At 64.1% G+C, this 56074-nt stretch carries 56 protein-coding genes and 1 pseudogene (2 of these 57 only partly in view); 26 read left to right on the top strand and 31 right to left on the bottom strand.

Features of this window, described 5'->3' with window-relative positions:
* Nucleotides 1-302, top strand: partial view of a hypothetical protein gene (locus ACUXVA_RS12580; protein WP_445492451.1) — the 3' portion only. It extends 106 nt beyond the left edge of the window; 302 of the gene's 408 nt are visible here — the last part of the coding sequence; its start codon lies beyond the left edge, outside the window; its stop codon occupies nt 300-302.
* A gap of 15 nt (nt 303-317) precedes the next feature.
* On the opposite strand, the gene ACUXVA_RS12585 is transcribed toward ACUXVA_RS12580, so the two are convergent.
* From ACUXVA_RS12585 to ACUXVA_RS12600, 4 genes are all read right to left on the bottom strand, one after another.
* Nucleotides 318-785, bottom strand: coding sequence for a hypothetical protein (locus ACUXVA_RS12585; RefSeq protein WP_265083818.1), 468 nt, complete (start codon nt 783-785; stop codon nt 318-320).
* 115 nt (nt 786-900) lie between these two features.
* Nucleotides 901-1272, bottom strand: coding sequence for a DUF883 family protein (locus ACUXVA_RS12590; protein ID WP_265079996.1), 372 nt, complete (start codon nt 1270-1272; stop codon nt 901-903).
* Nucleotides 1273-1348: 76 nt separating this feature from the next.
* Nucleotides 1349-2491 (bottom strand): AI-2E family transporter, encoded by a 1143-nt coding sequence (locus ACUXVA_RS12595; RefSeq protein ID WP_445493280.1) that lies wholly within the window; start codon nt 2489-2491, stop codon nt 1349-1351.
* Between the two features lie 11 nt (nt 2492-2502).
* Complete coding sequence (locus ACUXVA_RS12600; RefSeq protein WP_265079995.1) at nt 2503-2661, bottom strand: DUF3309 domain-containing protein; 159 nt, start codon at nt 2659-2661, stop codon at nt 2503-2505.
* 212 nt (nt 2662-2873) lie between these two features.
* Here ACUXVA_RS12600 and ACUXVA_RS12605 point away from each other — a divergent pair, with 212 nt between their 5' ends.
* From ACUXVA_RS12605 to ACUXVA_RS12615, 3 genes are all read left to right on the top strand, one after another.
* Complete coding sequence (locus tag ACUXVA_RS12605; protein WP_265079994.1) at nt 2874-3653, top strand: L,D-transpeptidase; 780 nt, start codon at nt 2874-2876, stop codon at nt 3651-3653.
* A 61-nt stretch (nt 3654-3714) separates the two neighbouring features.
* Nucleotides 3715-4320 (top strand): DUF2865 domain-containing protein, encoded by a 606-nt coding sequence (locus tag ACUXVA_RS12610; RefSeq protein ID WP_445493281.1) that lies wholly within the window; start codon nt 3715-3717, stop codon nt 4318-4320.
* Between the two features lie 180 nt (nt 4321-4500).
* The gene (locus tag ACUXVA_RS12615; RefSeq protein ID WP_086937086.1) at nt 4501-4656 is read left to right on the top strand and encodes a Thivi_2564 family membrane protein; all 156 of its coding nucleotides are present in this window, start codon (nt 4501-4503) and stop codon (nt 4654-4656) included.
* Nucleotides 4657-4884: 228 nt separating this feature from the next.
* On the opposite strand, the gene ACUXVA_RS12620 is transcribed toward ACUXVA_RS12615, so the two are convergent.
* The 3 genes from ACUXVA_RS12620 to cysD all read right to left on the bottom strand — a co-directional run bounded on the left by ACUXVA_RS12620 (nt 4885) and on the right by cysD (nt 10134).
* Nucleotides 4885-7044: a malate synthase G gene (locus ACUXVA_RS12620; RefSeq protein WP_445492455.1), complete on the bottom strand. Its 2160-nt coding sequence runs from the start codon at nt 7042-7044 to the stop codon at nt 4885-4887.
* 277 nt (nt 7045-7321) lie between these two features.
* Nucleotides 7322-9235, bottom strand: coding sequence for an adenylyl-sulfate kinase (gene cysC, locus ACUXVA_RS12625; protein WP_265079991.1), 1914 nt, complete (start codon nt 9233-9235; stop codon nt 7322-7324).
* A 23-nt stretch (nt 9236-9258) separates the two neighbouring features.
* Nucleotides 9259-10134: a sulfate adenylyltransferase subunit CysD gene (cysD, locus tag ACUXVA_RS12630; RefSeq protein ID WP_265079990.1), complete on the bottom strand. Its 876-nt coding sequence runs from the start codon at nt 10132-10134 to the stop codon at nt 9259-9261.
* Between the two features lie 143 nt (nt 10135-10277).
* Here cysD and cysG point away from each other — a divergent pair, with 143 nt between their 5' ends.
* The 12 genes from cysG (at nt 10278) to ACUXVA_RS12690 (ending at nt 21725) form a co-directional block, all read left to right on the top strand.
* Nucleotides 10278-11714 (top strand): siroheme synthase CysG, encoded by a 1437-nt coding sequence (cysG, locus tag ACUXVA_RS12635; protein WP_445492458.1) that lies wholly within the window; start codon nt 10278-10280, stop codon nt 11712-11714.
* On the top strand, nt 11711-12025 hold the full coding sequence (locus ACUXVA_RS12640) for a DUF2849 domain-containing protein (protein ID WP_265079988.1): 315 nt from the start codon (nt 11711-11713) through the stop codon (nt 12023-12025). The genes cysG and ACUXVA_RS12640 overlap by 4 nt, the downstream gene beginning before the upstream one ends.
* Nucleotides 12026-12038: 13 nt before the next feature.
* The gene (locus tag ACUXVA_RS12645; RefSeq protein ID WP_265079987.1) at nt 12039-13694 is read left to right on the top strand and encodes a nitrite/sulfite reductase; all 1656 of its coding nucleotides are present in this window, start codon (nt 12039-12041) and stop codon (nt 13692-13694) included.
* On the top strand, nt 13681-14199 hold the full coding sequence (locus ACUXVA_RS12650) for a DUF934 domain-containing protein (RefSeq protein ID WP_265079986.1): 519 nt from the start codon (nt 13681-13683) through the stop codon (nt 14197-14199). Before ACUXVA_RS12645 ends, ACUXVA_RS12650 begins: the two co-directional genes overlap by 14 nt.
* On the top strand, nt 14196-14939 hold the full coding sequence (locus tag ACUXVA_RS12655) for a phosphoadenylyl-sulfate reductase (protein ID WP_265079985.1): 744 nt from the start codon (nt 14196-14198) through the stop codon (nt 14937-14939). Before ACUXVA_RS12650 ends, ACUXVA_RS12655 begins: the two co-directional genes overlap by 4 nt.
* A 121-nt stretch (nt 14940-15060) precedes the next feature.
* On the top strand, nt 15061-16050 hold the full coding sequence (locus tag ACUXVA_RS12660; RefSeq protein WP_445492461.1) for a sulfate ABC transporter substrate-binding protein: 990 nt from the start codon (nt 15061-15063) through the stop codon (nt 16048-16050).
* A gap of 65 nt (nt 16051-16115) precedes the next feature.
* A complete protein-coding gene (cysT, locus tag ACUXVA_RS12665) occupies nt 16116-16952 on the top strand; it encodes a sulfate ABC transporter permease subunit CysT (RefSeq protein WP_445492463.1) in 837 nt (278 codons plus the stop codon).
* Nucleotides 16953-16959: 7 nt separating this feature from the next.
* Nucleotides 16960-17898 carry a sulfate ABC transporter permease subunit CysW gene (gene cysW / locus ACUXVA_RS12670; RefSeq protein WP_265079982.1) on the top strand — a complete coding sequence of 313 codons (939 nt, stop codon included), beginning with the start codon at nt 16960-16962 and terminating at the stop codon, nt 17896-17898.
* On the top strand, nt 17888-18937 hold the full coding sequence (locus tag ACUXVA_RS12675; RefSeq protein ID WP_445492465.1) for a sulfate/molybdate ABC transporter ATP-binding protein: 1050 nt from the start codon (nt 17888-17890) through the stop codon (nt 18935-18937). Before cysW ends, ACUXVA_RS12675 begins: the two co-directional genes overlap by 11 nt.
* Before the next feature lie 218 nt (nt 18938-19155).
* On the top strand, nt 19156-19662 hold the full coding sequence (locus tag ACUXVA_RS12680; RefSeq protein ID WP_413776395.1) for a CAP domain-containing protein: 507 nt from the start codon (nt 19156-19158) through the stop codon (nt 19660-19662).
* 90 nt (nt 19663-19752) lie between these two features.
* Nucleotides 19753-20892: a patatin-like phospholipase family protein gene (locus tag ACUXVA_RS12685; protein WP_265079979.1), complete on the top strand. Its 1140-nt coding sequence runs from the start codon at nt 19753-19755 to the stop codon at nt 20890-20892.
* 44 nt (nt 20893-20936) lie between these two features.
* Nucleotides 20937-21725 carry a 3-hydroxybutyrate dehydrogenase gene (locus ACUXVA_RS12690; protein WP_265079978.1) on the top strand — a complete coding sequence of 263 codons (789 nt, stop codon included), beginning with the start codon at nt 20937-20939 and terminating at the stop codon, nt 21723-21725.
* Between the two features lie 69 nt (nt 21726-21794).
* Here the strand turns inward: ACUXVA_RS12690 and ACUXVA_RS12695 are convergent, their stop codons facing one another.
* From ACUXVA_RS12695 to ACUXVA_RS12710, 4 genes are all read right to left on the bottom strand, one after another.
* Entirely contained in the window at nt 21795-22088 is a 294-nt protein-coding gene (locus tag ACUXVA_RS12695; protein ID WP_445492468.1) for a type II toxin-antitoxin system RelE/ParE family toxin, read from the bottom strand.
* Entirely contained in the window at nt 22085-22321 is a 237-nt protein-coding gene (locus ACUXVA_RS12700; RefSeq protein WP_265079976.1) for a hypothetical protein, read from the bottom strand. Before ACUXVA_RS12700 ends, ACUXVA_RS12695 begins: the two co-directional genes overlap by 4 nt.
* 45 nt (nt 22322-22366) lie before the next feature.
* Nucleotides 22367-23734 carry an oligosaccharide flippase family protein gene (locus tag ACUXVA_RS12705; protein WP_413776394.1) on the bottom strand — a complete coding sequence of 456 codons (1368 nt, stop codon included), beginning with the start codon at nt 23732-23734 and terminating at the stop codon, nt 22367-22369.
* A 106-nt stretch (nt 23735-23840) separates the two neighbouring features.
* On the bottom strand, nt 23841-24674 hold the full coding sequence (locus ACUXVA_RS12710; RefSeq protein WP_445492471.1) for a protein-disulfide reductase DsbD domain-containing protein: 834 nt from the start codon (nt 24672-24674) through the stop codon (nt 23841-23843).
* 136 nt (nt 24675-24810) lie between these two features.
* Between ACUXVA_RS12710 and ACUXVA_RS12715 the strand changes: the two genes are divergently transcribed.
* On the top strand, nt 24811-25449 hold the full coding sequence (locus ACUXVA_RS12715) for a YqgE/AlgH family protein (RefSeq protein ID WP_445492473.1): 639 nt from the start codon (nt 24811-24813) through the stop codon (nt 25447-25449).
* 66 nt (nt 25450-25515) lie between these two features.
* On the opposite strand, the gene ACUXVA_RS12720 is transcribed toward ACUXVA_RS12715, so the two are convergent.
* On the bottom strand, nt 25516-28395 hold the full coding sequence (locus ACUXVA_RS12720; protein WP_265079973.1) for a sensor domain-containing phosphodiesterase: 2880 nt from the start codon (nt 28393-28395) through the stop codon (nt 25516-25518).
* 121 nt (nt 28396-28516) lie between these two features.
* The gene (locus tag ACUXVA_RS12725; RefSeq protein WP_265079972.1) at nt 28517-29515 is read right to left on the bottom strand and encodes an NAD(P)H-quinone oxidoreductase; all 999 of its coding nucleotides are present in this window, start codon (nt 29513-29515) and stop codon (nt 28517-28519) included.
* Nucleotides 29516-29615: 100 nt separating this feature from the next.
* On the opposite strand from ACUXVA_RS12725, the gene ACUXVA_RS12730 reads away from it, so the two are divergent.
* From ACUXVA_RS12730 to ACUXVA_RS12745, 4 genes are all read left to right on the top strand, one after another.
* The gene (locus tag ACUXVA_RS12730; RefSeq protein WP_265079971.1) at nt 29616-29807 is read left to right on the top strand and encodes a DUF1192 domain-containing protein; all 192 of its coding nucleotides are present in this window, start codon (nt 29616-29618) and stop codon (nt 29805-29807) included.
* A gap of 26 nt (nt 29808-29833) precedes the next feature.
* Nucleotides 29834-29965, top strand: a complete 132-nt coding sequence (locus tag ACUXVA_RS12735) for a hypothetical protein (RefSeq protein ID WP_265079970.1) — start codon at nt 29834-29836, stop codon at nt 29963-29965.
* A 359-nt stretch (nt 29966-30324) separates the two neighbouring features.
* On the top strand, nt 30325-30837 hold the full coding sequence (rcdA, locus tag ACUXVA_RS12740) for a protease adaptor protein RcdA (RefSeq protein ID WP_265083816.1): 513 nt from the start codon (nt 30325-30327) through the stop codon (nt 30835-30837).
* A 113-nt stretch (nt 30838-30950) separates the two neighbouring features.
* Complete coding sequence (locus ACUXVA_RS12745) at nt 30951-32033, top strand: acyltransferase family protein (protein ID WP_265079969.1); 1083 nt, start codon at nt 30951-30953, stop codon at nt 32031-32033.
* Nucleotides 32034-32150: 117 nt separating this feature from the next.
* On the opposite strand, the gene rpmE is transcribed toward ACUXVA_RS12745, so the two are convergent.
* Nucleotides 32151-32393, bottom strand: a complete 243-nt coding sequence (gene rpmE / locus ACUXVA_RS12750) for a 50S ribosomal protein L31 (protein ID WP_265079968.1) — start codon at nt 32391-32393, stop codon at nt 32151-32153.
* A 160-nt stretch (nt 32394-32553) separates the two neighbouring features.
* On the opposite strand from rpmE, the gene ACUXVA_RS12755 reads away from it, so the two are divergent.
* Entirely contained in the window at nt 32554-34413 is a 1860-nt protein-coding gene (locus ACUXVA_RS12755; protein ID WP_265079967.1) for an ABC transporter ATP-binding protein/permease, read from the top strand.
* Between the two features lies 1 nt (nt 34414).
* Here ACUXVA_RS12755 and ACUXVA_RS12760 read toward each other — a convergent pair whose 3' ends face one another.
* The 5 genes from ACUXVA_RS12760 to ACUXVA_RS12780 all read right to left on the bottom strand — a co-directional run bounded on the left by ACUXVA_RS12760 (nt 34415) and on the right by ACUXVA_RS12780 (nt 37629).
* On the bottom strand, nt 34415-34708 hold the full coding sequence (locus ACUXVA_RS12760; RefSeq protein WP_265079966.1) for a type II toxin-antitoxin system RelE/ParE family toxin: 294 nt from the start codon (nt 34706-34708) through the stop codon (nt 34415-34417).
* A complete protein-coding gene (locus tag ACUXVA_RS12765) occupies nt 34705-34932 on the bottom strand; it encodes a hypothetical protein (protein ID WP_445492478.1) in 228 nt (75 codons plus the stop codon). The genes ACUXVA_RS12760 and ACUXVA_RS12765 overlap by 4 nt, the downstream gene beginning before the upstream one ends.
* A gap of 57 nt (nt 34933-34989) precedes the next feature.
* The gene (locus tag ACUXVA_RS12770) at nt 34990-35436 is read right to left on the bottom strand and encodes a GNAT family N-acetyltransferase (protein ID WP_265079965.1); all 447 of its coding nucleotides are present in this window, start codon (nt 35434-35436) and stop codon (nt 34990-34992) included.
* The gene (locus ACUXVA_RS12775; RefSeq protein WP_265079964.1) at nt 35433-36464 is read right to left on the bottom strand and encodes a peptidoglycan -binding protein; all 1032 of its coding nucleotides are present in this window, start codon (nt 36462-36464) and stop codon (nt 35433-35435) included. Before ACUXVA_RS12775 ends, ACUXVA_RS12770 begins: the two co-directional genes overlap by 4 nt.
* Before the next feature lie 166 nt (nt 36465-36630).
* A complete protein-coding gene (locus ACUXVA_RS12780) occupies nt 36631-37629 on the bottom strand; it encodes a flagellar motor protein MotA (RefSeq protein ID WP_265079963.1) in 999 nt (332 codons plus the stop codon).
* A gap of 177 nt (nt 37630-37806) precedes the next feature.
* Between ACUXVA_RS12780 and ACUXVA_RS12785 the strand changes: the two genes are divergently transcribed.
* From ACUXVA_RS12785 to ACUXVA_RS12800, 4 genes are all read left to right on the top strand, one after another.
* Entirely contained in the window at nt 37807-38631 is an 825-nt protein-coding gene (locus ACUXVA_RS12785; RefSeq protein WP_265079962.1) for a DUF1295 domain-containing protein, read from the top strand.
* On the top strand, nt 38631-39719 hold the full coding sequence (locus tag ACUXVA_RS12790) for an SAM-dependent methyltransferase (protein WP_265079961.1): 1089 nt from the start codon (nt 38631-38633) through the stop codon (nt 39717-39719). The genes ACUXVA_RS12785 and ACUXVA_RS12790 overlap by 1 nt, the downstream gene beginning before the upstream one ends.
* A 180-nt stretch (nt 39720-39899) precedes the next feature.
* On the top strand, nt 39900-41108 hold the full coding sequence (locus ACUXVA_RS12795) for an efflux RND transporter periplasmic adaptor subunit (protein WP_265079960.1): 1209 nt from the start codon (nt 39900-39902) through the stop codon (nt 41106-41108).
* 10 nt (nt 41109-41118) lie between these two features.
* Complete coding sequence (locus tag ACUXVA_RS12800) at nt 41119-44277, top strand: multidrug efflux RND transporter permease subunit (protein WP_445492482.1); 3159 nt, start codon at nt 41119-41121, stop codon at nt 44275-44277.
* A gap of 140 nt (nt 44278-44417) precedes the next feature.
* Here the strand turns inward: ACUXVA_RS12800 and ACUXVA_RS12805 are convergent, their stop codons facing one another.
* The 12 genes and pseudogenes from ACUXVA_RS12805 to tkt form a co-directional block, all read right to left on the bottom strand.
* On the bottom strand, nt 44418-46196 hold the full coding sequence (locus tag ACUXVA_RS12805; RefSeq protein WP_265079958.1) for a lysozyme inhibitor LprI family protein: 1779 nt from the start codon (nt 46194-46196) through the stop codon (nt 44418-44420).
* Between the two features lie 163 nt (nt 46197-46359).
* Complete coding sequence (locus tag ACUXVA_RS12810) at nt 46360-47145, bottom strand: inositol monophosphatase family protein (RefSeq protein WP_265079957.1); 786 nt, start codon at nt 47143-47145, stop codon at nt 46360-46362.
* Between the two features lie 105 nt (nt 47146-47250).
* Nucleotides 47251-48333, bottom strand: a complete 1083-nt coding sequence (locus ACUXVA_RS12815; protein ID WP_265079956.1) for a tetratricopeptide repeat protein — start codon at nt 48331-48333, stop codon at nt 47251-47253.
* 8 nt (nt 48334-48341) lie between these two features.
* On the bottom strand, nt 48342-49022 hold the full coding sequence (locus ACUXVA_RS12820) for a thiamine phosphate synthase (RefSeq protein ID WP_445492485.1): 681 nt from the start codon (nt 49020-49022) through the stop codon (nt 48342-48344).
* Nucleotides 49023-49028: 6 nt separating this feature from the next.
* On the bottom strand, nt 49029-50063 hold the full coding sequence (locus ACUXVA_RS12825) for a class I fructose-bisphosphate aldolase (RefSeq protein WP_445492487.1): 1035 nt from the start codon (nt 50061-50063) through the stop codon (nt 49029-49031).
* A 32-nt stretch (nt 50064-50095) separates the two neighbouring features.
* Nucleotides 50096-50419: a type II toxin-antitoxin system PemK/MazF family toxin gene (locus tag ACUXVA_RS12830; RefSeq protein ID WP_265079954.1), complete on the bottom strand. Its 324-nt coding sequence runs from the start codon at nt 50417-50419 to the stop codon at nt 50096-50098.
* Complete coding sequence (locus ACUXVA_RS12835) at nt 50416-50634, bottom strand: antitoxin MazE family protein (protein ID WP_445492490.1); 219 nt, start codon at nt 50632-50634, stop codon at nt 50416-50418. Before ACUXVA_RS12835 ends, ACUXVA_RS12830 begins: the two co-directional genes overlap by 4 nt.
* Before the next feature lie 56 nt (nt 50635-50690).
* Nucleotides 50691-51758, bottom strand: a complete 1068-nt coding sequence (fba, locus tag ACUXVA_RS12840; protein WP_265079952.1) for a class II fructose-bisphosphate aldolase — start codon at nt 51756-51758, stop codon at nt 50691-50693.
* Nucleotides 51759-51916: 158 nt separating this feature from the next.
* Complete coding sequence (locus tag ACUXVA_RS12845; RefSeq protein ID WP_265079951.1) at nt 51917-52135, bottom strand: hypothetical protein; 219 nt, start codon at nt 52133-52135, stop codon at nt 51917-51919.
* Between the two features lie 82 nt (nt 52136-52217).
* Complete coding sequence (locus tag ACUXVA_RS12850) at nt 52218-53420, bottom strand: phosphoglycerate kinase (protein ID WP_445492493.1); 1203 nt, start codon at nt 53418-53420, stop codon at nt 52218-52220.
* 175 nt (nt 53421-53595) lie between these two features.
* Nucleotides 53596-54603 (bottom strand): type I glyceraldehyde-3-phosphate dehydrogenase, encoded by a 1008-nt coding sequence (gene gap, locus ACUXVA_RS12855; protein WP_445492495.1) that lies wholly within the window; start codon nt 54601-54603, stop codon nt 53596-53598.
* Nucleotides 54604-54725: 122 nt separating this feature from the next.
* A pseudogene (gene tkt, locus ACUXVA_RS12860) lies at nt 54726-56074 on the bottom strand (transketolase) (it continues 641 nt past the right edge of the window).

Genomic DNA, 56074 nt, shown 5'->3' on the forward strand with positions numbered 1-56074 from the left:
TCCGCCAGATCCAGTCCGATCAAAGTGGCGTCAATCGCGCTGCCAAGGCGGACCGGGGAGCGCCCCGTTTGCCGCTGGCTTCGGGAACGACGTTGTTATTCAAATCGGACAGTCTTGCTGACACGTCAGTCCTGATACGTCTTCATTCGAAGCCCGCCAACGTCGAAACCGTGAACAACGGCCCTGCACCGATAGCGGTACGGCCCCCCACCCCGCGAAAGTCGACCGTCGCTTGCGAACCGGTGGTGAGCGTTTTGACCGAAGTTGCTAAGCATCTGCAGCCCGGGCGCTGCATCACCTGACGGTACGCTTAACGACTATTCCGCGTCGGTTGGCTCTTCGTCACTGGAGGCCGCAGTATTGCGGCTCATGAGAAAACCGAGCGCTACGCCGCCAACGGCGAGCAGGGGGATCAGTTTCTTGAGCCCGACCGCGCGGACCAATTGGAGGCCTGCGGCAAGCAGCATGGGATCAGCCAGGATCGAGGAGGCCGCGGATTTCGCGGCTTCTCGTGCGGCTGCAGCAGCCGCTGCGGCGCGAATTTCGGCTTGCCGTTTTTTGTTCGTGTAAACCGCCGCTACGATCAGCGAGATCACCAGGAAGATGCCGGCCACCGTCAGGCAGGCTTCCACGGGACCATATTTCTGCAGCACCGCCATGAAAGCCGCAGCGCTCAGGAACGCCAGCGTCACGAACAGCGCAAACCCAGCCGCCGCAGCGAGCGACGTCATGCGAACCGCCGTACCGGTGCCCGACTTGAAATCCTCGATCATTCGTTGAAACATAAACGCCCCCCGCATTCAAAAAACGATAGCTTAAAACAATCTGACGGCGCCTGCGCGGCGCCGTCAGATCAGGTCAGAGCCGCCCAACCGTCCTGAAGGGCTTACTATTTAATTGTCAGCGGCGCCACGTCACGCCGATCAGGAAGCCGAGGCCGAGCGCCAGGCCGACGGTCGCCAGCGGGCGCTGCTGGACGACGTCTTCCAGCGTTTCCTCGAAGGAATAGGCTGCGTCCTGCGCGGCGTCGAAGGCGGCATTGCCGCGTTCGGAAACGTCGGACATGACGGAATCGACGTTGGCGCGCGCCTGCTTGAATCCACGGCGGGCCTGTTTGCTGGCCTGGCCGGTGAAGGCATTGAGCGCATCGGTGATCTGGTCGGTGAGTGCTGCGATATCGTTTTTCACGGCTGTGAGGTCCTTTTCGAGACGATTGTAAGTGTCTTTCTCTGCGAGGTTTTTGATTTCACCTTCGCCATCGATACTCGACATCCCTGTGCTCCTGCGACTTGGAGAATGCGAGGCACAAACGCCCCGTTTTTGCGGAAGTTCCCGCAGCCGGACCAGATTAGTCCGGCGGCAGCCGAGGCGAATTGACGGGCATCAAATGCTCTTTCAGGACCAGTCCGACGATCAGCAGGGGCGAGGCGAGGAAGCCTCCCATGGGCCCCCACAGCCAGGTCCAGAAAGCCAGCGCGATGAACACCGCAAGGGCGTTCAGCTGCAGTCGACGGCCGATAATCGCCGGGGTGACGAAGTGCCCCTCCAGGAAGGTCAGTCCGACAAAGGCCAGTGCCGCGATCAGGCCGGCGCCGAGGGTCGATGACGCGATGATGCCGACAACGGCGAGGATCACGAACATGGCCACGGGACCGATGATGGGAAAGAAGTTCAGCGTCGCCGCGAGCGCGCCGAGTCCGGCCGGATTGGGCATGCCTGTGACAGCGCAGATCAGGCCGGTGGCGATGCCAACGCCGAAATTGATCATGGTCACCGTAAATAGGTACCCGCCCAGGCTGGTCTCGATCGTATTGAGGATGCGCAGCGTTCGCAGCCGCCACTCGTGGTCGGCGAAATTCATCACCAGCCCGCGACGCAGATCCTTCCAGCCGGCGATGAACAACACCAGGATGGCAAAGAACAGCAGGAATTCGGTGAATGTCGGCGACAGGAATTCCAGCGTCGGCTGCACCCAGTCGATCTTCGGCAATTCAAACTTGCTGGACGAAAGCGGGTCCGTGGCACCGAACATGTTCTGCACCTGGTGCCACAGCGCCAGCGGACGATCGAAAATGTGCAGCTTGTCCTTGAGCCGCAAGCCGAGCTCCGGCAGACGGTTGGTCCACTCCACCAATGGCGAGGAAATCAGTCCGACGATGAAGGCGATGCCGGCGCAGACGAAGGTGACGATCAGGACCGCAGACACCGCGCGCGGAATGCGGTGGCGCTCGAGAAAGTTCGCGGCCGGGGACAACATGGTGCCGACGATGAAGGCGGTCACGATCGGCAGAAAGAACGCCTTGGCCACGTAAAGAACGGCCACCACCGTAATCAGCAACAGGGAAACCAGCGTGAAGGCCACCACCTCTGCACGTGCACGACGGATCACCGGCGGCTGTTCGGCGTTGCTGTCAGGCAGTGGCGTGCCAGCTTGCGCATCGTTAGAAACGGCGCGAACCCGGCCTGGCGGATTGTCGCGGCTGCCGGCCATCCGGGCCACGGCTAGATCTTACCAAGGACGAGCAGCACCAGGATGACGACAAGCACGGTACCGACAACGCCGGAGGGCCCGTACCCCCAGCCGCTACTGTAGCCCCAGCTCGGAAAGACACCGAGCAGGACAAGGACCAGGACGATGATCAGAATGGTGCCAAGCGACATGAGCTGTGATCTCGCGATGGGCGGAAATGCCACCCGCGGTCCAGTCCGCGTTCAACGCTATCAACAGCGGAACGCGGTTAAGGTTCCGTCGCGAAAGCGTGATTGCGGGGGTGGTTGACAGCCTCGGAATGCGTCGCATCGCTGGGAACCACGGGGCTCCGGTCGGGTTGGTACAGCGGATATCAACGCGACGCATCACAACGGGGCCGATCATGACACAGGCATCTTCCGCAAATCGCAAGCAGTCGCTCCGCACCTCTGGTGCATTGCTATTTGCCGCGGCTTTGATGACTGCCACGGCGCTAATGGCGACCGCCGCCTCGGCGCAGGTGATGAGCTACGCATCGCCAGAGAACGCCTTCCCGTCCGACGTGATGGCGAACCCCGACGTCGACGAGAACGATACGAATGTAGTGCCGGAGCGGCTTCGCCGCGCGATCGTTGCTTTCGACACCCGCGAGGCACCCGGCACCGTGGTCATCGATACCGCCAATACTCAGCTCTATTATGTTCTCGGACAGGGACGCGCTGTGCGCTACGGCGTTGGCGTCGGCCGCGAAGGTTTCAGATGGTCCGGCACGCAGACCGTGACGCGCAAGGCGGAATGGCCGGACTGGCGTCCGCCGGCGGAAATGATCGCTCGCCAACCCTATCTGCCGCGCTTCATGGCAGGCGGTCCGGGCAATCCTCTGGGCGCTCGCGCGATGTATCTCGGCACCAGCGACTATCGTATCCATGGCACCAACGATCCGTCGACCATAGGCAAGTTCGTGTCGTCGGGCTGCATCCGCCTCACCAATGAGGATGTCGCCGACCTGTTCAACCGGGTCGATGTCGGCACCAAGGTGGTCGTGCTGCCGAAGACCGGCGCCCCGCGCCTTGAGGCGCGCAATGCACCCGTGCCCCGCACCGTGAGCGATAGTCGGGTCCGCCCGTCATCTGCGCAGAACGGCCGACAGGCGATGAACGTCTCGATGTCGTCGCTGTACTAACAGCTACAGATCGGAGATCGCGATGACTGGGATATCACGCAAGCGCCTGGCACTCGGGCTGATGGCCGTGTTTTCTGTCGGCGGTGCATCGAGTGCGGTCCAGGCGCAGGATTTTCTGTCGGCCCTGTTCGGTTCGCTTGCGGGCGGGCGTGGGCCGGCGCCGTCGATCCAGATACCGTTCGCCGGCGATGGCGGGCCTGTGCAACCGCATGACACGCGACCGCGCAGCACGGGCGGTGGCCGTCAGGCATTCTGTGTTCGTACCTGCGATGGCCGTTATTTCCCGATCACGGGCTCGGATAGCCAAAGTCGCGCTGCCTCGTGCAACAATTTCTGCCCGTCGAGCGAGACCAAGGTGGTCTACGGGAGCAATATCGATCAGGCTGCCACCGAGACTGGAAAGCCGTATTCCGAACTGCCCAATGCGTTCCGCTACCGCAATGAGCTGGTCTCCGGCTGCACCTGCAACGGCAAGGACCCGGCGGGGCTTGCAGCGGTCAAGATCGAGGACGATCCGACTCTGCGCAAAGGCGATATCGTGGCGGGTGCCGATGGCCTGATGGTGGCCCGAAGCCCGGACAGGCGTGGAGCGTCGCTGAATATGTCACCCGCCCCAGCGTCGCTTCGCGCCAGATATGAACGCGTGCCGGTAGTCGCTTCCGATTGAACGGATTGGTCCGTGCAAGGTCTGCGGTGAAGCCGCCGCGGGCTCCCTTTGCCTGAAGAAACAGGGCGCGCAATCTCTGTTCCCCATATGGAACCCAAACGTTGGGTCCACGTTGTTCCAGTATCAGGCAACGCGCACCAGCCGACGTTGCCATCCGTTCACCAAGTGGGGGTTATCGCTATGCTCGTCGGCGTCCTGATCACGTTTCTCGTCGTTATTCTCATTCTGTATCTGATCAACCTGCTGCCGATTGACGGCCGGGCCAAACAGATCTGCCGCGTCGTGGTGATCATCCTCGGTGTGATCTCGCTCCTGAAATATATCGCGGTTTTCTGACGCCATTAGAATTCATAGGAAGAAGCCCCGGCGGATCCGCCGGGGCTTCTTATGTCTGCGGCAACTGGCAGCCAACAAGTCCATCGTCATCCTGAGGTGCCGTCGCTCTTGCGACGGCCTCGAAGGATGCACCGCAAGCGCTGGCGCCCGCTCCGCATCCTTCGAGGCTCGCCCTACGGGCGAGCGCCTCAGGATGACGACGGTGGAGTAACGCCCAGCAAGAGCCAATCACACCGCCGCTTTGGCCTCGCGACGACGCGCGGTCAGGATGAATTCGGTATAGCCGTTCGGCTGCTCTCGGCCCTTGAAGATCAGGTCGGCAGCGGCCTTGAAGGCGACGCCGTCGAAGCCCGGGGCCATCGGCTGATACAGCGCGTCGCCGTCGTTCTGCTTGTCGACCACGACCGCCATGCGCTTCAGCGATTCCATCACCTGCTCCTTGGTGATGACGCCCTGGTGCAGCCAGTTGGCGAGATGCTGCGCGGAAATGCGCAGCGTGGCGCGATCTTCCATCAGGCCGACGCCATGGATGTCCGGCACCTTGGAGCAGCCGACGCCCTGGTCGATCCAGCGCACCACGTAGCCGAGAATGCCCTGGCAGTTGTTGTCGATCTCCTGCTTGACGTCATCGGGCGCCCAGTTGGACTGCGACACCGGGATGGTCAGGATGTCCGACAGTTTTGCGCGCGGTCCGCCCTTGCTCAGTTCCTGCTGGCGCGCGGCAACGTCGATCTGGTGATAATGCAGGGCATGCAGCGTTGCCGCGGTCGGCGACGGCACCCAAGCCGTGGTGGCGCCGGCCTGCGGATGCGCGACCTTCTGCGTGAGCATGTCGGCCATCTTGTCGGGCGCCGCCCACATGCCCTTGCCGATCTGGGCATGGCCGGGAAGCCCGTCGACCAGGCCCATGTCGACGTTCCAGTCTTCATAGGCCTTGATCCAGGCGGTGGCCTTCATGTCGTTCTTGCGGATCATCGGGCCCGCTTCCATCGAGGTGTGGATCTCATCGCCGGTGCGATCGAGGAAGCCGGTGTTGATGAAGCAGATCCGCTTCGAGGCAGTCTGGATGCAGGCCTTGAGGTTCACCGTGGTGCGGCGTTCCTCGTCCATGATGCCGACCTTCAGCGTGTTCTCCGGCAACGACAGCATCTTCTCGACACGGCCGAACAGCTCGCAGGTCAGCGCCACTTCGTCGGGGCCGTGCATCTTCGGCTTGACGATATAGACCGAGCCGGTGCGGCTGTTGCGCAGGCCGGTCGACTTGAGATCGTGGATGGCGAGCAGGCCGGCAACCGCGGCGTCGAGCAGGCCCTCGGGGATTTCCTCGCTTTTGGAGTCCAGCACCGCGTCGGTGAACATGTGGTGACCGACATTGCGCATCAAGAGCAGGCTGCGGCCGTGCAGCGTGACATCCTTGCCGTCGAGGCCCTTGTAAACGCGGTCCTTGTTAAGCGAGCGCTTCAGCGTCTTGCCGCCCTTCTCGAAGTCTGCCGAAAGCGTGCCGTCCATCAGGCCGAGCGTGTTGCGATAGACCAGCACCTTGTCCTCGGCATCCACCGTCGCCACGCTGTCTTCCATGTCGAGAATGGTCGAGACTGCGGATTCGATGATCATGTCGGCGACACCAGCGGAATCGTCCTTGCCGATGGTGTTGCTGCGATCGATCTTCACCTCGATGTGCAGGCCGTTATTGATCAGCAGGATCGAGGTCGGCGCGGCGAGGTCGCCGAGATAGCCCTTCAGCTGATTTTGGTTCTTGAGTGCCGTCAGGTTGCCGCTCTTGAGTTTGGCGGAGAGCTGGCCGGCGACGATGCTGTAGGCGGTGACGTCGGTGTGGCTGCCGGTGGCCAGCGGCACGGCATGGTCGAGGAATGCCTTGGCCTTGGCGATGACGCGGTCGCCGCGCGCCTTGTTGTAGCCCTTGCCGCCGTCGGTGGCCTCGTGCGGGATCGCATCGGTGCCGTACAGTGCGTCGTAGAGCGAACCCCAGCGCGCATTGGCAGCATTCAGCGCGTAGCGCGCATTGGTCAGCGGTACCACCGGCTGCGGACCGCAGATCTGACCGATCTCCTCATCCACATTGGTCGTCTCGACCTTGGCTGTGGCCGGCTCCGGCAGCAGGTAGCCGATCTCCTTGAGGAACGCCGTATAGGCGGCCATGTCGAAGCTCTTGCCCTTGTTGGCGCGATGCCAGGCGTCGATCTTGTCCTGCAAGGTGTCGCGCACCGCGAGCAGCGCGCGGTTCTTCGGGCCGAGATCGCCGACGATTCCGGCAAGGCCGACCCAGAAGGCGTCCGGCGAAATCCCGGTCTTGGGGGTGGCTTCCTTGGAAATGAAATCGAACAGGACGGGGGCGATCTTCAATCCGTGGGCGTCGATGCGTTTCATGTGTGATTTCTCGCGAAAGCGGCAATTCTGCTCAATTTTCAGGGAAAGTGACGGCCAAACGGCGTCACACGGCGTCCTGCCGTCCTTTTAGCGATAAAGCGCGGCGGCTGAAAGACCCCGGTTTTCTCGCCTTGTGGCAGGGGCCCGCGCGTCGGCGCGGCCGGGCGAGGGGAGTGTTACGCTCGGGACCGCTATCCGACGCGGACGGAGGCTGGCATCGGGCCAGCTTTGCTGGCTCGTGGGTCCGTGCCACCTTCTTCCACTCAGAGCAGGTCAGCTAGATGTTGGCGGCGAGATCGACATGTTCGTCGAACAGGATCCCGGTCTCCGCCAGCATGCGTTCGATGGCGTCGGTCGCGTCGGCGACCGACCGCTGCGAGGTATCGATGGTCAGTTCGACCGCGCCGGGCGCCTGATAGTTGTTGCCGATGCCGGTGAAGCCATGCAGCGCCCCGGCGCGGGCCTTGGCGTAGTGGCCCTTGGGATCGCGTTGCTCGCAAATTTCCGCGGGCGTGGAGACGTAGATCTCGCGAAACGCTGCGTCGGCGATCCGCCGCGCCGCAGCACGATCTTCCAAGGCCGGAGACACCGCCGCGACGATGGCGATGTGTCCATTCTTGGCGAGATGGGCGGCGACTTCGGCGAGGCGGCGAATGTTCTCGCTGCGATCCTGGGCCGAGAAACCGAGATCGTTGTTGAGCCCGGCGCGCAGCGTGTCGCCGTCGAGCAGGATCGGCGAGCCGCCGCGGCTGAACAGCCGGCGCTCCAGCGCCAGCGCCAGCGTCGATTTGCCGGAGCCGGGCAGGCCGGTCAACCATAGCACGGCGCCGTTATGGCGATAGCGCGCCGAGCGTTCGTCGGGCCGCAGCGCGGATTCCACCGGCACGATGTCGACTGGCACGGCGCGCTGCCCGGCATCCACGGACAGCACCAGTCCGCCGCCGGCGATGCGGCCGTTGACCTCGATCACCAGCCGGCCGGTGCGGGGGTTGTCGGTATAGGGGTCGGCAGCAATCGGTTGCGCCAGCGAGATGTCGATTTCGCCCACATGGTTGCGGGCGATGGCCTTGGCGGCGACGCTCTGCAGGTCGCCGGGATCGACAGCCTTCTCGATGGCGACGATGGTGGCGCGGCTTTCCCGTGTGCCGACCCGCAGCAGTACCGAGGCGCCGACGGCCAGCGGCGCATCGTGCAGCCAGAAGATCCGCGCGCGAAGCCGGCGGGTATCGCGGGGAGCGGCGCCGACATGGGCGATAACGTCGCCGCGCTCGATGAACAATTCGCGGTCCAGGGTAATGCCGGTGGAGCGGCCGGCGCCCTGCGGACCCGACAGCGGCGTTAGCGGCCAGCTCTCGACGCTCTTGATTTTCGCAATCTTGCCGGCCGGCATGATGACGATCTCGTCGCCGGTGCGGAGATTGCCGGATTCGATCCGGCCGGCAACGATGCGACGGTCGTCGAACTTGTAGATGGCTTGCACCGGCAGGCGCAGCGGCAATTCGTCGAGCGCGCGCGCCGGCGTAAGCGCATCCAGCGCCTCGACGACCGTCAGGCCCTTGTACCAGCCGATGCGATCGGTGCGCTCGGCGACGCCGTCGCCGTCGCGCGCGGAAATCGGGATCACCGCGCTCGGCGTCACGCCGAGGTCGATCAGGTGCGCCGAGATCTCGTCGCTGATGTCTCGGAACCGCGCTTCGGAAAAGTCGACGCGGTCCATCTTGTTGACGACCACCGCGACTTGTTTGATGCCGAGCAGATGCAGCAGATAGCCATGTCGTCGCGTCTGGTCGCGCACACCTTCCAGTGCGTCGATGATCAGTACGGCACCGTCGGCCTGCGAGGCGCCGGTGATCATGTTGCGCAAGAACTCCGCATGGCCGGGCGCGTCGATCAGGACGACGTCGCGCGATTTGGTTCGGAAGCGGATCTGCGTGGTGTCGATGGTGATGCCCTGGTCGCGCTCGGTCTGCAGCGCGTCAAGCAGGAACGACCATTCGAACGGCATGCCGCGGCGGGCGCTGACCGCCTTCAGCATTTCCAGCTTGCCGTCGGGCAGCGAGCCGGTCTCATGCAGCAGCCGCCCCACCAGCGTCGACTTGCCGTGATCGACGTGGCCGACGATGACGATGCGGACCTGCGGGCGGGTGGTGCCGTTGGGCGTCGCGAGGTTTGGTGAGACAGCGATGTTCATCGGAGCGCTCGGTTTCTTGTTCGTTACAGGTAGCCGGCGACGCGAAGCCGTTCGAAGGCGTCTTCGGTCTCGTGATCGAGCGCACGCCCGGCGCGCTCCGGCACCTTGGTGCCGTCGAGTTCGATCAGGATCTCGTCGATCGTGGTCGCGGTCGACGCCACGGGATTGGTGATGTCCTGATCGCCCAGCGAGCGGTAGCGCTTGCCGTCTTTCGCCAGGTACAGCGGGATGATCGGGATATTCTCGCGCTTGGTGTAGGCCCAGATATCCGCCTCGGTCCAATGCAGGATCGGGTGGATGCGCAGATGCGCGCCGGGCGGCGGCGAGGCGTTGAACTGGTCCCAGAATTCCGGCGGCTGATCGCGGACGTCCCATCCGCCTTCGGTGCCGCGCGGCGAGAACACGCGCTCCTTGGCGCGGGTAGCTTCCTCGTCGCGGCGAATGCCGGCAATCAGCCCGTCGAAGCCGTATTTGGCGAGCGCCAGCTTCAACCCTTCCGTTTTCCGCGCAGCCGAGCGTGCGGCCGGGGGCAGGGTCGGATCGATGCTTTCGATCGGCGGGCAATAGTCGACCTTGAGGTCGAGGCCCCATTCGCCCGCATACTGGTCGCGGAACGTGTACATTTCAGGAAATTTCTTGCCGGTGTCGACGTGGAGCGCAGGAAACGGGACCCGTCCGAAGAACGCCTTGCGCGCCAGCCAGATCATCACATTGGAGTCCTTGCCGAGCGACCACAGCAGTGCGAGCTTCTTCAGGCGCGCAAAGGCCTCGCGAAAAATATAGATGCTTTGCGCTTCCAACTCGTCGAGATGATCCATTGAGGGCATCCGCACGTCGGCACTCTCGCGTGGCGCGCCGCGCAACCCGTCTCTGCCATTATCGTTGTCGAGAAGATGCATCTCTATCTCTTGGTGTTTGGAGACAAAAATTCTATAGTTGCACTGCGGGAGAGAAGAAATAATTTTCTCTTTGCGCGGCTTGAATGAGAGATATATAGAAAATAATTCCAGTCAACCCCGGATTTTGGGGAGCGGAGTATCGGATGCGATTCTTGCCGGTGTTTCTCGATCTGCAGACCGGACCGATCCTGCTGATCGGTGCGGGCGAGCTCGTGCGCGCCAAGTTGCGATTGCTGCTGGCGGCCGGCGCGCGGATTCGCTGGTACGCCACCGACGGCAATTGCGACACGGCTGGGCTCGATCCTGAGGGAGTTGCGCGGATCGAGCATGCCGATGGCGACCCTCTCACGACCGATCTGTCCGGCGTCGTTGCGGTTCTCTGCGCTGGCGCGGGTGAACTGGGACATGCGATGGCCGCGCGGGCGAGGGCGTCGGGTGTTCCCGTCAACGTCATGGACGAACTTGCGCACTCCACTTTTATCTTTCCCGCCATCGTCGATCGCGGCGATGTCGTCGTCGCCATCGGCACCGGCGGCTCTGCCCCCGTGCTGGCGCGCCGCGTACGCGAAAAAATCGAATCCGTTCTGCCAGCGCGGATCGGAGATCTGGCCGGTTTCATCGGCCGCTGGCGCAAGCCGATGTCCGGCCGGCTCCCGGACATGTCGCTGCGGCGCCGGTTCTGGGAACGCGTGGTCGATGGCCCGATCGGCGCGCTGGTGCTTGCCGGTCGCGGCGCGGATGCCGAGCAGGCGTTACACGACATCGCCGACCCCATCGCCTTTGCCGGAGCGCTGTCATCCGGTGAGGTCGCCGGTCACGTGACATTGGTCGGCGCCGGTCCCGGTGATCCCGATCTGCTGACCGTCAAGGCGCTGCGTGCCCTGCAGGACGCGGACGTTGTTTTCTATGACGAGTTGGTTTCGCCTGAAATTCTCGATCGCATTCGCCGCGATGCATCGCGGGTGCCGGTCGGACGCCGCGTGGGCAGACCGGGCATCGGCCAGGACGCCGTCAACGCCCTGCTGATCGAGGCGGCGAAAGCCGGGCAGCGCGCGCTGCGCCTGAAGGGCGGCGATTGCTTCATCTTCGGCCGCGGCGGCGAGGAAATCGAAGCGCTGCGCCAAGCCGGTGTGTCCTACTCCATCATTCCGGGCATCACCGCGGCGCTGGGCGGCGCGGCGCAGTTCGAAGTGCCGCTGACCTACCGCCACGAGGCGCTGCGGCTCACATTTCTGACCGCCCACAAGGCCAAGGATGCGGAGACCGTCGACTGGGGCGCGCTCACCGACGAAAAAATGACGGTGGTTGTCTATATGGGCATGACGGCGGCGCCGACGATCCGCGAAGGTCTGCTCGCCGCGGGCCGTTCGCCGCAAACCCCGGTCGGCGTGTTTGCGCGCGTCACCCGGCCCGATGCGCAGGCGGTGGTCGGTACGCTCGGCGATCTGCCGGCGCTGGTTGCGCAGATCGAGAGCGGCCCGGCCATTCTCGTCATTGGCGATGTGGTCGCACATTCCGCGCCGTGGCGCCAATTGAACCTCTCTGAACTGATCCCCGAACTTCTGGTGGCTGCCGAATGACGTCTCCTCTGCAACAAAAAATCAAGATCACCGGCCCGTCGGTCATCACCGCCAACCGCACCTGGGACGGCGCAGTGATCTATCGCGACGGCCAGCACGGCTGGACCACCGATCTGTCCAGCGCCGCGGTTGTCCGTACGGCGGACGATGCGCGCGCGCTACTCACCGAATCCACCGCCGATGATGTCGGCGCGATCGGTCCCTATATCGCCCCTGTCGACGTCAAGGACGACGGCACGATCGAGCCCGGCAATCTGCGTGAGCAGATCCGGCGGCAAGGCGTCACCATCGATCTCCCGGTCCCGGCCTGAGGCTTTCTGAATCATGTATGCTTATGATGAAATCGACCGCACGCTGATCAACGAGCGCGTCTCCGAATTTCGCGACCAGGTGAAGCGCCGGCTGTCCGGTGAACTCACCGAGGACGAGTTCAAGATGCTGCGGCTGATGAACGGCGTCTATCTGCAACTGCACGCCTATATGTTCCGCGTCGCGATTCCCTACGGCACGCTGTCGGCCGACCAGATGCGCAAGATGGCCCATGTGGCGCGGCGCTATGATCGCGGCTACGGTCACTTCACCACGCGGCAGAACATCCAGTTCAACTGGATCAAGCTGGCCGATCTGCCCGACGCGCTGGAAGACCTCGCCAAGGTCGGTATCCATGCCATGCAGACCTCGGGCAACTGCACCCGCAACATCACCACCGATCAATGGGCCGGCGTAGCGCCCGGCGAGGTCGAAGACCCCCGGATCTGGTGCGAGCTGCTGCGGCAGTATTCCACCATGCATCCGGAATTCTCGTTCCTGCCGCGTAAGTTCAAGTTCGCCATCACTGCGTCGGCACATGACCGTGCCGCCATCAAGGTGCACGACATAGGCCTGCGGCTGCACAAGAACGACGGCGGCGAGACCGGCTTCGAGGTGCTCGTCGGTGGCGGTCTCGGCCGCACGCCGTTCATCGGCAAGACCATCAAGCCATTCGTGCCTGGGCGCGATCTGCTGAGCTATGTCGAGGCGATCCTGCGCGTCTACAACCAGTACGGTCGCCGCGACAACATCTACAAGGCGCGCATCAAGATCCTGGTGCACGAGCTCGGCATCGAGAAGTTTGCCGCCGAGGTCGAAGACGAGTGGCTGGCGATGCGCGATAATGCGCTGACGCTGGACGATGAGGTGGTCGAGGACATCCGTTCGCGCTTCACCTATCCGCACTACAAGCAGCTCACGGATCTGCCTGACGAGCTGAAGGCGGCATCGGCCGATCCGCATTTCGAAGCCTGGCGCCTGAATTCTGTCGCGCCCCACCGGCGGCCGGGTTATTCCATCGTGACGCTATCGCTGAAGCCGATCGGCGGCCCGCCCGGCGATGCCACCGCGGATCAGATGGACGCCATCGCCGATCTCGCCGACAAGTATTCGTTCGGCGAGATCCGCGTCGGTCACGAGCAAAATCTGGCGCTGCCCCATGTCGCCCAGCGCGACCTGCCGGCGCTGTGGCGCGCGCTCGACAAGATTGGCGTCGCCACGCCGAACGTCAATCTCGTGACCGACATCATCGCCTGTCCGGGGTTGGACTACTGCTCGCTTGCCAATACCCGCTCGATTCCGATCGCGCAGGAACTGACGCGACGCTTCGCCAATCACGACACGGCCAACCTGATCGGCCGCCTGCATGTCAATATTTCCGGCTGCATCAATGCCTGCGGGCATCATCACGTCGGTCATATCGGCATTCTCGGCGTCGAGAAGAACGGCGAGGAATTCTACCAGATCACCATCGGCGGCCGCGCCGACGAGCATGCCGTGGTCGGCACGCTGATCGGTCCGGCGGTTCCCTATGCTGATGTCGCCGATGTCGTCGAAGATATTGTCGAGGCCTATCTTGCGTTGCGCGCCCGGCCTGACGAACTGTTCATAGACGCCGTCAAGCGGCTCGGCGTCGAGCCCTTCAAGGAGCGCGTCTATGCCACTCGTTAAGGACGGCAAGATCGTCGGCGATTCATTCATTCACGTCGCCGACGATGTGGAGATTCCGGCCGAGGGCGCCGTGCTGATGTCGGCGGCGCGGTTCCTTGCCGATCCCGAGGCACTGGTGGGTCGCAACAATCCGACGGCTGTGATCTGGCCGAACAATCGGGATGTCGACGATCTCGTGCCCTGGCTCAGCAAGCTCGCCGCTGTTGCCCTGGTGTTCCCGACATTCCGCGATGGCCGTGCCTATAGCCAGGCGCGGTTGCTGCGCGAGCGTTACAAGTATCGTGGCGAACTGCGCGCCACCGGCCAGGTGCTGCGCGACCAGTTCGTGTTCATGCTGCGCGCCGGCTTCGATACGTTCGAGGTCAAAAAGGATGCCGACGCCGAGGCCTTCGCGGCCACTGCGCGGCGCTACACGGTGTTTTACCAGCCCACCGGCGATGGCCGGATCACTGCGCTGCATCGTCGCATGCAGCAGCGCCATCAGGCGGAGAGTGCAAATCCATGAACGCGCCGCTGCACCAGCGCAAGCCTGCCTTGCCGGTCGAATCCGCTACTCCCACGGAGCTGGTGGCTGAACTCGAGCAGGAGCTGCGTGCGGCGTCGCCGGCACAGATCATCGGCGCCGCCTTGAAGGTCGTCGCTCGCGACAGGCTTGCGGTGGTGTCGTCGTTCGGTACCGAGTCGGCGGCCCTGCTCAAGGTGATGTCCGAAGTCGATCCGGCGATCCCGGTGATCTTCCTCGATACCGGGTGGCTATTCGCGGAGACGCTGGCCTATCGCGATACGCTGATCGCCCAATTGGGCTTGCGCGATGTGCGCTCGATCAAGCCGCTTGATGCCGACCTTGATCGCGATGATCCCGAGCGCGATTTGTGGTTCTCCAATCCGGATCAATGCTGCTTCATTCGCAAGGTCGAACCGCTTCGCCGTTCGCTGGCGCCGTTCGACGCCTGGATCAACGGCCGCAAGCGGTTTCAGGGTGGTGCCCGCGCGGCGATCCCCGTGGTCGAGGCCGATGGCGCCCGTTTGAAGTTCAATCCGTTCGCCAATGTCTCGCGCGAGGACATCGAACTGATCTATGCGTCGGCCAAACTGCCGCCGCATCCGCTCACGACGTCGGGATTTCTGTCGGTCGGCTGCATGCCCTGCACCAGCAGAAGCGCGCCGGATGAGGACCAGCGCGCCGGCCGCTGGCGTGGCAAAGCCAAGACGGAATGTGGTATCCATACGATGCCGACTTCGTAGGATATTGCTGCCGTCATGCTGCCAACATTGAAATGTGGTTTCGTTGACTTCGAGTCTCGATTTCAAGAGTTTGAACGCGTTGCCGACGACGCTTCTGTTGTTGTGCTGGAGGTAGGTCATCATGGTTCGTCGTATCATTCCCGTCATCGCAAGCCTGCTCTGGGCTGGCTCTGCTTTCGCCGCCGACGTCACACTGCTCAACGTCTCCTACGATCCGACGCGCGAACTCTACTCCGATTTCAACAAGGCTTTCGCCGCGTCCTATCAGAAGGACACCGGCAAGAGCATCGAGATCAAGCAGTCCCATGGCGGGTCCGGTGCTCAGGCCCGTTCGGTCATCGATGGCCTTCAGGCCGATGTGGTTACCCTTGCGCTCGCCTACGATGTCGATGCCATCGCCAACAAGGGCCTGCTGGCCAAGGATTGGCAGAAGCGGCTGCCGCAGAATTCGTCGCCCTATACGTCGACCATCGTGTTCCTGGTGCGCAAAGGCAATCCCAAGGGCATCAAGGATTGGGATGACCTGATCAAATCCGGCGTCAGCGTGATTACGCCGAACCCGAAAACCTCCGGCGGGGCGCGCTGGAACTATCTCGCCGCCTGGGGCTATGCGGAGAAAAAGTTCGGTTCGAAGGACAAGGCGCGCGAATTCGTCGGCAATATCTTCAAGAACGTGCCGGTGCTGGATACCGGCGCGCGCGGTTCGACCATCACTTTCGTCGAGCGTGGCGTCGGCGACGTCTTGCTCGCGTGGGAGAACGAAGCCTTTCTCGCGGTGAAGGAATTCGGTAAGGACAAGTTCGAGATCGTGGCCCCGCCATTGTCGATCCTGGCCGAGCCGCCGGTCGCGGTGGTCGATACCGTCTCCGACAAGAAGGGTACCAAGGCCGCGGCTGAAGCCTACCTGAAATACTGGTATGCCCCGGAAGGACAAGAAATTGCCGCACGCAATTTCTATCGTCCACGCGATTCCGCGGTGGGCGAGAAGTATGCGGCGTCATTTGCCAAGGTGAACCTGTTCACCATCGACGACGTGTTCGGCGGCTGGACCAAGGCGCAGAGCGAGCATTTCAGCGATGGCGGGATCTTCGATAAGATCTACAAGAACTGATCGACGACACCTGCTGTCCGGGCCGGATCGGCGCCCGGGCAGCAACTGAATAGTTAGGGGACATTGTGGGCGGGGCATCAAGACGGAGCGCATTGCCGGGATTCGGGCTGACCATGGGCCTGACCCTGACATGGCTGTCGCTGCTTATCCTGATCCCGCTCGCAGGCCTTTTCGTCAAGACTACAGAACTCAGCTTCGCCCAGTTCATCGAAACGGTCACCAGCAATCGCACGCTGCACGCGCTGAAGATCTCGTTCGGCCTCGCCTTCCTCGCTGCACTCGTCAATCTTGTGGCGGGCCTGATCATCGTCTGGGCGCTGGTGCGCTACCGGTTTCCCGGTCGCCGTATCTTCGATGCGATCGTCGATATCCCATTCGCGCTGCCGACTGCGGTGGCCGGCGTGGCGCTGACCACGCTGTTCGCGCAGAAGGGCTGGCTCGGCGCGCCGCTGGCGGAGCTCGGCATCAAGGTGGCGTTCACGCCGCTGGGCATCTTCATCGCAATGATCTTCATTGGGATTCCTTTCGTGGTGCGCACGGTGCAGCCGGTGCTGATCGATCTCGAAGTGGAGATCGAGGAGGCGGCAGCCTGTCTCGGCGCCAACCGGTGGCAGACCATCACCCGCGTGATCCTGCCCAGCCTGACGCCTGCTATCCTCACCGGCTTTGCGCTGGCCTTCGCCCGTGCCGTCGGTGAATACGGCTCGGTCATTTTTATCGCCGGCAACCTGCCCAACGTCTCGGAGATTGCGCCGCTGCTGATCGTGATCCGGTTGTCCGAATTTCGCTACGCGGACGCGACCGCCATCGCAGTCGTGATGCTGGTCACATCGTTTCTGATCATCTTCGTTCTGAACCGTATCCAGCGGTGGGCGCAGACGCGCGCGCTGACCATGGGATGAAGCGGTCATGACCATCACCTCCACCAATGCCACCGCTGCCGCCCCGCCTGCAGCTGCGGACACCGCGTCGGCAGCATTGCCGGCCAAGCCCTACGTGGCACCGCTGGCGAGGCGTGATGCCCGCACCGAACCGCGTCTGGTCCGCTGCATCATCATTACGCTGGCGTTATCGTTTCTGACGGTATTCGTCGTGCTGCCGCTGGTGCTGGTGTTTGCCGAGGCATTTTCCAAGGGCGTCAGCTTCTATCTCAAGGCGCTGGCCGATCCCGAGGCGCTCGCTGCGATCTGGCTGACACTGATCACCGCGGCGATCTCGGTCGGCCTCAACCTGGTGTTCGGAGTGGCGGCGGCCTGGGCTATCGCGAAATTCGAATTTCGCGGCAAGACCTTGCTGATTACCCTGATCGATCTGCCGTTCTCGGTGAGTCCGGTGATCTCCGGCCTGGTGTTCGTGCTGCTGTTCGGTGCGCAGGGTTTCTTCGGACCATGGCTGATGGCTCATGGCATTCATATCCTGTTTGCAATGCCGGCCATCGTGCTGGCCACCACCTTCGTGACCTTCCCCTTTGTCGCGCGTGAATTGATTCCGCTGATGCAGGAGCAGGGATCGCAAGAGGAGGAGGCGGCCATTTCGCTCGGCGCTTCTGGCTGGCAAACCTTCATGAAGGTGACGCTGCCCAACGTGAAATGGGGTCTGCTGTACGGCGTTTTGCTGTGCAATGCCCGCGCAATGGGCGAATTCGGTGCCGTCTCGGTGGTCTCCGGGCATATCCGCGGCGAGACCAACACCATGCCGCTGCTGGTGGAGATCCTGTATAATGAATATCAGATGGTGGGCGCCTTCGCGATCGCGTCGCTGCTGGCCATGCTGGCGCTGATCACGCTGATCGCGAAGACAATCCTGGAAGGTCAAATCGTGGAAGGACAGCAGGCCCGTGACGATTGAAGTTCGCAATATCGTCAAGCAGTTCGGCTCCTTCAAGGCGCTGGACAATGTTGATCTCAAGGTCGAGACCGGCGAGCTGGTGGCGCTGCTCGGTCCATCAGGCTCGGGGAAGACCACGCTGCTGCGGATCATCGCCGGCCTGGACTGGCCAGACTCCGGGAGCGTCAGTTTTGACGGCGAGGACGCGCTGTCGCGCGGCGCCGGCGAACGCCATGTCGGCTTCGTGTTCCAGCACTACGCGCTGTTCCGCCATATGAGCGTGTTCGAGAACGTCGCCTTCGGCCTGCGCGTGCAGCCCCGCGCCGTCCGCCGTTCCGACGCCGAGATCAGGAAGCGGGTCAAGGATCTGCTCGACCTCGTGCAGCTCGACTGGCTGGCCGACCGCTATCCGAGCCGGCTGTCCGGCGGCCAGCGCCAGCGCATCGCGCTGGCTCGCGCGCTGGCCATCGAGCCGCGCATCCTGCTGCTTGACGAGCCGTTCGGCGCGCTCGACGCCAAGGTGCGCAAGGAACTGCGCAAATGGCTGCGCTCGCTGCATGAGGAAATCCACGTCACCTCGATCTTCGTCACCCACGACCAGGAGGAGGCCCTCGAGGTCGCCAACCGCGTGGTGGTCATGGACAAGGGCCGTATCGAGCAGATCGGCACGCCGGGCGACGTCTATGACGAGCCGGCGACCGCCTTCGTGCACGGCTTCATTGGTGAATCCATCATGCTGCCCGTGAACATCAGCGACGGCCGGGTCCGGCTGGGTGACCAAGTGCTCAACCTGGAGGCGCGCAACGCGGCCTCCGGCCCGTCGCAGCTGTTCATTCGCCGTCACGATATCGCCATCGGTCCGGCCGGCAGCGGCGTCCTGGAAGGTGCCGTCAAGCGGGTCCGCGCCTTCGGCCCGACCCAGCGCGCCGATATCCTGCTCAATGCCGCCGGCGACGACCGGCTGATCGAGATCGACGCGCCGCGCGACGGTGTGCTCAAGGCTGGCGACATCGTCGGCCTGCAGCCGCGTCGGTATCGGATCTTCGCCGCGCAGGATTAAGCCCAAACTCCCTTGTCGTCCCCGCGCATGCGAGGACCCGGTAAACGCAGGTGTTGGTGAGACTCCCGAACGTGCGCGTCTACTGGGGCGCCCAGCCCAGGCGCGCAATTGCGCACCCGATCGGGCGATGACACCTGGGTGGGGGCAACATCCTCGTTTCTTCACCTTTCAGCCACGGTTGGTGTGCAACAAACGCGCCTCAGGTTGGGAGATGTTTGATGCGCGCGGCGGTGGCCATAGTTGGATTTTTGCTGCTCGGCGGCTGTGCCGGGGATGTCGCGCCGTCGACCGACCAGCCCACCATGTATCTCAGCATGGCCAACGGCGGCGCCAAGCTCGATCCGGTGGCCGCGGCCTCAATGATTTCGCTGTACCGCCAGAACAACGGCCTCGGCCCCGTTGTGGTCGATCCCGCATTGATGGCGCTGGCCGAAGACCAGTCCACCGCCATGGCGAAGAAGAACAAGCTCGATCATGACATCAAGGCGCCGCTGGCCAAGCGCCTGAACGCCGGCGGCTATCCGGCCACCCTCGCGGTGGAAAATGTCTCCGCCGGCTATCACACCATGGCCGAAGCATTTTCCGGTTGGCGGGACTCGCCTCCGCACCGCGCCAACATGCTGAAAAGCGGCGTCACAAAATTGGGTATCGCTGCGACCTATGCTCCCAACACCAAATACAAGGTGTTCTGGACCATGATTCTGGCCTCTACCGACAACAAATGATTGTGCATGTTGCCATGCAGCATCGCCGTTGACCTCGTCGCCAAGGGGCGGCACGGTAGGGCTTCGTTCATCAGGTTTGATTGAGGGGCTATGGACACGTCCGATCAATCCGGTACCGCGGTGCCGGCCAAGGCGCACCGCGTGCTGGTGCTGCAGGGCGGCGGTGCGCTCGGTTCGTACCAGGCCGGCGCCTATCAGTCGCTGTGCCACCATGATTTCGAACCGGAATGGGTCGCCGGGATTTCGATTGGCGCGATCAACGCCGCCATCATCGCCGGGAATCCACGCGACAAGCGCATCGGCCGGCTAAAGGAGTTCTGGGAACTGGCGTCGTCGCCGGTGCCCTGGCAGCCTGAACTGCCGAACGATCGCGCACACTCGGCGTTCGATGGCGCCAGTGCCGCGATGATCCTTGCCTTCGGCGTTCCCGGATTCTTCACGCCGCGCTTTCCGCCGGCACAATTGTTTCCGTCCAGCAGTCTGCCGTCGATGAGCTATTACGACACGACGCCGCTGCGCGCGACGCTGCTGCGGCTGGTGGACTTCGATCGCATCAACGCCAAGACCACGCGGTTCAGCGTCGGCGCCGTCAACATCGCCACCGGCAATTTCACCTACTTCGACAACATGAAGCAGACCATCGGGCCGGAGCACATCATGGCCTCGGCAGCGCTGCCGCCGGGCTTTCCGGCTATCGAGATCGATGGCGAGTTCTACTGGGACGGCGGCATCGCTTCCAACACGCCGCTGGATTACGTGCTGGATCAGCACACGACCGAGGACCTGCTGATCTTTCAGGTCGATCTGTTCAGCGCGCGCGGGCCGCTGCCGGCAACGCTGCTGGATGCGGCGGAGCGTGAAAAGGACATCCGCTTTTCCAGCCGAACGCGCATGAACACTGACAAGAACAAGAAGATTCACAACACCATCAAGGCGCTCAGCGACCTGATCGCCAAGTTGCCCGATGAACTGAAAAACGATCCGTCGGTGGCCATTCTCGAGGAAGCCACCAAGGAAAACACCGTCACCGTGGTGCACCTGATCTATCGCCGCAAGAATTACGAGTCGTCGTCGAAAGACTACAATTTCTCCCGGCTCAACATGATCGATCACTGGCAGTCCGGCGAACGCGACGTCCATCTCTCGATGAAGCATCCCGAATGGTTCGAACGGCCGCAGAACGGCGAGACCATGGTGACCTGGGATCTGACAGCGGATGACTTGGCCTGAGATCCGAATTCCGAACCGCACACAGCATCAACAGGAGCGAATGAATGGCTAATCTTAAAGGCAAGACCGCGGTCGTCACAGGCTCGACCAGCGGCATCGGGTTGGCCTATGCGCGCGCCTTCGCCGGCGCCGGAGCCAATATCGTGCTGAACGGCATGGGCGCCCCCGACGATATCGAGAAGGAACGCGCTGGAATTGAAAAGGATTTTGGTGTCAAGGCGATCCATTCGCCGGCCGACATGACCAAGCCTGCGGAAATCGCGGCCATGGTGGCACTCGGCGAGAGCACCTATGGCTCCGTCGACATCCTGGTCAACAATGCCGGCATCCAGTTCGTGTCGCCGATCGAGGAGTTTCCCATCGAAAAATGGGACGCCATCATTGCCATCAACCTGTCGTCTGCGTTTCACGGCATCCGCGCCGCCGTGCCGCTGATGAAGAAGGCCGGCTGGGGCCGTATCATCAACACCGCGTCGGCGCATTCGCTGGTCGCCTCGCCGTTCAAGTCCGCCTACGTCTCCGCCAAGCACGGCATTGCCGGCCTGACCAAGACCGTGGCGCTGGAGCTGGCGACCCACAAGATCACCTGCAACTGCATCAGCCCGGGCTATGTCTGGACGCCGCTTGTGGAGAAGCAGATCCCCGACACCATGAAGGCGCGTGGCCTCACCAAGGAGCAGGTCATCAAGGACGTGCTGCTGGAAGCCCAGCCGACCAAGGAGTTCGTAACCTCCGAGCAGGTCGCGGCGCTGGCCCTGTTCCTGTGCGGCGATGACGCCGCCCAGATCACCGGTGCCAACCTGTCCATCGACGGTGGTTGGACCGCGGAGTAGGGCGGTACACGCTCCGACTTTGACGTTTGTCATGGCCGGGGATGTTGTCCCGGCCATCCACGGCGATCCTCAGTCGACGTCCTTCAAGGGGCGTCGCGAGGTATGCCGCATGTACAGGATATCAATTTCGTTGCCGCGTACTCGATAGAATATCTGATACGGATAGCGCACGACGGACGCGACCCGGACATTCGAGCGTTGAGACACGCGCGGCGCGGCTTCCGGTGTCCGATCAATGCGATTGATAACATCGCGGAAGCGCAGTTCGACCGCCTCGGCTATCGCAGGACTGGCGTTCTCGACGTAGTACGCTGCGATCTCGTGGAGATCAGCGAGCGCGCGCGGCGAATAGACCAGCTTCATCGCTGCCGGAATTTGGCAAAAGCCGCTTCTACCTCCGCCTCGCTGGCGACGTCGCCCGCGTCAATCGAGGCTATGGCGGCATCGATGATGCGCAGTTCCTCTGGCGTCGCGACGTAGTCTCCGCCCTGCAGCTCGCTTTCGATCTGGTTCGCCACGGCGACCAGTTCATCCTGGGCCGCCTCGGGCCAGGATGTTGCGCGCTCCAAAAGGGTCTTGAGCTCGTTCGCGGTCATACCCAAATGCTAACAGATGTCGGCCGCCCATTCCAGCCGGGGGCGTCAGGCCCGCTTCCCGAATGCCAGCACGTGCAGTCCCAATCGCGTGCGGACGATCCAGAACAGCAGCACCGTCTCGAACGCCAGCGAGATCGAGGTGGCGGCGGCGGCGCCATGGCCGCCGAAGCGCGGCACCACCGCCAGGCACAGCACCACATTCATTGCGAAGGCGGAGGCATAGGCCAGCGCGCAGATGTTCTGGTGGCCGAGCATGTTGAGCAGCCGCTCCACCGGGCCGATGGCCGAGCGCACCACCAGGCCGATGGCCGCGATAAACATGATATCGTAACCGTCGACGAATGTCGGCCCGAACAGCCACAGCAGAGGCTTGCCCAGCGCCAGCAGGATGACGGTGGCGGCCAGCGACGGCCAGAACGTCCACTTGATGGCGTGGGTGACGTAGGCCGCCAGCCGGTCGTTGTCGCCGGCGTTGTGATATTCGGTGAAGCGATGCGCGGTGGTCGCGGACATCGCGTAGTGAATGAACGACACCAGCGCCAGCGTCTTGACCACGGCGAAATACACGCCGACCTCGTCCGAGGGGCGGAACTGCTGCAGCACCAGCACGTCGGTGTAGGACAGCAGCAGATAGAAGCTCTCGACCAGCAGGATCGGCAGCGAGGTCTTGAGCCAGCCGCGGTAGTCATAGGCCTTTGGCCCGGGCGTCATGTGCGCTTTGAGGCGGCGGTTGAGCACGAGCATCTGGCCGATCATGGCGATCCACACCGCAGCGACGCTGGCCAGCATCGCAATGGCGGCGCCGAGATGGAAGCCGAGCGCGAAGGCGCCGGCGGTGAACCCGATGATCAACGCCTGTCGCACGATGAATTGCGGCATCAGGCCGAGCGACATCCAGTCATGGGAGCGGGCGATGCCGTCCTGGGTGTTGGCGACGACGAAGGCCGGCAGCGTCAGGCAGCCGAGATACAGCGGCACGATGCTGGCAGGGTCGATCCACGGCGACAGGAGTTTCACAAGGCCGGCGAGCAGCAGCGATATGATCGCCGAGACGATGCCGGTCATCCAGCGGCTGCCAGAGAGAAATCCGCGTAGCCGTGCATGGTCGCCGCTGATGCGATATTCGGGAATGATCTTCTGCGCGGAGGCCGAGATCCCGAAGTCCATCATCGAGCCGAGCAGCAGCACCCAGGTCCAGACGTAGACGTAGACGCCGTAATCCGACCCGCCCATCCAGCGCGCCAGCAGGATCTGCGAGACATAGGCGAGGCCCGCGCTGATAAAGCGGATCAGAAAGATCGTGCCGGCCAGCCGTCGCGTCAGCGACGCGTCGCCGGAGCCGGTGAAAATTCCGCGCAGCCGCGCCCATGGGCCGGCAGGCTGCACGACGGGTGCGTCTTGAAGATTCAGCACGGCCACAACGGGATCTCTGGCCGCACGGAGCGCGGCGACGCGCCATGGTCGCAAAGAATCCTTAATATCCGGTTGGGCGATGCGCTGGACGGGGCCGCTACGGGGCCTACGGCAGTTTGACGTCGAATTCGTACGCCTGGTCCGCGCCCAGCAAAGTGAGCTTCAGGGCTGCCCCCTCGGCAGTCGCGCCGGGCGGCAGGCCAGTCAGGTCGAACGCGAAGCGGCGCGCCCCGGCAGGGCCTGAGCTGACCTGCTTCGGTGCCGGCAGCGCCCAGTCCGAGGTCGGGCCTTCGGCCAGCAGGCTTACCTCGCCGGTCTCCGGAGCGGTCACGTCGACCAGCACGGTCTTGTCCTCGCGCTTGACGCTCCGGATGGTCAGCGGATTGTCGTCGCCGACCTTGGCGGGCTTCGGTACCGTCGCGAGAGCGGCGTGGAGCGCGCTGTCCGAGGTGCTGGCGGGGCTATTGAAGGCGAGCTCGGCGCTGGCCTCCACCGGTACGCAGAGCTTTTCACAGACCGCATAGTTGATGGTGGCGCGCAGCGTCAGCGGCTTGTCGGAATGCTTCGCCACGATTCGCAGCGGCATCAGGACCCCCGTCCGATAGCCGATCGACTGCCCGCCGGCACCATCGTCGAACCGCTGCGGCGCAGGCCACAGTGCGGTGACCGATGCCACATTGTCGGATTTGGAGAAGTCGAAGCGCGGCGGCACACCGGAGTCGCCAGGATCGCGCCAGTAGGTATGCCATCCGGGATCGAGCTGGAACGCCACGCCGCCCAAGACCGTGCCGCCGCTGCGCGAGCCCGCCAGCAATTGGATACTGGAATGGCGGTCCTTCTGCCACGCCGATGCGTCCTGCGCGTGGGCACCGGACGGGGCGGATAGGGCCAGCAGCCCGGCGAACAGGCCGGTGAGACCGGCGGGAACCATCGTTTTCATAGCGTTTTCTTACAGGGAGCGGTCGTCTGAAACCACTGAACTGCTTGTGATACCGATTTTAGGTGCGCTGCGAAGGTTGATTGACAGACGACACACCCAATATCAGGATGGGCACCAACACGAGAGCGCTTTGCCGATGGAACCGACACGCAAGCGGACCAGGAAAAGCCGGAGCACGAGCGAGAACACCTCGTCCGGCAGTTATCTCGACGGCCAGTTGCTGATCGCCATGCCGGTGATGGAAGACGAACGGTTCGCGCGCTCGGTGATCTACGTCTGCGCGCATTCCTCCGAAGGTGCCATGGGCATCATCGTCAATCGCCCGGCGGGAAGCATCGATTTTCCGGAACTGCTGGTTCAGCTCGAGATCATCGATAAGGCCGACCAGATCAAGCTGCCGGAAAATGCCGAATCCATGAAGGTGCTGAAGGGCGGCCCGGTGGAAACCGGCCGCGGATTCGTGCTGCATTCCAGCGACTTCTTCATCAAGGACGCCACGCTGCCGATCGACGATGGCATCTGCCTCACCGCGACGGTGGATATCCTGCGGGCCATCGCAAAGGGCGGCGGGCCGAAGCACGCCATACTGGCGCTGGGCTATGCCGGCTGGGCGCCCGGGCAGCTCGAGACCGAGATCCAGGGCAATGGCTGGCTGCACTGCGCGGCCGACGAGGATCTGATTTTCGGCGGCGACGTCGAGGCCAAATACCTCCGCGCCCTCAACAAGATCGGCGTTGATCCCGGCATGCTGTCCAACGAGGCCGGCCACGCCTGACCTGACGGCTTTCGTGCTGTCAACGTCTGGCCACCGCCGCCAACCTGGCGGCGCACAAACGCAACTTCAGCTCGCTGCTTCCAGCCGCTGCTCTTCCGTCAACATCCGCATCGCCGCATCGGCGTCCATCGGCTCGCCGAAGGCAAAGCCCTGCGCGTATTCGCAACCGAGCTGGTAAAGCTCGACGGCGTCGGAATCGGTCTCGACGCCCTCTGCGACCACGTCCATGCCGAGATCGTGGGCCATGGCGATGATCGACTTCAGGATCACCGGGCGGGTGCCGCGCGCGGTGGTGCGGACGAAGGACTGGTCGATCTTCAGCGTGTCGAACGGGAAGCGCTGCAGGTAGCTCAGCGATGAGTGGCCGGTGCCGAAATCGTCCAGTGACAGGCCGGTGCCGAGCTCGCGGATTCGGTGCAGCATTTGCGCCGCGTGTTCCGGGTTTTCCATCACCAGCGATTCCGTCAGCTCCAGCTTGAGCGTTCCGCGCGCGACCGACGAGCGCGACAGCACGGTGCGGATGTCATGCAGCAGGTCGTGGCGCAGCAACTGCCGCGACGACACGTTGACGCTGGCGAAGATCGGCTCGCGCGAGCGCATCGCGCGCTGCCAGATCGCCAGCTGCTTGGCGGTCTGGTCCATCACGAACATGCCGAGGTCGATGATCAGTCCGATTTCCTCGGCGATGGCGATGAATTCCACCGGCGACATGCGGCCGAGCTTGGGATGATCCCAGCGCGCCAGCGCCTCGAAGCCGGCGATGGATCGATCCTCCAGCCGCACGATCGGCTGGTACAGGATGGTGATTTCCTGACGCTCGATGGCGCGGCGCAGTTCGGACTCCAGCGTCAGCCGGTCGGTCTTGCGGGCGCGCATCGCGGGCTTGTAGACGTCGATGCGGTCGCCGCCGATGCGCTTGGAGTGATACATCGCCAGCTCGGCGTCCTTGATGATCTCATCAGTGAGCTGCACGGCGGGATCGCTGAGCGCGAGGCCGATCGATGCGGTCAGGAAGATCTCGCGGTCGTTGAAGGCGATGGGCGCGCGGATGGTCTTGCGAATGGTCTCGGCGAAGGCGGTGATCTTGGCGGGGTCCTGCTCGGACATCAGGATCAGGCCGAACTGGTCGCCGGCGAGCCGGGCCAGGGTGTCCTGCGGCTTCAGGATGCGGGTCAGGCGGCGCGCCAGCGTCAGCAGGATCGAATCGCCGACCGCGATGCCGACCGAATCGTTGACCTGCTTGAAGCGGTCGAGGTCGATCACCATCAGGGTCGGCCGCAATGTCGGGATGGTCTTGGCGAGATTGGCCACCGCGTTGAGGCGGTCGATGAACAGCTTGCGGTTGGGCAGTCCGGTGAGGTTGTCGTGCACGGAGTCGTGCAGCATGCGTTCTTCGGCATTCTTGGCTTCGGTGACGTCGGTCAGCGTGCCGACCACGCGCGAGACTTCGCCGTCGGAGCCGACCACCGGGCGCGCCTTCAGCGCAAACCACATGAAATGGCCGTCCGGGGTGCGCAGCCGGAAATCCTGCACCAGACGGCCGCGGCGCTGATCGAGCACGCTGTCGAGCGCGGCCCTGAACCGGTCCTGATCGAGCGGATGCAGCACTTCGAGCCATTTCGCGGCAGGGCCTTCCAGCGTGCCGCGTTTCAGCCCGAGCAGATGTTCGGTCTCGGGGCTGGTGAATACCTTGTCGGCGGAGACGTCCCAGTCCCAGATCAGGTCGCCCGAGCCGGTCAGCGCCAGAGCGCGGCGCTCGACATCGGAGACGATACCGTTGGTGGCGCCGCCGCCGGCGAAGGCATGCTGCATCACTGTGAAGCCGATCAGCATCACGATAAGCACCAGGCCGCCGAGCAGGGCCGGGCCGACGATGTCGTTGGTGACTGACCCCGCCACCGCCATGCCGGCGGCGACGACCCAGACCACCAGCAGGAACCAGGTCGGGATCAGCAGTACCGCGCGGTCGAAGCCATGGGTCGAGAGATAGATGATCAGGCCGAAACCGGCGAAGGCGATCAGCACCAGCGAGATGCGGGCGATGCCGGAAGCTACCGCGGGATCGAACAGCGCCAGCGCCACCAGCGAGCCGAGGAAGACCAGCCACGCCAGCGTGATGTGCGAGTAGCGCACATGCCAGCGGCTGAGGTTGAGATAGGCGAACAGGAACACCAGCAGGGTGGCCGCGAGGATCGCTTCGCCCGAAGCGCGCCACACGCGCTCGGCGCCGGCGGACATGTCGAGCACCTTGCCCCAGAAGCCGAAGTCGACGCCGATATAGACCAGCACGGCCCAGGCCAGCGCGGCGGCGGCGGGGAACATGATGCTGCCCTTGACCACGAACAGGATAGTCAGCACCAGCGCCAGCAGGCCGGAAATGCCGATCACGATGCCCTGGTATAGCGTGAAGGAGTTGACCTTGTCCTTGTAGGCTTCCGGCTCCCACAGATAGAGCTGCGGCAGCTTGTCGGTGCGCAATTCGGCGACGAAGGTGATCACCGCGCCGGGGTCGAGCGTGACCCGGAAGATGTCCGCGGTGGCGGAGTCCTGCCGTTCCGGACGATCGCCGGTGGACGGCGTGATGGTGGCGATGCGGGACAGGCCGAGATCGGGCCATAGCAGCCCGGACGAGACGATCCGGTAATGCGGCGCGACGATCAGGCGGTCGAGTTGGTCGTCGGTGTTGTTGGCAAGCGCGAACACCACCCAGTTCTGGCCGGCTTCGCGGCCGCGGACCTCGATGCGGCGGACGATGCCGTCGGTGCCAGGCGCGGTGGAGACCTGGATGCGATCGGTGTCGCTGCGCTGATACTCGAGGATAGCCGTGAGGTCGATTGCGGGCGCGTCGCTGCGGACACTGACCGCATCGATGGCGCGTGCCGGTTGCGCGGCAACAGCAATCATGAGGCCCAGCGCGAGGGGCGCAAGCCACCTGATCAGACGCAATGTCAGTACTCCGCTTTCAACCCGTGAGCGGAACGCGGCCTGCGGGGCAGGGCCTGTTCCGACACGCGATAAATGACATGAAAGTGAGGATTATCAAAGGGTTTCCCGCCAGTTACCCCGGCTAAACGACCAACACAATTTTGCCAATATGTTGGCTGGATTCCATCCGCCGATGAGCGTCGGCGGCCTGTTCCAGCGGGAACGTGCTGTCCATCAAGGGTTTCACCTTTCCGTCGCGCAGCAGCGGCAGCACATTGGCCTCGATGGCCCGCACCATGGCCGCCTTGTCGGCGGCGGAGCGCGGCCGCAGCGTCGAGCCGGTATGATGCAGCCGCTTTCGCATGATCTTGGAGATGTTGACTGTAGCCTTCATGCCGTTCAGCACCGCGATCTGGACGATGCGGCCGTCCATTGCCGCGGCGTCGTAATTTTTGTCGACATAGTCGCCGCCGACCATGTCGAGGATCAACTCGACGCCGTTGCCGTCGGTGATCTCCTTGACGCGGGCGACGAAGTCCTCGGTCTTGTAATTGATGGCGTGGTCGGCGCCGAGCTTGAGGCAGGCGTCGGCCTTGTCCTGCGAGCCGACGGTGACGATCACTTTTGAGCCGAATGCCTTGGCGAGCTGGATCGCCATGGTGCCGATGCCGGAGGAGCCGCCATGGATCAGCACGGTCTCGCCGGGTTGCAAGCCGCCGCGCTCGAACACATTGTGCCACACCGTCATCAGCGTTTCGGCGGTGGCGCCGGCCTCGATCATCGAGAACCCGTCAGGCACGGTCATGGCCTGGGCGTCCGGCGCGATGCAATATTGCGCGTAGCCGCCGCCGGCCACCAGCGACATCACCTTGTCACCGATCTTGTGCTTGCTGGCGCCTTCGCCGAGAGCCACCACCTCGCCGGAGATTTCGAGGCCGGGCAGGTCGGAGGCACCGGGCGGCGGCGGATAGCTGCCGGAGCGCTGCGCCACGTCCGGTCGGTTGACCCCGGCGGCGGCGACCTTGACCAGGATCTCGCCGGGACCGGGCATCGGGACCGGGCGGGTCTCGGGTAACAGCACTTCGGGGCCGCCGGGCTTGCTGATGCCAATGACGGTCATTTGCGCGGGCAGCTTTTCCATGATTTGTCCTTGCGGCGAACGGGGGTATCGAAGAGACCCTGATTAGACAGCCGCGCAAGGGCTGGCAACCATCCCACTGACCGTTGCAGACGGGGTACCCATGGCGATCGACGACGAAGACAAGCCGAAAAAGAAGGTCAGCCACGAGATCGGCCAGGACCTGACCCTGCTGTCGGTCGAGGAACTCGCCGAGCGCATCGCTTTGCTCAATGCGGAGATCCAGCGATTGCAATCCAGCATGCAACTCAAGCGCGCCACGCGCGACGCTGCGGATCGTTTTTTCAAAAGCTGAGAAAGCGCGAAGGCGCCCTTGCCCGGATGCTGCGCAACGCGCTGCTGTTCGCAACGGTGCGCGCAGCCTGTCCGGAGTTCGGCTTTGTCGCCGCGAACCTGGATCCCGAACATGTGGAGCGGAGCAAGCTTTGCTTCGCGAGGGCGCATCGCTTTTGATGCGCGCCGACATCGCAGTCCCGTTTTGAGACACGTCATGCGGGATGGCAAACAACATGTGAAGAAAACCCGCTCATTTACGGGCAATTAAGCTTTCCCGGATATTACTTGAATTGTCCTTGTTTGGACACCGAGTGGCTCCTGTCCACTCTGTTTGACGCCTCCCTGTTATCAACTTCAAAGCCGCCGGAAACGGCGGCTCTTTTTTGCGTCGTTGGTGCCGGCATGGCGCTGGAAACCATAACGAGTGATTAATTTTCGCGCCGCTGGACTCTCCGTCCGGCGCGCGCAATGATTTGTTCATCATAAAGCCGGTTGTTTTGCGGCCGGCGGACATTCATTTGCGTGAGGCGTTAACTATGTCGGATCGTTTGCACAGCGAAACCGCTCTTGTTCAGTTCAGCGAGCGGCTGACCAACTCAGCGGCGTTCGGCACCCTGTTCCGGGAGGGCATGGACCTGGTCGAGGAGACGGCGGCGTATCTGGACGGTGCAGGGCGCCTCGAGGCCAAGGCGCTCGATCGTTCGGTCAGCCTGACCTACGCCACCGAAAGCATGCGGCTTACCACACGGCTGATGCAGCTCGCGTCCTGGCTGCTGCTGCACCGTGCGGTCAAGGAGGGCGAGATGACGCTCTCCCAGGCCAACCGCGAAAAGACCAAGGTCAAGCTCAGCGCGGCTGATCCCAGTCCCGACGACATGTTGTTGAAGCTGCCGCAGCAATTGCAGGAATTGATTGCCCGTTCGATGGCCTTGCAGACCAAGGTTCGCCGCCTCGATGGCACCATTCATGCCCCGGTCTCGGAGCAGGCGTCGATCGGCAATCCGCTGGTGCCGCAGATGAATCGTCTGAAGGCGGCGTTCGAGCGCTGAGATCCCGTCATTTCCCGCCACGCCGATTGGTGTGGCGGGAATGCCAAACTGTTGCGCAGCCAACCACCGCTAAAGTGCGCTAAGTATCCCCTCGCTAGATGAGGGGCACTATCATGGCATCTGATATCAGGGCACTGACCGGCGTGCGAGGCGTCGCCGCCGCGGTCATTGTGGTCTATCACTTCGGCGACGTTCAGCTCGCCACCGGCGGCACCGCCTCGTATTTCCGGATTCCGTTCGGCTATCTGCTGGTCGATCTGTTCTTCATGCTCAGCGGCTATGTGATGGCGCTGACCTACAAGGACGCCTTTGCTCACCTCACGCTCAGCAAATTCTCCACCTTCATGGTGAAGCGCGTGGCGCGGCTGTACCCGGCCTATTTCGTCATCGGCCTGTTCTATGTGGCAAAGATGGCGGCCGGTCTGTCAGGCGACCATCTGTCGATGTATTCGGCATGGGACTGGGTCGGCAATCTGCTGATGATGACCGGATGGGGCCTGTACATCTATCCGGTGATCGGCGTGGCCTGGGCGGCGAGCGCCGAGATGGGCTCCTATCTGCTGCTGCCGATCCTGATGGCGTTCACATTGCGCAAGAGTGCGGCGACCGCAGGCATCGCCGTACTGGCTGCCTTCGTCGCGATCTATGCCGTCAGCGTCAGCGGCCGGGGCTCCGGCGGCTCGCTCGATGTGGTCAACGGCAATTCGTTCTATCCGTTGGTCCGCGCCGTGGCCGGCTTCACGCTGGGACTGGCGATCTTCCGTTTCGCTGACATCCTCGACCGGCTGTCGATGGCGGTGCAGGACGCGCTGGTGATCGGCATTCTCATGGCGATGGTCGCGGTGGGCATGTTCAGCCGCAGCGACTTGCCGCTGTATTTTCTGTTCATTCCGCTGGTCGCGGTGCTGTCGCGCGACGGCCGCATGGCGCAATGGCTGTTCGGCAATGCGCTGGTCTACCGCCTCGGCATCATCTCCTATTCGATCTACCTCATCCATCCGCTGTTCGTGAGCTTTGCGGTGCGTACCTGGCGGCATTTTGGCCAGAGCGAGGGAGTCTATGTGGCGGCGGCTGTTGCCTGCTTCGCCGCAATCTGGCTGCTGGCCGAACTGAGCTATCGCTTCGTCGAGATGCCCGGCCGCGCCACAATTGCGGGGGCGTTGTTGCCGCGCAGGAGCGGTGCGACCGCGGCGTGATCGCCCGTCCGCTGCTGTGGCGTGATGCCACATCGGAATACCGCTCGATCTTGTGGACGGCACAAAAGAAAAACGCCCCGCAGAGCGGGGCGTTTTGCAACTGGGAGATCCGAAGGATCAGGCCGAAGCGGCCTCGTCCTTCTTGAGGAAGCCCGAGAACTTCTTCTGGAAGCGCGACACGCGACCGCCGCGATCGAGCAACTGGGCGGAACCGCCGGTCCAGGCCGGATGGGTCTTGCAGTCGATGTCGAGGTTCAGCTTGTCGCCTTCCTTGCCCCAAGTGGAGCGGGTCTGGTACTCGGTCCCGTCGGTCATAACGACCGTAATCATATGATATTCCGGGTGAATTTCGGCTTTCATAGCATATCCTTCGGCGCGCTGACGCCTGAATCACGATGATTTCGGGGGCGAATTTGGCTGCTCTATATCGCAGGAATGCCGGTGAGACAAGGACGCCGGTCATTTGCGTCGAACGTCATGCAGGCCTATTTGAGGCTGGCGATGAGGATGGTCAGATCTGATGAGTGCAGTCGAACGGCTTGAAATCCCAGCCGGCGAGAAATCGCCGCTTCCGCAGCCCGCTGCTGTGCCTCCGGAGCCGTCACTGGTTGAGGTCGTCGCTGACGCGCCAGCGCCCAGTCGGGCCAGGCTGCGCCCGCTGCTGGCGCTGGCGCCCTATGTGGCGCGCTACCGCGGGCGGGCGCTGCTGGCGCTGGTGTCCCTGACGATTGCGGCGCTGACCACGCTGGTGGTGCCGGTGGCGGCGCGCCGCATGATCGACTTCGGCTTCAGCCCCGAAGGCTTCGCACTCATCAACAGCTATTTCAGCGTCATGATCGCCGTGGTCGCGGTGCTCGCGCTGGCCAGTGCCGCCCGCTACTATCTGGTGATGACCATCGGCGAGCGCATCGTTGCCGATCTGCGCCGCGACGTGTTCGCGCACCTCACCGCGCTGTCGCCGTCGTTCTTCGATTCGGCCCGGTCCGGCGAACTGGTGTCGCGGCTGACCGCCGATACCACGCAGATCAAGGCCGCCGTCGGTGCTTCGGTGTCGATCGCGTTGCGCAACATCATCATGTTCCTCGGCGCCTCCGCCATGATGGTGATCTCGAGCCCGAAGCTGTCCGGCTTCGTGCTGGCGGCGATTCCGCTGATCGTGATTCCGCTGGTGGCGTTCGGGCGCTGGGTGCGCCGGCTGTCGCGGACGGCGCAGGACACGCTGGGCGAGGCTTCTGCCTATGCCGGCGAACTGGTGGGCGCGATCCGCACCGTGCAGGCCTATACCAACGAAAACCTTGCCAATGCCCGGTTCGGCGGCGAGGTCGAGCAGGCCTATGAGGCCGCGCGCAGCTCGACCCGCGCCCGCGCGGTGTTGACCGCCATCATCATCTTCATCGTGTTTTCCAGCGTCGTCGGCATCCTCTGGGTCGGCTCGCATGACGTGCTGTCGGGCGCCCTGACGGCGGGCCGGCTCGGGCAGTTCGTGCTCTATGCGGCATTTGCCGCCTCGAGCCTCGGGCAGCTCAGCGAAGTCTGGGGCGAGGTCTCGGCAGCATCCGGCGCATCCGAGCGGCTGTTCGAAATCCTCAACGTCAAGTCTGCCATTCAGGCGCCTCCCGTGCCGCGCGCGCTGCCGAAGCCCGCCCGCGGCGACGTGACCTTCGACAAGGTGGTGTTCGCCTATCCGACACGTCCCGACATCATGTCGGTGGATGGCGTGTCGCTGGCGGTGAAATCCGGCGAGAAGGTCGCCATCGTCGGTCCATCGGGCGCCGGCAAGAGCACGCTGTTTCATCTGCTGCTGCGGTTTTACGATCCGAAGAGCGGCACGATCTCGTTCGACGGCACGCCGATCCGCGACACCGATCCGCGCGAGCTGCGCAAGCGTATCGCGCTGGTGCCGCAGGATTCGGTGATTTTCGCCGCCACCGCGCGCGAGAATATCCGCTTCGGTCGCCCCGATGCCACCGACGCCGAGGTCGAGCATGCCGCCAGCCTGGCGCATGCCACCGAGTTCATTCGCCGCCTGCCGGACGGCTTCGAAGCGCAGCTCGGCGAGCGCGGCGTCACCCTGTCCGGCGGCCAGCGCCAGCGCATCGCCATTGCCCGCGCCATCCTGCGCGATGCGCCGTTGCTGTTGCTCGACGAGGCGACCTCGGCGCTCGATGCCGAATCCGAGACGCTGGTGCAGACCGCGCTGGAAGAACTGATGAGACACCGCACCACGCTGGTGATCGCGCATCGCCTCGCCACCGTTCTGTCCTGCGACCGCATCCTGGTGATGGAGCACGGCCGCATCGTCGAGCAGGGCACCCACGCCTCGCTGGTCGCTGCCGGCGGGCTTTATGCCCGGCTGGCAAGGCTGCAGTTCGGGGTGTGATCTAAAGCGAGCCAGGCATTCCTGACGGATCACGGGCCGCGTGCCGTATGGCGTGGACAACGATCTCGGTGTCGGTGGCCTCGTAGAAGACCAGATAGGGATAGGGCGTTGTGGTCAGCCGGCGAATTGCAGGGTCGTCGGTACGCACTCCGATGTGAGGGTGGGTGACCAGAAGCGCGATGACTTTCTGAACACGTCCCTGAACCCGCTTCGCGCCAAGAGGCGACCGGGCAGCGATGTCATCGAGAATTGAATGAAGATCGGCGAGTGCCGGGATGGTGAAGCGGAGCTTCACAGCCCGTGTTTGGCCCAGGCGGCGCGGACTTGCTCGTCCGTCGCGAATTCACCGCGTGCCGCGGCGGCTTTCGAAGCAGCAATGGCAGCGAGTTCCTCGGGGGAGAGCGTCACACGAGGAGTCTCGCTCCCTGCGAGCTGCAGCACAATGCGCGCGATATCGTCCTGTGCCTCTGACGAAAGGCCGCGCGCGGCTTCAAGGGCCTGATCCAGGAGACGAGTCATGGGTCGGAGGCTATCTCATTTTCCGTCAGTGGTGAAGTACTTGCCGTCGACGACGATTTAGGGTGCCCACGCCATCAGCAGCACCGCGCGCCCCGACGAGTTCACTTCCTCTCCGGTCCGGACGAATCCATTGCGCTCGTAAAATCGGATCGCGCGAGAATTGTCGGCATTGACCTTCAGGGTCACGCCATCTGGCGACAGCCGCTTGGCCTCGTCCACCAGCGCCCGGCTGACGTCCGTGCCCCAATGCGCGGGGCTCACCACCAACTGATCGAGATACCCGGTGCCGTCGATGGTGACGAAGCCGATCAGCGCATTGTCCTGCTCGGCGACGACAATCTGCGCCACCGGCACCAATTCGCTGCGCCAGCGTTCCCGCCACCAGTCAACGCGCCTGTCGAAGTCGATCAATGGATAGGCCTGCCGCCAGGTCTCCAGCCATAGCGCGATGGAGGCGTCTTCGTCGGCAAGGCAGTAGGGCCGCAGTTCAAACGAGTGTGTCACCGTTCCGTCAGCTTCAGTTCGATACGGCGGTTGCGCTTGTAGGCGTCCTCGGTGGTGCCGACGTCGAGCGGTTGGAATTCGGCAAAGCCGGCGGCAACCAGCCGCTGGGCCGGGACGCCGAGCGAGATCAGATACTGCACCACCGAGATGGCGCGTGCGCTCGACAGCTCCCAGTTCGACTTGAACAGCGGACTGTTGAGGATGGGCCGCGAATCGGTGTGGCCGTCGACCCGCATCACCCAGGCGATCTCGGGCGGGATCTGCTTGTCGAGCTCGGTCAGCGCGCTGGCGACCTTGTCGAGCTCGGCCTTGCCTTCAGGCAGCAGCAGCGCCTGCCCGGTGTCGAAGAACACTTCCGACTGGAACACGAAGCGGTCGCCGACGATGCGGATGTCCGGCCGGTTGCCGAGAATGGCGCGCAGGCGCCCGAAGAACTCCGAGCGGTAGCGCGACAGCTCCTGTACGCGCTGCGCCAGTGCGACGTTGAGGCGCTGGCCGAGATCGGCGATCCGGCTGTTGGATTCCTTGTCGCGCTTCTCGGAGGCGTCGAGCGCTTCCTCAAGGGCGGCGAGCTGGCGGCGCAGCGCCGCGATCTGCTGGTTCAGCACCTCGACCTGCGCCAGCGCGCGCGACGACAGCTGCTTTTCGGAATCCAGCGCCTTGTTGAGTTCGGTGGCGCGGCCTGCAGCATCGGAGCCGGCACCGGCGAGGCCGTCGTAGAGTCCCTTCACGCGGTCGCGCTCGGCTTCCGCCGAGGCGAGGCCGGCGCGCATCTGCGACAACTGGTCGTCGAGATTGAGTTTGCCGAGCTTTTCCAGCGACAGGAGGTCGTTGAGCTGCGCCAGCTTGGCGTTGAGCTGCTCCAGCGCCTTGTCCTTGCCGGTGACCTCCTGCGACAGCACAAACTGCACCACGAGAAAAACCGTCAGCAGGAACACCACCGCCAGCACCAGCGTCGACAGCGCGTCGACGAAGCCGGGCCAGTAGTTGAATTCGGAAGAACCGCGCCGTCCGCGTGCGAGAGCCATCAGATGTTCTCCTGGATGCGGGCATGTTTCCCGGACGCGCTGCAGCGTTCTTCACGCTGCTGCGCAGAGCCGGGATCCCGGTTGGTGCAATCACCGGGGCCCCGGATCTGCGAAGCATCACGCCGCAAGTGCGGCGCGCTGCATCGCGTCCGGGGAACGAGAGTCATCAATTCTTTTCCGGCTGGCGGGCGATATGCTCGAGCAGTTTCTTGATCTCGCGGTTCTGTTCGCCCTGGCCGTCGGCCCACTCGCGGATCATTTCCTGTTCGGAGCGCATATGCGCCACCAGGCTCTGGATGGCGTCGGCGAGGTTGGCCATGGCGGTGGTGGTGCCGCGGTTGTTGCCGCCTTCCTCCATGGTGACCCGCAGCCGCTCCATGGCATGCTGCAATTCGCCCGAGGCGCCGGCGGCGCTGTCACCGGAATATTCCCGCACCGTGGAGGCCAGCCAGTCTTCCAGATCGGTGTAGAAGCGGTTCTGCGCGCCGGACGACTGCAGGTCGAGGAAGCCGAGGATCAGCGACCCCGCCAGACCGAACAGGGACGACGAGAACGAAATGCCCATGCCGGCAAGCGGGGACTTCAGGCCGTCCTTGAGGTTTTCGAACAGCGAGCCGGCATCGCCGCCGACCTTGAGCCCGTCGATGACCGTGCCGATCGAGCCCACCGTCTCGATGAGGCCCCAGAAGGTGCCAAGCAGACCGAGGAACACCAGCAGGCCGGTCATGTAGCGCGAGATGTCGCGGGCCTCATCCAGGCGGGTGGCGATGGAATCCAGCAGATGCCGCATGGTCTGCTGCGTGATCCGCATCCGCCCGGTGCGCTCGCCGCCGAGAATCGCCGCCATCGGCGCCAGCAGGGTCGGGCGCTTGTCCAGCGCCAGGCCGGGATCGGAGATGCGGAAATTGTTGACCCAGGACACCTCGGGATAGAGCCGGATCACCTGCCGGAACGCGAGGATGATGCCGATGAACAGCACCGCGCCGATCAGGGCGTTGAGGCCGGGATTGGCGAAGAAGGCGGTGACGATCTGCTTGTAGAGCACGGTCATCACCAGCCCGCACAGCACGAGGAACACCAGCATCCGCACCAGGAAGATCCGTGGCGACGACAGCTTTGTCAGTTCGATCTCCATCGCGGAGCGGGAAGAGGAGCCTGGCGCCATGGGTGCATTCATCTGGGTGCGAGGGAAGTTGTCGTGCGCAATATGGCACAGCCCGGCGACAAGAAAAGAACGTATCCACGGGAATTGAGCGGCTGATGGAACTTAGCCGTGAAACCCGGCTTGAATTGAGGCGTAGTTGTAAAACACGTCCCGGCTCAGCCATTTAGCGGAATTCTCATGACGGTCCTGTACCTCGAAGCGCTCGCCGCCATTGCTGTATCGCTGTCGGTGCTGATGGCGATTGCCTGGGTCGTGCAGCAGCGCACGGGCAATTCCGGCTGGGTCGATACGATCTGGACGTTCTCGGTCGGCCTGGTTGGCGCGGGCAGCGCGCTGTGGCCGGTGGCCGGCGCCGCGCCCAACGCCCGACAATGGCTCGTCGCCGCTTTGGTGGCGATCTGGTCGGTGCGGCTCGGCAGCCATATTGCGCAGCGCACCAAGGGGATCACCGACGATCCGCGCTATGCCGCCTTCGCCAGGGATTGGGGCGTCGACGCGCCACGCAAAATGTTCGTCTTCCTGCAGAACCAGGGCTTCGGGTCGATTCCGCTGGTGTTCGCGATCTTCCTGGCGGCGCGGTTTCCCGACCCTGCGTTGCGGATGCAGGATTATCTCGGCGCGCTGGTGCTGTTCGCCGGCATCGCCGGCGAGGCCGTGGCCGACGCCCAGCTGAAATCCTTCCGCGGCGATCCCGCCAACAAGGGGAAGGTCTGCGATGTCGGTCTGTGGCGCTGGTCGCGGCATCCGAACTACTTCTTTGAATGGTTCGGCTGGCTGGCTTATCCCGTGATCGCCTTGTCGTTCGACTATCCGTGGGGCCTCGCGACGCTGCTGGCGCCGCTGTTCATGTTCTGGATCCTGCGTTATGTCACGGGCGTGCCGCCGCTGGAGGATCAGATGATCATATCGCGCGGCGACGCCTACCGGGACTATCAGGCGCGCACCAGCGCGTTCTTCCCGCTGCCGCCAAGAAAACTCTCTGACGTTCAGGGAGCGGCCTGATGAGCGTCGTATCCCGCATCATCGGCACCGCGGAGCGGGTACCGCTGCCGGATGCGCTTATCCGGGCCGGCATCCAGCAACTCTGTTCGCGAACAGCGACGCGGCTGGCGTCCGGGGACGCCGTCAGCGATGCCGCCTTTGCCGGCGAGATGGCGGCGCGCAGCATCGCCGAACACACCGACGCTGCCAATGCCCAGCACTACGAGGTCCCGGCGGCGTTCTTCGCGCTGGTTCTGGGGCCGAACCGCAAATACTCGTCGTGCTTCTACAAGGAGCCGGAATCGACGCTGCAGGAGGCCGAGGAAGAGGCGCTGCGGCAGACCATCGAACATGCCGACCTCGCCGATGGCCAGTCGATCCTCGAACTCGGCTGCGGCTGGGGCTCGCTGTCGCTGTCGATGGCGCGGCAATTTCCCAACTCGCAGATCACGGCCGTGTCCAACTCCAGCTCGCAGCGCCTCTATATCGAGGCTCAGGCGACATCGCGTGGCCTGACGAACCTGCGCGTCATCACCCACGACATGAACTTCTTCGCGCCGTCGCAACAATTCGACCGCATCGTCTCGGTCGAGATGTTCGAGCACATGATTAACTGGCGCGAGCTGATGACGCGGGTGCGTTCGTGGCTCGCTCCCGACGGCCGTTTCTTCATGCACATCTTCACCCATCGCTCCGGCACCTATCTGTTCGATCGCGCCGACAAGGAGGACTGGATCGCGCAGCATTTCTTCACCGGCGGCGTGATGCCGAGCCATCATTTGATCCGGCAATACGAAGACCTGTTCGATGTCGAGAAGGAGTGGCGTTGGAGTGGCGTGCACTACCAGCGCACGGCGCTCGACTGGCTGGCCAACTTCGACCGCAACCGCCGCGACATCGAGGCGATACTCCGCCCGGTCTATGGCCGCGCGACCGGCCTGTGGATGCGACGCTGGCGCTGGTTCCTTCTCGCCACCGCCGGCCTGTTCGGTTACGGCGCCGGCAGCGAATGGGGCGTCAGCCATTACCGGATGGCGGCGGCGGGCCGGAATCCAACCACCACACAATTGCGTGAGGGGACGGAACTCGCTGCAGTTACAACGCGATAAGCGCATGTGGCATTGCGCCGCCGCGAAATGTATTGCGCTGCAGCGCATCTGATTTATCGTCACTTATCAACAGGTTCGAAATATCCGGAAAAGTCGCGACGGGCATCGGTCCGGCGGCTCCGTCGATGCATGTCCAAGCTGACGAGCGCTTCGAACACCAGAGCAGGAACGATAGCTACCATGACGACATTCAACGCACGCTCCGCAGGCCTGGCGCTGTTGCTGGCCGGTCTCGCGCCGCTGCTGGCGGGATGCAATGAGCCGAAACAGGCCGTCGCGGCAACTCAGCCGTCCGAGCCTGAAGTGAGTGTCGTCTCGGTCAAGCCGCAAGCCCGTTCGCTGGTGCGCGAGTTGCCAGGCCGAATCGCCCCGACCCGGGTTGCCGATGTCCGTCCGCGTGTCTCCGGCATCGTCGTGGAACGTATGTTCCATCAAGGCAGCGTGGTGATGGCCGGCGAGCCGCTGTACCGGATCGATCCGAAGCCGTTCCAGGTCGAGCTGCAGGCCAGCGATGCGGCGCTCGCCAAGGCGGACGCGGCCTATGATCTTGCCGCGCAGCACGCGCGTCGCATTGCCACCCTTGCCGGTCAGAAGGCTGTTTCCGAAGCCGAGAACGAGAAGGCCATCGGCGCCATGCGTCAGGCAGAGGCCGAGATCGCCGGCCGCAAGGCCGACGTCGCGCGCGCCAAGCTCAACCTCGATTACGCCACCATCCGCGCGCCGATCAGCGGCATCATCGGCGCCGCGCTGGTCAGCGAGGGCGCGCTGGTGGTGCAGAACGAAAACACCAATCTGGCAACCATTCAGCAGCTCGATCCGATCTACGCCGACTTCACCCAGTCGGTCAGCGAGATGAACTCCCTGCGCCGCGCCTTCGAGAGCGGCGACCTCGACCAGATCGCCGATGACGCCGCACGCGTGCGCCTGGTGCTCGACGATGGCCAAGTCTATCCGCTGCCCGGCAAACTGCTGTTCTCCGAAGCCAAGGTCGATGCCTTCACTGGCCAGGTGACGTTGCGCGGCCAGTTTCCCAATCCGAAGCGCGAATTGCTGCCGGGCATGTATGTCCGCGTTCAAATCGAGCAGGGCATCGACACCGATTCCATCGCGGTGCCGCAGCAGGCGGTGCAGCGCAACGGCGGCGGCGGCAGCGAAGTGTTCGTGGTCAAGGACGATGGTCATGTCGCGACGCAGGTCGTGCGCATGGGCGCGATCCAGGACGGCCAGTGGTTCGTGACCGAGGGTCTGAAGGGTGGCGAGCGCGTGGTGGTCGAAGGCTTCCAGAAATTCGCACCGGGCGACAAGGTGAATGCGCAGCTGTGGCCGGTGGCGGAAGCCGCGCACGACGCTGCTGCCGGCGAGCAGCAGACGATCCAAGCGAAACCCTGAGATCTGACACATGGCTAATTTCTTTATCGACAGGCCGATTTTCGCCTGGGTCGTAGCGCTTTTCATTTGTCTGTTCGGGGCCATCGCCATTCCGCGGCTGCCGATTGCGCAGTACCCGATCATCGCGCCGCCTTCGATCTCGATCTCCACCAGCTATCCTGGCGCGTCGCCGGAGAACCTCTACAACTCAGTCACACGTCTGATTGAGGAAGAGCTCAACGGCGCCGCCGGCATTCTCAACTTCGAGTCGACGTCCGACTCGCTCGGCGCCGTGGAAATCATCGCCAACTTCGTGCCGGGCACCGACACAAGCCAGGCTTCGGTGGAAGTGCAGAACCGCCTGAAGCGCGTCGAAGCGCGGTTGCCGCGCGCGGTGATTCAGCAGGGCATTCTGGTGGAAGAAGCCTCCGCTGCGGTGCTCAACATCATCACGCTGCGCTCCACCGACGGCAGCCTCGACGAAGTCGGCCTCGGCGACTTCATGATCCGCAACATTCTCGGCGAAATCCGTCGCATTCCCGGCGTCGGCCGTGCCTCGCTGTATTCCACCGAGCGCTCGCTGCGCGTCTGGGTCGATCCGGCCCGGCTGGTCGGCTACAATCTGACCTCCGACGACGTCAACAAGGCGATCGCTGCGCAGAACGCCCAGGTCGCCTCCGGCAGCGTGGGCGCCGAGCCGTCGACCGCGACCACCAAGACGTCCTCGCTCGTGCTCGTCAAAGGCCAGCTCACGACGCCGGAGGAATTCGGCGCCATCGTGCTGCGCGCCAATTCCGACGGTTCCACGGTGCGGCTGCGCGATGTCGCGCGGATCGAGGTCGGCGGCCTCAGCTATCAGTTCACCACCCGACTCGACGGCAAGCCGACGGCCGGCCTTTCCGTGCTGATGTCGCCTAAGGGCAACGCGCTGGCCACCGCCGCCGCCATCGAAGCCAAGATGAAGGAGCTGTCGAACTTCTTCCCGGCCAATATCGCCTACGACATTCCCTACAACGTCACGCCGGTGGTCGAAGCGTCGATCGAGAAGGTGGTTCACACGCTGCTGGAGGCGGTCGCGCTGGTCTTCATCGTGATGTTCATCTTCCTGCAGAACTTCCGCTACACGCTGATCCCGACCATCGTGGTGCCGATCGCGCTGCTCGGCACCTGCACGATGCTGCTGATGGCCGGCTACTCCATCAACATGCTCACCATGTTCGGCATGGTGCTGGCCGTGGGCATTCTCGTCGACGACGCCATCGTCGTGGTGGAGAACGTCGAGCGCATCATGAGCGAAGAGGGCCTGCCGCCGAAGGAGGCCACCAAGAAGGCGATGAGCCAGATCTCCAGCGCCATCATCGGCGTCACGCTGGTGATGATCGGCGTGTTCGTGCCGATGGCGTTCTTCCCGGGCTCGGTCGGCATCATCTACCGGCAATTCTCCGTCACCATGGTCGCCTCCATCGCGTTCTCCGCGTTGCTGGCGCTGTCGCTGACGCCGGCTTTGTGCGCCACCTTCCTGAAGCCGATCAAGGAAGGCCATGGCCACGCCAGGAAGGGCTTCTTCGGCTGGTTCAACCGCAAGCTCGACGGCACCCGCGACGGCTATTCGAAGACGGTCGGCTGGTCGCTGAAGCGCACCGGGCGACTGCTCGTCGTCTATGTCGCGCTGCTGGTCGGTCTCACCTGGGGCTTCATGCGGATGCCCGGCGGCTTCCTGCCGATCGACGACCAGGGCTTCATCACCACCGACGTGCAGACGCCGTCCGATTCGTCGTTCGCCCGCACCGAAGGGGCGATCGAGAAGGTCGAGGAATATCTGAAGAAGCGTTCGGGCATTGAAAGCGTCGTGTTTCTCACCGGCTTCAGCTTTCTCGGCCAGGGCATGAACACCGCGCAGGCCTTCATCACCCTGAAGGACTGGTCCGAGCGTCCGCCCGGCGATTCCGCCGCCGCCCTTGTCAACGACATCAACCGCGAATTGTCGTCGATCCGCGATGCCAAGATCTCCGCACTGCAGCCGCCGCCGATAGACAACCTCGGTAACTCTTCGGGCTTCAGCTTCCGCCTGCAGGATCGCGGCCAGAAGGGCTTTGTTGCGCTGAACGCCGCGTCCGACAAGCTGATCGCCGATGCCAATGCCAGCCCGGTGCTGCAGAAGGTCTTCGTCGAAGGCCTGCCGCCGGCGCCTCTGGTCAACCTGATGATCGATCGCGAAAAGGCCGGCGCCTTCGGCGTCACCTTCGAGGACATCAACTCGACGATCTCGACCAATCTCGGCTCGAACTACGTCAACGACTTCCCGAACCGCGGCCGCATGCAGCGCGTCGTGGTGCAGTCGGAAGCCGCCAACCGGATGAACGCCACCGACATCCTGAACTACAACGTCAAGAACAGCCGCGGGCAGCTGGTGCCGTTCTCCTCCTTTGCCACGGTGGAATGGGCGAAGGGCCCGACCCAGATCACCGGCTTCAACTTCTATCCGGCGGTGCGCATTTCCGGCGAGGCGCGGCCCGGATTTACCTCGGGCGACGCCATCAACGAGATGGAGCGTCTGGCGGGCCTTCTGCCGCGCGGCTTCGGCTTCGAGTGGACCGGCCAGTCGTTGCAGGAAAAGCTGTCGGGCTCGCAGGCGCCGTTCCTGCTCGGCCTGTCGGCGCTAGTGGTGTTCCTGGTGCTCGCCGCGCTCTATGAGAGCTGGACGATCCCGATGGCGGTGCTGATGACGGTGCCGCTCGGCATCTGCGGCGCCGTGCTGGCGGCGACGCTGCGCGGATTGCCGAACGACGTGTACTTCACGGTGGGTCTGATCACGATCATCGGGCTAGCGGCCAAGAACGCGATCTTGATCATCGAATTCGCCAAGGACCTGCGCGCTGGCGGCAAGTCGCTGATCGACGCGACTATGGAAGCCTGCTACCTGCGTTTCCGCCCGATCGTGATGACCGGCCTGGCCTTCATCTGCGGCGTGCTGCCGATGGTGGTTGCCAACGGCGCCGGCGCCCAGAGCCAGCAGGCATTGGGTACGTCGGTCACCGGCGGCATGATCGCGGTGGTGGTGCTGGCGCTGCTGATGGTCCCGGTGTTCTTCGTCGCCGTGCAGCGGCTGTTCAATCCGGACAAGGAAACCAAGACGGATGAGGTGAAGTCGGAACAGCCGGCCGGACAGGCGACGGCCGCGCATCCGTAACAAACGTTACTCTTTACTTCCTTCCCTCTCCCCCGCGCGAAGCGAAGCTTCGCTAGGTGGGAAAGGGTGGACTGATCCGCGAAGCGGTTCGAGCGTGAGGGGCCACACGCTCCAAGCCCGGAGCCCCTCATTCGAGGCGCCTACGGTGGGGACTGCTTCGCCACTTCGTTTGCAGCGGGCGCAATTGCTTCTGCAACATGCGGTTCGGCCATCTCGGGCGCGGACGCGGCGATACTGTCCGGCGACTCGGCGGGCACCAGCGCCGGCAGATCTATTTTCTCCGACACTGGCGTAGCAACCGCGTCAGTTGTCGATTGTGGCGCAGGAGTGGTGACCGGAGCAGCCGCAGGGGCTGCCGGGGTCTCAACCGTGTTGACGCGCGATTTCCGCCAGAGATAGCCGATCGCGCCCAGCAACACGACTACCAGTGCACTCAGGAAGATCACCAGGCCGTTGCCGCCGCCTGAATTGGTCGGCGTCGGTGTTGGTGTGGCGACCGGTGTCGTGGGGCGCAAGGCGATCGGTGGGCCGACGACCCGCACCTCGGCGGGAGGCGCGGCCTTCGCTTGTGGCGGGGCGACAGCGGGCTCCGCAGGCTTCTGAACCGTCGGCGCGGCAGCTTGCGGCGGCACTGCTGCGTCGACAGGTTTCGGCGCCTCCGCGGCGGTCCCAGCGGCCGGAGCAGGGGCGACGGCGGCTGGCTCTGGTGGTTTCGTGTCCGCCGCCGCGCCCGGCAGTTTTGACGCATCGATCGCCAGCATACGCAGCGTGCCGCGGCCGCGACCGTTCCAACTGGCAGACCAGACGTAGCCGGCTCCGCCGCCGAGCCGGTAGATCGGTAACCCCAGCTGCGCCGACCTTTGCAGATTGTTGCCGCTGTCGATCAGGATGCCCGGCGCGTCGTCGGTGCCGGCGGCCAGCGCTGCCCTGCGCTCCGGCTCCAGCGGCTGCATCGATACCGCGCCCCAAGAAGCGATAACCCCGCTGGCTACGCCTCTGGCGTCCTGCAGCGGCAGCAGCGTTGCCTTGCCGAGCGTTTCCGACAGTCGGGCGATTTCGTCGTGGGCGTCGATGTCGTCCATGACGACGGGATCGAGGCTCTGGTTGATATAGACCACGGACCCGTCGGCGGCGTGCAGGAACGCCGAGGCCTCGGAGACGCGACGGCGGCCCGAGCGTTCTGCGGTCTGGCGCTGGCACCCGGTCAAGCCGGCATATTGCTGGCTGGGCGCGCAGGCGTAGTCCAGATAGTCGGGGCTGCCGACGTTGACGGCGCTGCCGAGCCGTATGCCGTTGACGACATAGGCCGGGTTGTCGCGTGCGGTCACCTGCGCCGCGGCCGGCACCTGCACCGGCGCGCCGCGCGCCTGGAAGGCGGCGATGGCCGCCAGTTGCACGCGCTTGATACAATCCGCATCGGGCCCGCAGGCGTGCCGGCGCCGCAGCAGCGGTTCGGCAATGCTTTTCGCGGTGTCGGCGCCATCGCTGCCGATCACCTGCTGATAGCCCTCCACGACGGCGCGATCGAGACGCGCCAGTTCGGGATTGCCGCAGATGGCGATTTCGTCCGGCTGTGTCGCGACGTTGCAGTTGAAGCTTGGCGTGGCCGTAACACGCGGGACGTTGACGTCCGCGTTGGCGCGGCAATCATCGACGATGCCGGCCACGCGGCTGTCGGTGGGGCCGATGCCGCGATCGATCAGCCTATTCACGGATCTGCGGGCGCCGCGCAGTGCGTTGTCGATGCACCGCATCTCGCCGGGAGAGATCCGTTCCCATTCGGCCTGGATCGCCGCCCTGCGCGGTTGACCGAGACGGCCGATGTCCTCGAAGAAACGGTCAAGGCCCTGGGCTGATGCGCTGCTGATGTTGGCAAGGCCTAGCAGTCCGACACAGAACACTCTCGCAGCAAGGCGCATCACCAGCTCCAGGCCGGTCTGTGAAACCTGAATGGTCTCAACGGGGCGGCCTAGATAAGGAACGCACCGGTGCTCCCGCGAGTTCCATGGGCCGGGATCCTGTCATTCCGGGTTCGCATGCGCCTGGAATACGCCCGCGTCCCGGATTGACGGCGCCTGTCGCCTACAGCGGCTTCAGAATCTTCGTCAGCTCGCTATAGACGAATTCGTTGCCGCAGACGATGTTGCCGGTCTTCAGCACGTCGCCGCCATGAATGTCGCCGACGGTGCCGCCGGCTTCCTTGATCAGGATGATGCCGGCCGCGATGTCCCAAGGCTGCAGGTTGCGTTCCCAGTAGCCGTCGAGGCGGCCGGCGGCGACAAAGGCGAGGTCAAGCGACGCGGCGCCGAAGCGGCGCAGGCCGGCGACCTTGGGCTGCAGCGCCGCCATTTCCTTGCGCGACTGCTCGTGGTCGCCGCGGCCGATATGCGGCAGGCCGCAGGCGATGACACATTCGTTGAGCTGCTTGCGGCCGGCGACACGCAGGCGGGTATCGTTCAGAAACGCGCCGCCACCTTTTTCGGCCATGTAGAGTTCGTCATTGGCCGGATTGTAGATCAACCCGGCGATCGGTACGCCTTCGCGCAACAGGCCGATCGAGACCGCGAACTGCGGGATGCCGTGCAGGAAGTTGGTGGTGCCGTCGAGCGGATCGACCACCCAGGTGTGGGTCTTGTCGGTGCCTTCGCGGTTGCCGCCTTCCTCGCCAAGGAAGCCGTAGCCCGGCCGTGCCTTGTTGAGGTCGGTGTAGAGCATCTCCTCGGCGCGCTTGTCGGCGAGGCTGACGAAGTTCGCCGGGCCCTTCATCGACACTTGCAGGTTCTCGACTTCGCCGAGATCGCGCTTGAGGCTGCGGCCGGCGCGGCGCGCGGCTTTGACCATGACGTTCATGAGAGCGGAATTGATCATGATTTGGACTCAAGACGACCTGGCGCCAAATCGCGGCAGCAGGTCTGGACAGGGATGATTGAGGGGCGATGGGTGCCCGTTGGGGCTGCGCACGTCAAGGGTGGATCATTTGTCGACGCCGAGCCATTTGCGCGCGGCCTCCTGGGCCTTGGTGCGGTCCTCCGGCGTGGCCTGGGCCAGCATCTCGTCGAGCATCAGGTCGCCCTTGCCGGCGGTTTTGGCCACGATATGCCATTTCAGCCCCTCGATCTTGTCCATCGGGGCGCCCTGGCCGGTCACCAGCACGCGGGCGAGCCGGTTCTGGGCGATCGGGCTGTTCTGCCGGGCAGCCTTGCGCAGCAAGGCCACCCCGGCGGCCTCGTTTTTCGGTGTTCCGGTGCCGTTGTAGAGCGCAATGGCGTACTCGACCTCGGCATCGACGTTGTCGGCCAATGACGCGGCCTGCAGCAGGCGCACCGCCTTTTCGATGTTCTTCTCTACCCCGGTGCCCTCCTTGTAGAAGGTGGCCAGCGCGTATTGCGCCTCGGGGTTGCCGGCGTCGGCGGCCACCCGCAGCAGTTCGGCGGCGCGCTTGACGTCCTGCGGAAAGATCTGGCCGTCTAGATACAGCAGCGCCAGATTATAGGCCGCCTTGGGACTGCCGAGCTTGGCGGCGGAGGCCAGCCACTTGGCGCCCTCGCTACGGTTGCCGGTATTGCCGCGATCGGACAGCCGCAGCATCGCCAGCGCGAACATGCCTTCGCGATCGCCGCGCTCGGCGGCACGCTGGTACCATTCCGCCGCCTTGGCATAGTCGCGTTTGACCCCCAGCGCGTTGGCATAGAGCTCGCCCAGCATGGCCATCGCCTTGGGGTCGTTATTCTCCTCCGCGCGCTTTGAGGCGAGATCGAAGGCTGTCTTGTACTGGCCGCGCTGATAGGCGCCGTAGACGAGGTCCACGTTGGCGTCGCCCGTCGGGGCGGATGTTGCAGGAGTCGGCGCTGTAGATGGTGCCGGAGGCACCACCGCGGGCTTCTTTGCCGCTACCGGGGCTTTTGCGGCCGGCTTGGGCGCGGCCTTCGGTTTTGCCGGGGCCGGTTTGCTGGCCGGCGCCTGCGCAGCCGGGGGCGTCAGCGAGATCTGCGCCATGGCGCCGCCTGCCCAGGCCAGGCACGCCGCCAGCAACGCGATCGGACGCAGGATTGTCATGCCTGGCGTCATTCCTGTTCAACTTCGACTTTTCCGGCCATCGCGGCGTGACCCTGCCGGATCGCGGTTTCCGCGTCCATCAGCGCCGCTGCGGGACCGCGCGGGTCGTCCCAGATGAAGTCGCCGACCAGCACGAAATCGGCGCCGGCAGCGCCAAAGGCGCGCGCCTCATCAAGCGAGACCGCATAGCCGACGCAGGGCGGCTCGAACAGTTCGGCCCACCAGTTCAGCCGCTCGGCGATGGCCTCGGTCGACGGCCGCTGCCCCTGCGCGTCGGGCTCGCCGAACAGCACGTAGTCGGCGCCGGCTTCGCCCGCCGCCATGGAATCGTGGCGCGTCGGCAGGCCGCCGACGCCGCAGATGCGGTCCGGCTTCAGCGTCGGCAGCGCGTCCGACATCGCCTCTATGCCGTTAAGATGCGCGCCATCGGCTCCGCCGCGCGCCACCAGCTCGGCATGGCCCTCGATCAGCAGCGCCGCGCCGGCGTTCTGCACCGCCGGCGCAAGTGCCTTGATGCGGTCGATCATGGTGCGCTGGTCGGTGGTCTTGAGCCGTAGCAGGACGGCGGCGACGTCGGCGTTATCAAGCAGTGCGGGGAGGCCGGCGGCCAGCGACGCGGGATCGTCAACCTCAGGCGTGGCGAGATAGAGCCGCGGTATCGGCGGCGGTGGAACTGGTTTGCTGGCCATCGGGACTCAAGCTGCCTTGTCGGTTTCGAGCGCTGCGCTCCACGTGCCTGTGCTGGCGAGTGAATTCATGCGCGCGCGATGGGTGAAGGCCCGTTGGCCGGCGGCGATGTTCTCCGCCTTGCCGGACCATGCCTTTTGCGGCGCCGCCTGCAGCGCGCGGCCATAGGAAAATGTGAGGGGCCACGGCAGTCCGCCGATCCGGTTCATGGCGTCGAGATGCGCGGTGGCGTCCTCGTCGGACTGGCCGCCGGACAGGAAGGCGATGCCCGGCACCGCCGCCGGCACGCAGGCCTTCAACATCCGGATGGTCTTTTCTGCGACTTCCGTGACGCTGGCCTGCTTTGCGCACTTCTTGCCGGCGATCGCCATGTTCGGCTTCAGGATCATGCCCTCCAGCGCGACGCGCTGGATACGCAACTCCTGGAAGGTCTTGTTGAGTACCCGGGTGGTGACCTCGACGCAGCGGTCGATGTCGTGATCGCCGTCCATCAGCACTTCCGGCTCGACGATCGGCACGATCTGCGCCTGCTGGCACAGCGCCGCATAGCGCGCCAGCGCGTGGGCGTTGACGTGGATCGCGGTCATGCTGGGAATATGCGCGGACTGGTTGATATCGATCACCGCGCGCCATTTGGCGAAGCGCGCGCCGCGCTCGTAGTACTTCGCAAGGCGCTCGGCCAGCCGGTCGAGGCCGACAGTAATGGTCTCGCCTGGGCAGTTCGGCAGCGCCTGCGTGCCCTCGTCGACCTTGATGCCGGGAATGGCGCCGGCCGCCTCGATCAGCTTCACCAGCGGCGTGCCGTCGGCCGCGTTCTGCCAGATGGTCTCGTCGTACAGGATCACGCCTGAAATGGTCTCGGTCATCGCTGCGCTGGAGCGGAACAGCATCTCGCGATAGTCGCGGCGGGTGGCCTCGGTGGACTCCACGCCGATCGCGTCAAAGCGCTTCTTGATGGTGCCGCCGGATTCGTCGGCGGCGAGCAGGCCCTTGCCGGGCGCGACCATGGCGAGAGCGACTTTGTTGAGATCGGCGAGGTTCATAGCTCAGTCCTATTGCCTATATTGGGCGGTCTTCAGGCAAGCCCTGTAAAAATTGCGAATGCGCGATCGACGCGCTCCATATCGTTAGAAGCCAGGCGTCCGAAGACAGGCCCGATCTTCGTGCGCGGCAACGTGGCGCATTTATCGGCCATAACCTGAGATGTCACTTGCAGGCCGTTTTCGGACGTCGGCTCAACCAAAATCCGAAATATCCGGGCGGTCGACAGCTCGCTGGTCAGCGGCAAGAACGTTACCGAGTTCAAACCCTCGACCCAAGTCGCTTGAATGATGACCGCCGGTCTCGCTTTTCCATAGGCGCCTTGCATCACGGCGGTCACAAGGTCGCCGCGCTTCATTTCCAGCCTTCGATTTCGATTTCCGAAAGCTCGTCGAGGATGGTCTTTTCGTCTGCACTGGCATTAATGGCCGCGATGTCGCGAGCGACCTGCGCCTTGAAGTCCGGCGCGTTCACATCCGGTACCCAGATGGTCACCGGCTTGAGGCCGGCGGCTCTCATCTTCTCGCGGTGCTTGCGGACGCGCTTGGCACCATCGGACATGGCGGCCTCCATTTGTTACATGTAACATATGGCCGGCCGCCTGTCGCTTCAAGCTTTGCAGTCGCCGATCAGGCGATCTTCGGCGCCAGTTCGCCGGCGGCGTAGCGCTTGGCCATGTCGGCGGGCGTGAGGACCTTCTTGATCTTGCCTGCCTGTCCAGCCGTGTTGAACTCCTGCAGGCGCTGCTTGCACAGCTTGACCATGGCCTCCATCGCCGGCTTCAGGTACTTGCGCGGGTCGAACTCTTCCGGATGCTCGGCGAGGATCTTGCGGATCTGGCCGGTCATCGCCATGCGGTTGTCGGTGTCGATGTTGATCTTGCGCACGCCATGCTTGATGCCGCGCTGGATCTCGGCCACCGGCACGCCCCAGGTCGGCTTCATCTTGCCGCCGAACGCGTTGATGATGTCCTGCAGGTCCTGCGGCACCGACGACGAGCCGTGCATCACCAGATGGGTGTTGGGCAGCTTGCGGTGGATTTCCTCGATCACGCCCATGGCCAGGATGTCGCCATCCGGCTTGCGGGTGAACTTGTAGGCGCCGTGCGAGGTGCCCATGGCGATGGCCAGCGCGTCGACCTGGGTCTCCTGGACGAACTTCACGGCCTCGTCGGGATTGGTCAGCAGCTGGTCGTGGGACAGCTTGCCCTCGGCGCCGTGGCCGTCTTCCTTGTCGCCCATGCCGGTTTCCAGCGAGCCGAGCACGCCGAGTTCGCCTTCCACCGAGATGCCGCCGAGATGCGCCATGTCGGTCACGGTCTTGGTGACGCCGACATTGTAGTCCCAGTCGGCCGGAGTCTTGCCGTCGGCCTTGAGCGAGCCGTCCATCATCACCGAGGTGAAGCCCGCCTGGATCGCGGTCATGCAGGTCGCAGCGCCGTTGCCGTGGTCAAGATGCACGCAGACCGGGATCTGCGGATAGATTTCCGTCACTGCGTCCATCATGTGCTTGAGCATGATGTCGTTGGCGTAGGAGCGGGCGCCGCGCGAGGCCTGGATGATCACCGGCGCGTCCACGCTCGATGCTGCCTCCATGATCGCCAGCGCCTGTTCCATATTGTTGATATTGAAGGCCGGCACGCCATAGTCATGTTCTGCAGCATGATCGAGCAGTTGACGCAGCGTGATACGGGCCATGGGGAACTCCTTGCAAGGGTGGGGCGCGGTCGATCCGGATTGACCGGCGACAGACGAACGACCCCCGCTCTTAACGCGACGGGCGGGGGAATCCAAGCTGCCGAAGGTCGCGGCTGGCGTGGAGGTTAACTAGGACGGAGCGCATACAAGCGGGGGTGTCAGTTGTCGCCAGCTTCCAAGGCAGCCACGCGCTCCTCGACCTCGCTGACGCGTTCGTCGAAATCGGTGACCGTGGCGCGCATCATGACAAGCATTCCGGCGCTATCGCGGCGTTGCTTGGACATGATGCGTTCGATGTTTTCGAACCGTGCTTCCGTCGCCTGTCTGAACTGACCTCTCTCCGATCTGAGCGTGCCAATGCTCTCCTGAATTTTCATCAGGATCTGGGGTACAGCATCGGTAGGAGCATCGACCATAAACAGAACATAGCGGAAACACTCGCGCCCGGCAAGTGTAGTGTCAGCCCTTTGCAACCCTCAAAACCTCGACGCCCGGCAATGGCTTGCCTTCCATCCATTCCAGAAAGGCGCCGCCGGCGGTCGAGATGTAGGAGAAGTCCTCCGCCACGCCGGCATGGTTGAGTGCAGCGACGGTGTCGCCGCCGCCGGCCACGGAGACCAGCTTGCCGGCCTTGGTGCGCGCCGCGGCGTGCCTGGCGCTGGAGACGGTACCCTTGTCGAACGGCGCGATCTCGAAGGCGCCGACCGGGCCGTTCCAGACCAGCGTCGCGGCATCGTCGATCGCCGCATTGATGCGGTCGATAGAGCGCGGGCCGACGTCGAGGATCATGCCGTCGTCCGGGATCGCCTCGATGCCATAGGCGTGCGACGGGGCATTGGCTTCGAACTTGGTGGCGACCACGCCATCGACGGGCAGGATAATGGCGCAGTTGGCGGTCTCGGCCTTTTCCATGATGCGCAGGGCAGTGGCGGCGAGGTCCTTCTCGCACAGCGATTTGCCGATGCCAAAACCCTGGGCGTGCAGGAATGTGTTGGCCATGCCGCCGCCGATCACCAGCGCGTCGACCTTGGTGACGAGGTTTTCCAGCAGATCGATTTTCGACGACACCTTGGCGCCGCCGACGATGGCGATCACCGGGCGGGTCGGCGCGTCGAGCGCCTTGCCGAGCGCCACCAGCTCGGCCTGCATGGTACGGCCGGCGAAAGCGGGGAGGACGTGCCCGAGGCCTTCGGTCGACGCGTGGGCGCGGTGCGCGGCCGAGAACGCGTCGTTGACCCAGATGTCGCCAAGTGCCGCCAGTTGGGCAACGAAGGTCGGATCGTTCTTCTCTTCGCGGGTATGGAAGCGGGTGTTTTCGAGGCAGAGGATGTCGCCATCCTTCATGGCCGCCACCGCGTTCGTGGCGATATCGCCGACGCAGTCGTCGGCAAAGGCGACGGGCTTCTTGATGACGTCTGCGAGCGCGGCGGCGACAGGCTTGAGCGACTGCTTGGGATCGACGCCCTTGGGCCGGCCGAAATGCGCCAGCAGGATGACGCGACCGCCCTTGCCGGAAATCTCGGTAATGGTCGGAGCGATGCGCTCGAGCCGCGTGGCATCGGTGACGCGGCCATTGTCCATGGGCACGTTGAGATCGACGCGCACCAGCACGCGCTTGCCGGAAACGTTGACGTCGTCGAGGGTGCGGAAGGAATTGGTCATGATGAGCCCCGGTGCCTTGAAGCTCATCCTTCGAGACGCCTCGCTTGGCTCGGCTCCTCAGGGTGAGCGTTTGCGCTCGCGGCGAGGAGAAATGCTCCTCGCGCTCAGTTACGGCTCCTCATGGTGAGGAGCGAGCCTCTCGGCGCGCGTCCCGAACCATGAAGTATGCGTTAGCTCAGATCAGCTTGCCGATCGCCACAGCCGTGTCGGCCATGCGGTTCGAGAAGCCCCACTCGTTGTCGTACCAGGAGAGCACGCGCACCAGCGTGCCGTTCTGCACCTTGGTCTGGTCGAAGGCGAAGGTCGAGGAATGCGGGTCGTGGTTGAAGTCGATCGACACGTTCGGATGGCTGGTGGTGCCGAGGATGCCCTTCAGTTCGCCGGCAGCGGCGGCCTTGAACGCGGCGTTGATCTCTTCCTTGGTCGTTGCCTTCTTGGCGACGATCTTGAGGTCGATCACCGACACGTTCGGGGTCGGCACGCGGATCGACACGCCGTCGAGCTTGCCGGCCAGTTCCGGCATCACCAGGCCGATGGCCTTGGCGGCACCGGTCGAGGTCGGGATCATCGACATCGCCGCGGCGCGGCCGCGATAGAGGTCGCTGTGCAGCGTGTCCAGCGTCGGCTGGTCGCCGGTGTAAGCGTGGATCGTGGTCATGAAGCCGGTCTCGATGCCCACGACTTCGTTCAGCACCTTGGCGACGGGCGCCAGGCAGTTGGTGGTGCAGGAGCCGTTGGAGACGACCAGGTGATCCTTGGTCAGGGTCTTGTGGTTGACGCCGTAGACGATGGTCGCGTCGGCGCCGTCCGAGGGGGCGGACACCAGCACGCGCTTGGCGCCGGCGGTCAGGTGCATCGAGGCCTTCGCCTTTGCGCTGAAGATGCCGGTGCATTCCAGCGCGATGTCGATGCCGAGGTCCTTCCAGGGCAGTGTGTTGGGATCGCGCACCGCGGTGACCTTGATCTTGCCGCGGCCGATATCGATGCTGTCGCCGTCGACGGTGACTTCGCCGGGGAAGCGGCCGTGCACGCTGTCGAAGCGCAGCAGATGGGCGTTGCTCTCCACCGAGCCGAGATCGTTGATGGCGACGACTTCGATGTCGGTTCGCTTGGACTCATAGATCGCCCGCAGGACGTTGCGGCCGATGCGGCCAAACCCGTTGATCGAAACCCGGATTGCCATTCAACTTCTCCCTTAGCTCAAAACCTTGGCGTTGCTTGCATATGGTGACGTTTGACGCGCGTTCCATGCCCTGATTGGAACGCCGGCGCAATGTGTCTTATGCGCCGGCATTCCGTCAGGGGTTAGGCCGCGTTGTGGCGCTTGGTGGCGGCGTCCACCACGGCTTCCGCCGTGATGCCGAAAAACTTGTACAATTCCTTCGCCGGAGCGCTCGCCCCGAACGTGCTCATGCCGATGAAGGTGCCATCGTGCCCGATCACCGCATCCCAGCCGAACCGCACCGCAGCCTCGACGGCGATCTTGATCGGCGCCTTGCCAATGATGGCCTGCTGCTTTTCCGGCGACTGCTGCAGCAGCAGTTCGAGCGACGGCACCGACACGACGCGGGCGGCGATGCCCTTGTCTGCCAGTCTGCTTCTGGGCGGCGACTGCGATTTCGACCTCGGAGCCGGAGGCGAAGATCGAGACCTTGGCCTCACCCTGTGCGGCGACCAGCTCGTAGCCGCCATGCGCGCAGAGATTTTCATCGTGATGCACGGTGCGCGCCGGCGTCAGGTTCTGCCGCGACAGCGCCAGCACGGTGGGGCCGGTGGTGTTTTCCAGCGCCAGCCGCCAGCATTCCGCGGTCTCGACCGGGTCGGCCGGGCGGAACACCCGCATGTTGGGCATCGCCCGCAATGAGGCCAGATGCTCCACCGGCTGGTGGGTTGGGCCGTCTTCGCCGAGGCCGATCGAGTCGTGGGTCATGATGTAGACCACCGGGATGTGCGACAGCGCCGCGATGCGCATCGAGGGCCGCGCATAATCGGTGAAGCACATGAAGGTGCCGCCGGCCGGCGCAAATCCGCCATGGGTGGAGATGCCGTTCATGGCTGCGGCCATGCCCATTTCGCGGATGCCGTAGTGGATATAGCGACCGCTGAAATCGGTCGGCGTCACATCCTTGGCGTGCTTGGTGCGGGTGTTGTTGGACGGCGTGAGATCGGCCGAGCCGAGCAGCAGTTCCGGCATCACGGCGACCAGCGCTTCCAGCGCCAGCTCGCTGGCCTTGCGCGTTGCGATGGTCTGCGGCGCGTCGACCAGTTGCTTCTTCAGCGCGCGGATGGCGTCATTGAGCCCCTCCGGGCGCTTGCGGTCGATGACGCGGCGCATGAATTCGGCGCGCTCGGCATCCGGCCGGGCGTCAAAGCGCTCCTGCCAGTCGACATGGGCGGTGGCGCCCTGCTTGCCGACCGCGCGCCAGGCGGCGAGCACGTCGTCTGGGATTTCGAACGGGCCGTAATTCCAGCCCAGCGCCTTCTTGGCGCCGGCCAGTTCCTCGGCCCCGAGCGGCTCGCCATGGGCCTTCGAGGTACCGGCGCGGGTCGGGGCGCCGAAGCCGATGGTGGTCTTGCAGGCGATCAGCGACGGGCGGTCGGACGATTGCGCGGCGGTGATGGCGGCGGCGATGGCCTTCTGGTCGTGACCGTCC

The sequence above is a fragment of the Rhodopseudomonas sp. RCAM05734 genome (genome assembly GCF_052658035.1).

Bases quoted from the DNA above. Each gene is read 5' to 3' on its own strand.
- ACUXVA_RS12585 (WP_265083818.1), bottom strand. From the start codon at position 785: ATGTTTCAACGAATGATCGAGGATTTCAAGTCGGGCACCGGTACGGCG.
- ACUXVA_RS12590 (WP_265079996.1), bottom strand. From the start codon at position 1,272: ATGTCGAGTATCGATGGCGAAGGTGAAATCAAAAACCTCGCAGAGAAA.
- ACUXVA_RS12595 (WP_445493280.1), bottom strand. From the start codon at position 2,491: ATGGCCGGCAGCCGCGACAATCCGCCAGGCCGGGTTCGCGCCGTTTCT.
- ACUXVA_RS12600 (WP_265079995.1), bottom strand. From the start codon at position 2,661: ATGTCGCTTGGCACCATTCTGATCATCGTCCTGGTCCTTGTCCTGCTC.
- ACUXVA_RS12605 (WP_265079994.1), top strand. From the start codon at position 2,874: ATGACACAGGCATCTTCCGCAAATCGCAAGCAGTCGCTCCGCACCTCT.
- ACUXVA_RS12610 (WP_445493281.1), top strand. From the start codon at position 3,715: ATGGCCGTGTTTTCTGTCGGCGGTGCATCGAGTGCGGTCCAGGCGCAG.
- ACUXVA_RS12615 (WP_086937086.1), top strand. From the start codon at position 4,501: ATGCTCGTCGGCGTCCTGATCACGTTTCTCGTCGTTATTCTCATTCTG.
- ACUXVA_RS12620 (WP_445492455.1), bottom strand. From the start codon at position 7,044: ATGAAACGCATCGACGCCCACGGATTGAAGATCGCCCCCGTCCTGTTC.
- cysC (WP_265079991.1), bottom strand. From the start codon at position 9,235: ATGAACATCGCTGTCTCACCAAACCTCGCGACGCCCAACGGCACCACC.
- cysD (WP_265079990.1), bottom strand. From the start codon at position 10,134: ATGCATCTTCTCGACAACGATAATGGCAGAGACGGGTTGCGCGGCGCG.
- cysG (WP_445492458.1), top strand. From the start codon at position 10,278: ATGCGATTCTTGCCGGTGTTTCTCGATCTGCAGACCGGACCGATCCTG.
- ACUXVA_RS12640 (WP_265079988.1), top strand. From the start codon at position 11,711: ATGACGTCTCCTCTGCAACAAAAAATCAAGATCACCGGCCCGTCGGTC.
- ACUXVA_RS12645 (WP_265079987.1), top strand. From the start codon at position 12,039: ATGTATGCTTATGATGAAATCGACCGCACGCTGATCAACGAGCGCGTC.
- ACUXVA_RS12650 (WP_265079986.1), top strand. From the start codon at position 13,681: ATGCCACTCGTTAAGGACGGCAAGATCGTCGGCGATTCATTCATTCAC.
- ACUXVA_RS12655 (WP_265079985.1), top strand. From the start codon at position 14,196: ATGAACGCGCCGCTGCACCAGCGCAAGCCTGCCTTGCCGGTCGAATCC.
- ACUXVA_RS12660 (WP_445492461.1), top strand. From the start codon at position 15,061: ATGGTTCGTCGTATCATTCCCGTCATCGCAAGCCTGCTCTGGGCTGGC.
- cysW (WP_265079982.1), top strand. From the start codon at position 16,960: ATGACCATCACCTCCACCAATGCCACCGCTGCCGCCCCGCCTGCAGCT.
- ACUXVA_RS12680 (WP_413776395.1), top strand. From the start codon at position 19,156: ATGCGCGCGGCGGTGGCCATAGTTGGATTTTTGCTGCTCGGCGGCTGT.
- ACUXVA_RS12685 (WP_265079979.1), top strand. From the start codon at position 19,753: ATGGACACGTCCGATCAATCCGGTACCGCGGTGCCGGCCAAGGCGCAC.
- ACUXVA_RS12690 (WP_265079978.1), top strand. From the start codon at position 20,937: ATGGCTAATCTTAAAGGCAAGACCGCGGTCGTCACAGGCTCGACCAGC.
- ACUXVA_RS12695 (WP_445492468.1), bottom strand. From the start codon at position 22,088: ATGAAGCTGGTCTATTCGCCGCGCGCGCTCGCTGATCTCCACGAGATC.
- ACUXVA_RS12700 (WP_265079976.1), bottom strand. From the start codon at position 22,321: ATGACCGCGAACGAGCTCAAGACCCTTTTGGAGCGCGCAACATCCTGG.
- ACUXVA_RS12710 (WP_445492471.1), bottom strand. From the start codon at position 24,674: ATGAAAACGATGGTTCCCGCCGGTCTCACCGGCCTGTTCGCCGGGCTG.
- ACUXVA_RS12715 (WP_445492473.1), top strand. From the start codon at position 24,811: ATGGAACCGACACGCAAGCGGACCAGGAAAAGCCGGAGCACGAGCGAG.
- ACUXVA_RS12725 (WP_265079972.1), bottom strand. From the start codon at position 29,515: ATGGAAAAGCTGCCCGCGCAAATGACCGTCATTGGCATCAGCAAGCCC.
- ACUXVA_RS12730 (WP_265079971.1), top strand. From the start codon at position 29,616: ATGGCGATCGACGACGAAGACAAGCCGAAAAAGAAGGTCAGCCACGAG.
- ACUXVA_RS12735 (WP_265079970.1), top strand. From the start codon at position 29,834: ATGCTGCGCAACGCGCTGCTGTTCGCAACGGTGCGCGCAGCCTGTCCG.
- rcdA (WP_265083816.1), top strand. From the start codon at position 30,325: ATGTCGGATCGTTTGCACAGCGAAACCGCTCTTGTTCAGTTCAGCGAG.
- ACUXVA_RS12745 (WP_265079969.1), top strand. From the start codon at position 30,951: ATGGCATCTGATATCAGGGCACTGACCGGCGTGCGAGGCGTCGCCGCC.
- rpmE (WP_265079968.1), bottom strand. From the start codon at position 32,393: ATGAAAGCCGAAATTCACCCGGAATATCATATGATTACGGTCGTTATG.
- ACUXVA_RS12755 (WP_265079967.1), top strand. From the start codon at position 32,554: ATGAGTGCAGTCGAACGGCTTGAAATCCCAGCCGGCGAGAAATCGCCG.
- ACUXVA_RS12765 (WP_445492478.1), bottom strand. From the start codon at position 34,932: ATGACTCGTCTCCTGGATCAGGCCCTTGAAGCCGCGCGCGGCCTTTCG.
- ACUXVA_RS12775 (WP_265079964.1), bottom strand. From the start codon at position 36,464: ATGGCTCTCGCACGCGGACGGCGCGGTTCTTCCGAATTCAACTACTGG.
- ACUXVA_RS12780 (WP_265079963.1), bottom strand. From the start codon at position 37,629: ATGGCGCCAGGCTCCTCTTCCCGCTCCGCGATGGAGATCGAACTGACA.
- ACUXVA_RS12785 (WP_265079962.1), top strand. From the start codon at position 37,807: ATGACGGTCCTGTACCTCGAAGCGCTCGCCGCCATTGCTGTATCGCTG.
- ACUXVA_RS12790 (WP_265079961.1), top strand. From the start codon at position 38,631: ATGAGCGTCGTATCCCGCATCATCGGCACCGCGGAGCGGGTACCGCTG.
- ACUXVA_RS12795 (WP_265079960.1), top strand. From the start codon at position 39,900: ATGACGACATTCAACGCACGCTCCGCAGGCCTGGCGCTGTTGCTGGCC.
- ACUXVA_RS12800 (WP_445492482.1), top strand. From the start codon at position 41,119: ATGGCTAATTTCTTTATCGACAGGCCGATTTTCGCCTGGGTCGTAGCG.
- ACUXVA_RS12805 (WP_265079958.1), bottom strand. From the start codon at position 46,196: ATGCGCCTTGCTGCGAGAGTGTTCTGTGTCGGACTGCTAGGCCTTGCC.
- ACUXVA_RS12810 (WP_265079957.1), bottom strand. From the start codon at position 47,145: ATGATCAATTCCGCTCTCATGAACGTCATGGTCAAAGCCGCGCGCCGC.
- ACUXVA_RS12815 (WP_265079956.1), bottom strand. From the start codon at position 48,333: ATGACAATCCTGCGTCCGATCGCGTTGCTGGCGGCGTGCCTGGCCTGG.
- ACUXVA_RS12820 (WP_445492485.1), bottom strand. From the start codon at position 49,022: ATGGCCAGCAAACCAGTTCCACCGCCGCCGATACCGCGGCTCTATCTC.
- ACUXVA_RS12825 (WP_445492487.1), bottom strand. From the start codon at position 50,063: ATGAACCTCGCCGATCTCAACAAAGTCGCTCTCGCCATGGTCGCGCCC.
- ACUXVA_RS12830 (WP_265079954.1), bottom strand. From the start codon at position 50,419: ATGAAGCGCGGCGACCTTGTGACCGCCGTGATGCAAGGCGCCTATGGA.
- ACUXVA_RS12835 (WP_445492490.1), bottom strand. From the start codon at position 50,634: ATGGAGGCCGCCATGTCCGATGGTGCCAAGCGCGTCCGCAAGCACCGC.
- fba (WP_265079952.1), bottom strand. From the start codon at position 51,758: ATGGCCCGTATCACGCTGCGTCAACTGCTCGATCATGCTGCAGAACAT.
- ACUXVA_RS12845 (WP_265079951.1), bottom strand. From the start codon at position 52,135: ATGAAAATTCAGGAGAGCATTGGCACGCTCAGATCGGAGAGAGGTCAG.
- ACUXVA_RS12850 (WP_445492493.1), bottom strand. From the start codon at position 53,420: ATGACCAATTCCTTCCGCACCCTCGACGACGTCAACGTTTCCGGCAAG.
- gap (WP_445492495.1), bottom strand. From the start codon at position 54,603: ATGGCAATCCGGGTTTCGATCAACGGGTTTGGCCGCATCGGCCGCAAC.